Genomic DNA, 57,671 nt, shown 5'->3' with positions numbered 1-57,671 from the left:
GATCTTAATGAAATCAGTGAAGTGGAAAACCTTTTTTCTTCTCCCGGGCTTTTAGGGTTTAATGTTACAATACCCTATAAAGAAAAAATCATCGGTTATCTGGATGAATTAAGTGATGAGGCGGAAAAAATAGGAGCGGTAAACTGTGTCCTGATCCGGAACGGTAAAAAGACTGGATACAATACGGACGCCTTCGGATTTGAAAAAACACTTCTTCTTCATAAAAAACCATCTCAGGACAAAGCTTTGATTTTAGGAAAAGGAGGAGCAGCAAAAGCTGTAAAATATGTGCTGGACAAACATCATATTCCTTCTATTACCATTGCTAGAAATACTGATATTAATTTTGACAATCTGAACCAAGAAATTGTTCAGGAACATTCTATAATCATTCAATGTACTCCAGTGGGGACGTACCCAAATATTGAAGATTGTTTAAACTTTCCTTTTGATGCTCTGTCCCCGGAACATCTGGTAATAGATTTAATATACAACCCCAGTTATACCAAATTTATTATTAAGGCCTCTGAAAAAGGAGCTAAAACCGTAAATGGTTATTATATGCTTGAACAGCAAGCAGAAAAAGCCTGGGAAATTTGGAATTTTCAAAAAAAATAACATAAATTAGTACTTTAATTGGCTTTACAGCTATATAGAAAGGATATTAACGCCACTCACATAAAAGATTTGCTATGATTACAGAAAACAATCTTTCTGAAAACGAAGAAAAGAAAAATCCTAACGAAGTATCTCAGGAAACCTCAGAAAATAACGAATCTCATGATGCAAGCTCACATGAGGAAGATGGGGAACATCTGGAAGAACATGAAGATGTAGATATCAGTCTGGCTGATGCTTTGAAAGAAATGGAAAAAATCATCAATACTCCCAATGCCGGTGAAAATTTTAAAAGGTTCAGCCAGCTGAAGGAAATAGCAAGTCATTACATCCATGATGAAGTGGAAGATAAAAAGCATGAATATACAGAGGCAGGAAATGCCCCGGAAAATTTCAGCTATGAGCATCCTTCACAAGCAAGATTCTCTGCCTTAGTCAATATTTTTAAAGAAAAACATGATGACTTCCAGAAAGGACAGGAAGAAGAACAGAAAAAGAATCTGGAGCACCGTCAGAATATTATTGAAAGGCTTAAAAACCTGTATACCAACTCAGAGCCGGGAATCAATCTGTTTAAATCCATTCGTGAAATTAAAGAAGAATGGTCAAAAGCAGGGCAAGTTGCAAAATCTGAATTTAAGATCCTGAACAACAATTACTTCCACCATTTGAATCAGTTTTACCAAATGCTGGACCTGAATAAAGAGTTTCTTGAACAGGAGTACAACCATAATCTAGAAAAGAGACAACACATTATTGCCCGTGCCAAAGAACTGGAAAATGAACCGGTGATTCAGAAGGCTTTAAATGAACTTCAATATCTTCATAAACTATGGAAAGAAGAAGCAGAACCTGTAGCAGAAGAGTTCCGTGAAAAAACCTGGGAAGAGTTCAAAGAAATTTCCAATAAAATTCACGAAAGAAAATCTGAACTTTCCGCAGTTATTGAAAAAGAGCAAAATGTCAATCTTGAAAAGAAAAACGAGATCATTGCCGAAATCAAGAAACTTTCTGAACCTGCTGAAACACCTAACCATAATTACTGGCAGAATGCTATCAGAAGAGTAGAAGACCTTCGTGCAGACTTTCTGAAAACCGGAAGTGTTCCAAGAAAACTGTCCAACCAGAACTGGAATGATTTCAAAACAACACTGAGAGCCTTCAACACAACTAAAAATAATTATTACAAATCATTAAAAGGGTCCCAGCAAGCTAACCTTGAAGAGAAGTTAAAGCTGATTCAAACCGCAAAAGACAATATGAACAGTGAGGAATGGGATATTGCTGTTCCGCTTTTTAAAAAGCTTCAGGAGGACTGGAAAAAGATCGGACATGTCCCTAAAAGCATGACCAATAAGATCTGGGATGAATTCCGTGATGCATGCAATGCTTTCTTCAATAACTACAGGGAAAAAAGCAATACTTCCACTGATAACTGGAAAGAAAATTATAAAAATAAAAAGGCCCTTCTTGATGAATTAAAAACCGTTTCTAACGAAGAAGGGAGCATCGAAAAAATTGAGCAGATTAAAACTTCGTGGAACAATATCGGAAAAGTTCCAAGAGATAAGATTTCAATTAATACCGAGTTTAATAAGACTTTAAGAGAGAAATTAAAAATCAATAAGATCAACGAACTTGAATTGAAAGAAGAAGGCCTATCTGAAAACCAGCTTACTGATAAAGCAAGAAAGATCAAGAATCAAATATCTGACCTTGAAGCGGAGATTGTAAAACTGGAAAATAATCTTTCCTTCTTCAATAAACCATCAAGAGAAAATCCTCTGTTAAAAGATACTTATAACACGATTGATGAAAAAAAGGCTCATCTGGAAACATTAAAACAGAATCTCCACAATATTATTGCAGGAGAATAGGATTTAACAAAATAAATAAAGGCGGAGCAAAGCAATTTGTCTTCGCTTTTTCTTTTTTATCAATATGAATACTGACGAACTTTATATTAAAAGATGCATAGAACTGGCACAGAAAGCTCTGGGCAAAACCTACCCTAATCCACTTGTCGGAAGTGTAATCGTACATAACGGAGAAATCATTGGTGAAGGCTACCACCATAAAGCTGGAGAAAATCATGCAGAGATCAATGCCATTAATTCAGTTAAAAATAAAGAACTGATTCCGGAGTCAACCATCTATGTATCGCTTGAACCCTGTGCTCATTATGGAAAAACACCTCCATGTGCCTTAAAAATTAAAGAACTAGGATTTAAAAAAGTAGTAATCGGGGCGATGGATTCCCATGACAAAGTCAACGGTAAAGGAAAGAAAATCATACAGGATGCAGGAATTGAGGCCGTTTCCGGGATTCTTGAAAAAGAATGCATTGAACTTAACAAAAGGTTTTTCACGTATCATGAAAAGAAAAGACCCTATATTATTTTAAAATGGGCAGAGTCTGGTGATGGATTTTTAGATAAAGATTTTAAACCCACAGCGATCTCCAATGCATTGGTAAACCAATTCGTTCATCAGTTAAGAGCTGATGAGCACGCCATTTTAGTAGGAACCCAAACCGCTTTAAACGATAATCCGGGGCTTACTGTAAGAAATACAGAAGGAATAAACCCTGTAAGAATTCTGATTGACTTTGACTTAAAAGTTCCTGCAGATTTCAATATTTACAATAATGAGGCAAGAACACTGGTTATAAATTCTGTGAAGGAAATTTCTGAAGAACATGTTCAGTTTATTAAAATCAACAAGAACAATTTCCTACCTGACCTGATGGAGGCATTATACAAGGAACAGATACAGTCCGTCATTATTGAAGGAGGCCGCTTTACACTACAGCAATTTATCAACGCTGATCTTTGGGATGAAGCCATTGTCATTAAGAATGAAAATTTAAACCTGGAAAATGGCACTAAAGCTCCTGAATTCAGACATACAGCTACCAGGATTGAAAATTACAGAGATAACAGCATTTCCTTTTTTAAATCAAAATAAACGTATTTTATCACTTTAAAATGAAATAATATTTTTAAATTGCTACTGCAAAAAAGTATTATTATGAAAAATTTAAAGAAAATCACGCGACAGAACTTGAAAAAAATTTCCGGTGGAGATGCGCCGGAATGCTGTTCTTATTATCCACCTAACTTACAGCATTGCTGTCCTACCCCATCCAGCATGAGCTGTCCACCACCCTGGATTGAAGGATCTTTCCCATGTTAGCATTTTATCAGCTGTACAAATTAACCAAACAAAATTATAATAATCATGAAGAATTTAAAAAAAGTATCTAGAGACCACTTAAAAATGATCAAAGGAGGTGGCTTTGTAACTTGTACGTTACCTAATGGAGACTTAACAAGCTGTAGAGATTTCTGCCCTACAGACTTTTGCGGCCCGACAAGCTATAGGTGTTTACTTCCACTGGATTACTGTGGCTAAGCAATACAAAGAACTCTAAATAAAACCAATAAAGTAAGCCGTCAGAATTTTTGACGGCTTACTTTTATGAATGATGATGCAGCAGAATACTAAAGCATTTAATACTTTTGCAAATATAAAGCCGGTACCAGAATGACGTTTGAATATAAAACCATAGAAAAACCCATAGAAAACATTTTACTAAAAGAGAAAGGAAGCAAATTCATTGGATTTGCTTATCCCGTGAATAGTGAAAGTGAACTGAAAAATGCATTGGAAAAAATAAAAGAGGAACATCCAAAAGCAACCCACCACTGCTATGCTTTCAGAATGGGATTAAATGGTGAAAATTATCGGGCTAATGACGACGGCGAACCTTCGGGAAGCGCCGGATTGCCTATTTTCAATCAGTTGCTGGCAAACGAAATCACAAACGTCCTTGTTGTTGTGGTACGGTATTACGGAGGAACAAAACTTGGTGTATCCGGATTGGTAAAGACCTATAAGGAGTCTGCCAAAATTACCCTGGAAGAAGCACATATCATAACCAAGGAACTGGAAACAGAAATAGAAATTCAGTTCAACTTCAATCAGCAGAATACCATATTTACCCTGCTTTCAAAATTTGATGCAAAAGTCTTAGATTTTGATGCCAACGAAAACTGTATCTTAAAAGCATCATTAAAACTGGCACAAAAAGAAAACATCTCGGAAAAACTATCCGAGATGCAATATGTTACATTTGAATTTAAAGATTAATCTCTTCTTCCGCCAAGGAGCAAAGAGCCCCAGTAAAGAAGCTGCGCCAAAGAACCCAAGGCAGCAACCACATAAGTTCTTGCAGCCCATTTCAAACTATCCTGTACACCTACAAACTCCTCGGTAGTTACCGTTCCCGTATCTTTAAGCCACTTCATTGCCCTGTTGCTGGCATCATATTCTACAGGCAAGGTAACAAAAGCAAAAAGTGTAGTAATAGCAAACATGGCAACACCTATAGCAAGCACCGTTGTATTCCCGTTTGGATTCTCTATAGTTCGTGATGCTGCCATAATCGCAATACCTGCGATAAGAACAAATTGCATCAGATTAGAACTTATATTAACAATCGGAACAAGTTTTGAGCGTAAATTTAACATTGAATATCCTACGGCATGCTGTACGGCATGTCCGCATTCATGTGCAGCCACAGCTGCTGCAGCGGCATTTCTCTGCATATATACTCCTTCGGAAAGGTTTACTGTTTTATCTACCGGATTATAGTGGTCCGTCAGCTGCCCGGGAACTGATATTACCTGAACATCATTAATCCCGTTATCTCTCAACATCTTTTCCGCTACTTCTTTCCCCGAAAGCCCGTTCCGGAGATGCACATTGGAATAATATTCAAATTTTGATTTCAACCTGGATGAAACCCACCAGCTTACCAGCATTGAAATACCAATAATGATATAATAACCCGTCATTTTATATTGATTTTGTGTTTAATTTTTATCCATAATCATATAAAAACTGTGCCAAAGTATATGATTTTATTATTTATATTTGCCCTTAAATTACTCTCAAAAAACATGTCTACAGTTTCAATCACTGAAGTAAAAACAGCCGGTCAACTCAAACAGTTTGTAAGATTCCCCATGGATCTTTACAAAAACAATCCGTACTATGTACCTTCGTTTGTTAATGATGAAATCAATGTGTGGAATACAGATGAAAATCCGGCTCTTCAATATTCTGAAGCTAAACAATATCTAGCTTATAAAAATAATAAAATAGCAGGAAGAATTGCAGTTATTATCAACCATAAAGAAGAGAGGGAACTGGGGATAAGAAAAGTACGCTTCGGATGGATAGACTTTATTGATGATGAAGAAGTTTCCCGGGCATTAATCCAAAAGGCAATTGATTATGCTAAGGAAAAAAATATTGATAAAATCGAAGGGCCAATGGGCTTTACGAACCTGGATAAAGCAGGAATGCTTATCAAAGGTTTTGATCAGCTGGCAACCATGATTGGTATTTACAACCACGAATACTATCCGCAACATCTTGAAAAACTGGGGATGGTGAAAGAAAAGGAATGGGTAGAATTTGAGATTGTCTTTCCTGACTCCCTGCCTGATAAAATCCATAAATTCAATGAATTAATTTCCGAAAAATATAAACTTAGGGTTTTAAGGTTTCAGACAAAAGAGGAGATTCTACAGTATGTGGATGCTATGTTTGATTTGTTGGATGAAACTTATAAACATCTTTCTACCTATACTCCTATCTCCGATGAGCAACGTAAAACGTATAAAGAAAAGTATTTTAAGCTTATTGATAAAGATTTTATAGTATGTATTGCAGATGAACATAATAACCTGATCTCTTTTGCCATTACCATGCCTTCCTATTCAAAAGCATTACAGAAGTCAGGAGGAAAACTTTTTCCTTTTGGATGGTGGCATTTTTTAAGAGCAGGAAAGAAAAATGACAGGGCAAACTTTTACCTGATCGGTATCCACCCGGATTATCAGCGAAGAGGGGTTACCTCCATAATTTTCAAAGAAATATTTGACACCTTTAAGAAAAAAGGAGTAAAATTCCTGGAAACCAATCCGGAACTTGAAGAGAATAAAAGCATCCAGCTTTTATGGCAGGATTACAATCCTGTAAATCATAAAAGAAGAAGAACATATTCTATTTATCCGGAACACTGGGAAATTAAAAATTAATTATGGATCAGATTATTAATTTATTTACAGTAACTGTTTATTTGATTCCTTCTCTGCTTATTCTATGCGCATTGATCATTTTAATCAGGGTTAACAGCCATTTTTCAGTCATATTAATGATTATATCTGTCTTAGGAAAAATCTTAACAGACAGCATTGAACTTTTTATAACAGGAGCCAGGATTATTTCTTTTAACATGGATTACATCATTTCATTTTTGAAAATGATACAGTCGTTCAGTCTGCTGTATAATTATACCTTTGCAATTAGCTTTTTGATTTTTATCTTTCGTTATAAAAGCCAAAAGAAACAGTCACTAAATAAGGCTGCAAAATTTTAGCAGGGTCTGCAGAATTTCAAAATCTAAATTATTAATTTCATATCCGGAAATCATGAAACCACAACTTATCATTTTTGCTATTTTAATTGCAGGATTTATTATCTATAATTTCTTTTTCCAGGCAGAAGATGACAAGACCAATACGGTGATCAATATTACTTTTGCAAGTATTCTTTTTGGATATATTTCATTTATGGCCTATTCTCTTCTCAAAAAATTGAAAAAATAAGTCTTATTTTTATTGATTCTAAATTATCGGTTTTCCCAATTTTCATCCGACTTTTAAGCTGATAAATTTCATGCTTTCTTGTTTATTCGCTAAATTTGCAAATTGAGATAATAATGCAAAAATGAATTTACCTGAAAGTTATATTCCAATCCTTATCCAGGCCGGTGTAGCAGTAGCATTTGTAGCTGTTTCTTTGCTTGGAGCGCATTTCTTAGGTCCAAAGCAGAAAAAAGGAAATTCTGTGAAAAACCAAAGCTGGGAATGTGGAGTTCCTAGTGAAGGAAACGCAAGAACACCGTTTTCTATCAAGTACTTCCTGACTGCGGTATTGTTTGTACTATTTGATATTGAAATCGTATTTTTTTATCCATATGCAGTAAACTTCAGAGAATTTGGTTTAGAAGGGTTCCTTGCAGTGCTTACTTTCGTGGCCATTTTCTTCGTAGCGTTCTTCTATGTTTGGAAGCGTGGTGCATTAGATTGGGATAAATAGAAAGAAATTAAAGTTTAAATTAAAGTTTTAGATGATGATTCTAAATTATACCAAGAGGGATATTAATTTAAAATCTAAAATTTAAAATCTAAAATCATCTACAAGATGTCAGATAAAAAACCAGTAATAAGAACAGATGCACCTGCTCCCGAAGGATATGAAGGAGAAGGGTTTTTCGCAACAAAACTGAGCAGTGTAATCGGAATGGCAAGAAAGTTTTCACTTTGGCCGTTACCTTTCGCAACCTCTTGTTGTGGTATCGAGTTTATGGCTACCCTAAACCCAACCTATGATGCTTCAAGATTTGGTATGGAAAGAAACTCTTTCTCTCCAAGACAAGCAGATATGTTGATGGTTTGTGGAACTATATCAAAGAAATTAGGACCTGTCCTAAAAGAAGTGTACACTCAGATGGCTGAGCCAAAATGGGTGGTGGCAGTTGGTGCATGTGCATCCAGCGGTGGTATTTTTGATACCTATTCTGTACTTCAGGGAATTGATAAAATTATTCCGGTAGACGTTTATGTTCCGGGATGTCCGCCAAGACCTGAACAAATTATCGAAGGTGTAATGCAGGTACAGGCACTCGCAGAAAGCGAAAGCATAAGAAGAAGAGATATGCCTGAATACCAGAAATTATTAGATTCTTACAATATAAGCAACTAACGGAAATGACAAACGAATTTGTACTAGAAGCAATCACAAGAGAATTTCCGGAGTCCGTTATTTCAAGTTCAGAGCCTTATGGAATGCTGACTATTGAAGTAAAAAAAGACGATATCAAAAAGATCATCCATTATCTTAAAGATTCATCATTGGAAATCAACTTCCTTACTGATATCTGTGGAATTCATTACCCTGAATTCCCGGATAAAGAAATAGGGGTTGTATATCATTTACATAACATGATGACCAACTTCAGATTACGTCTGAAAATATTTATGTCCAGAGAAAATATAGAGGTAGACTCTCTGGTGGACCTATACGCCGGTGCCAACTGGATGGAAAGAGAAACCTATGATTTTTACGGAATTAAATTTAAAGGGCATCCGGATCTGAGACCAATCCTAAATATGGAAGATCTTGGCTATCATCCGATGTTGAAAGAATATCGCCTTGAAGATGGTACAAGAACGGATAAGAACGATAGTATGTTCGGAAGATAAAAAATAATGCATAAGCAGTAAGCAATAAGCTTAAAGCCTATAGCCTAAAGCATTTAAATTATGAAAGATAACTCATTATCTAATATACTTAACCAGTACGAAAGTAAGGAACAGATTGACGGACAATTATACACCCTCAATTTAGGACCTACCCACCCTGCTACTCATGGGATTTTCCAGAATATCCTAACGATGGACGGAGAAAGAATCCTTCACGCTGAGCAAACAGTAGGATATATCCACAGAGCATTTGAGAAAATTTCCGAAAGAAGAAACTACGCTCAGATCACTACCCTTACCGACCGTATGAATTACTGCTCTGCACCGATCAATAATTTAGGTTGGCACATGACAGTAGAAAAACTGATTGGTGTTGAAGTTCCAAAACGTGTAGACTATATGCGTGTTATCTTAATGGAATTAGCAAGAATCGGTGATCACCTGATCTGTAATGGGGTAACCGGAATGGACTCAGGAGCTATTACAGGCCTTACCTATATGTTTATTGAAAGGGAACGTATTTATGATCTGTACGAGCAGATCTGTGGAGCGAGAATGACTACAAATATGGGAAGAATTGGAGGGTTTGAAAGAGACTTTACTCCGAAATTCCATGAGTTAATCAAGGATTTCCTGAAAACTTTCCCGCCAAGGTTTAAAGAATTCTGTACCCTATTAGAAAGAAACAGAATTTTCATGGACAGAACCATCGGTACTGGAGCGATCTCTGCCGAAAGAGCATTAAGCTATGGTTTCACAGGTCCGAATTTACGTGCAGCAGGGGTAGATTATGATGTAAGGGTTGCACAACCGTATTCTTCATATCAGGATTTCGACTTCATTATTCCTGTAGGAACTTCCGGAGATACTTACGACCGTTTCATGGTTCGTCAACAGGAAATCTGGGAATCTATCAAAATCATCAAACAAGCATACGAAAATCTTCCTGAGGGTCCGTTCCATGCGGATGTTCCTGATTTTTATCTTCCTGAAAAGGCAGATGTATATCAGAAAATGGAAGCATTGATTTACCATTTCAAAATTGTAATGGGAGAAACTGATGTTCCAAAAGGAGAAGTTTATCATGCTGTAGAAGGTGGAAATGGTGAATTAGGTTTTTACCTTGTAAGTGACGGAGGAAGAAGCCCTTACAGACTTCACTTCAGAAGACCATGTTTCATATACTATCAGGCGTATCCTGAAATGATTACAGGTTCTGTTATTTCAGATGCCATTGTAACCATGTGTAGTATGAATATTATTGCGGGAGAATTAGACGCATAAATAATAAGATGTCGGGTATCAGATAAGATGCCGGACTCTTAGCTTTATATATAAATTTAAAATCTGATGTCTGAAATCTGACATCTGAAATCTTAGATAAAATGAGCGAAACAATAGCTTTTAAACCGGAAAGTTTAGCACAGGTACACAAAATTATCGCAAGATATCCTGAAGGAAGACAGAAATCTGCTCTTCTGCCTGTACTTCACCTGGCACAGAAAGAATTCGGAGGATGGTTAGACGTTCCTGTAATGGATTATGTTGCAGAACTATTGAGTATCAAACCGATCGAAGTATATGAAGTGGCTACTTTTTATACCATGTTTAATATGAAGCCGGTGGGTAAATATGTTTTGGAAGTTTGCAGAACAGGACCTTGTATGGTTTGTGGAAGCGAAAAGATCCTTAATCATATCAGAACCAAACTGAATATTAAGGATGGGGAAACTACTGAAGACGGTATGTTCACATTAAAGCCTGCTGAATGTCTTGGAGCTTGCGGATATGCGCCAATGATGCAGCTTGGCAAATTCTTTCATGAAAATTTAACGATAGAAAAAGTAGATGAAATCCTTGATCTTTGCAGACAGGGACAAATTGCTTTGGATTAATTAAAATATACAATGAGTAAAAAACTTTTACTTAAAGACGCACATATAGAAGGCATTCGCTACTTTGAAACTTACCGTAAACAGGGAGGTTACACAGCGGCTGAAAAAGCCTTGAAGATGACTCCTGATGAGATCCTTGAAGAAGTAAAGGTTTCAGGATTAAGAGGACGTGGTGGAGCCGGATTCCCGACCGGGATGAAATGGAGCTTTTTAGCAAAACCTGAAGGCGTTCCAAGACACCTGGTGGTAAATGCCGATGAATCTGAGCCTGGTACATTCAAGGATAGGTATCTGATGGAATTCCTTCCTCATCTGTTGATTGAAGGAATGTTAATCTCATCTTACTGTTTAGGTTCCAATACTTCTTATATCTACATCCGTGGAGAGTACTCATGGATTCCGGATATTCTGGAAGAGGCTATTGAAGAAGCCAAAGCAGCAGGATTTTTAGGTAAAAATATTTTAGGAACCGGTTTCGATCTGGAAATCTATGTACAGAGAGGAGGTGGAGCATATATCTGTGGTGAGGAAACTGCATTGCTTGAATCCCTTGAAGGAAAAAGGGGTAACCCAAGATTAAAACCGCCATTCCCGGCTGTAAAAGGTCTTTGGGAAAGACCAACAGTAGTAAATAATGTTGAGTCCATTGCGGCAGTAGTTCCAATCATTGATATTACAGGAGCCGAATATGCTAAAATCGGAGTTGGTAGGTCTACAGGTACGAAGCTTATTTCAGCTTGTGGAAACATCAATAAACCTGGTGTATACGAAATAGACATGACCATCACGGTAGAGGAATTCATCTATTCTGATGAATATTGTGGTGGTATTAAAGACGGTAAAAAATTAAAGGCTTGTATTCCCGGAGGAAGTTCTGTTCCGATTGTTCCTGCTAACTTATTACTGAGAACCGTTAATGGGGAGCCAAGATATATGAACTACGAATCATTGGCAGATGGTGGCTTTGCTACCGGAACGATGATGGGATCCGGAGGCTTCATTGTATTGGATGAAGATCAGTGTATTGTAGAGCACACGATGACTTTAGCGAGATTCTATAATCACGAAAGCTGCGGTCAGTGTACTCCTTGCCGTGAAGGTACAGGATGGATGTATAAAATTCTAAAGAAAATAGAAAACGGACAGGGAAAAATGGAAGACATTGATCTTCTATGGGATATCCAGAGAAAAATCGAAGGAAATACAATCTGTCCATTGGGTGATGCCGCAGCTTGGCCGGTTGCAGCAGCAATCCGTCATTTCAGAGATGAATTTGAATGGCATGTTAAAAACCCAGAATTGTGTTTAACACAAAATTATGGATTGGCAAATTATGCAGATCCTATTCCGGCTGTTGAAAAAAACGCATAGATGAAAAATTTTTTTGTTGTCGGCTTAATGTTGTCGAATTTTGTTTTAGCTCAGCAAGCTAAAAGTGATACATTGGTGAAAGAAAGTCCACTTGTGGACATGGCAAACCGCAGAGTAGAAGAATCTTTACAGAAAAAGGTTGTAAATCCGTTTAAAAAGGGATCTGTTATGGCTTTTTGGGGGTGGAATAATGCTGTATATTCAAATTCAGATATCCGGTTCAAAGGTGATGGATATGATTTTCAGCTGAATAATGTGGTAGCCCATGACAGGCAGACAAAATTTGAATGGGGAGTATATTTTAATCCAACAAACATTACAATTCCTCAGGTAAACTACAGAATTACTTATTTTATTAAGGATAATCTGGGGCTTACACTTGGGATGGATCATATGAAATATGTAATGGATCAGAATCAGTCAGTAAATTTTAAAGGATATATTGACAATCCGGAATATGCTGCCATGGTTCAGAATGGAAAAGTAGACCTTAGCGATGAAAGATTCCTGACGTTTGAACACACTGATGGACTGAACTATATTAACATTGGAGCACAGAAATACCACAATGTATGGGATAAAAAGAATTTTGATCTTTTCTTGAGTTATGGTGGTGGATTGGGAGCTTTATTACCTAAATCCAATGTAAGACTGATGGGAAATGAAAGAAGTGACAGATTTCATCTGGCCGGCTTCGGAGCTGATATAAGAGCGGCATTAAGTCTGGTTGCTATAAGACATATTGTTGTTCAGGCAGAAGGAAAATTAGGATATATTAATATGCCCGACATTAAGACTACTCTGAACAATAAGCCCGATAAAGCTTCACAAGATTTTGTGTATGCACAGTTCAATTTCGGAATTGGATATACATTTAATACAAAAAAGTATAATTAAAATATAGCTTACTGCATAAGCGAAAAAGCATAGAATATGAGCGAAGAGGTTAAAAAATTCAAAATAACTATAGACGGACAGACCACTGAAGTTTTGCCTGGTACTTCTATTCTGGAAGCAGCAAGACAGATTGGCGGAAAATCTGTTCCTCCGGCAATGTGCTACTACAGTAAACTGGAGACCAGTGGAGGCAGATGCAGAACATGTCTGGTAGAAGTTTCTAAAGGATCTGAGGCAGATCCTCGTCCAATGCCGAAATTAGTGGCAAGCTGCAGAACGAATGTTATGGACGGAATGGAAGTAAAAAACCTTACTTCCGAGAAAGCTCAGGAAGGAAGAAAAGCGGTTACTGAATTCTTATTGGTAAACCACCCGCTGGACTGCCCTATCTGTGATCAGGCCGGAGAATGTCACCTCCAGGACTTAGGATATGAGCATGGTGTGGAGAATACAAGGACCGAATTTGAAAGAAATACTTACGAAGCAGATGATCTTGGACCTCACATCAAATTGAATATGAACCGTTGTATTCTTTGTGCAAGATGTGTGCTTACTGCAAACCAGCTTACCGAATCAAGAGAACACGGTATTCTTTTCAGAGGAGATCATGCTGAAATTTCTACTTATTTGAATAAAGCTCTGGACAATGATTTCATCGGAAATGTTATTGACGTTTGCCCTGTGGGAGCATTAACAGACAGAACAGCACGTTTTGCAAGCAGAGTATGGTTTACAAAGCCAATGAATGCAACCTGCAAATGTGATAAATGTTCCGGGAAGGCTGTAGTATGGATGAAAGGAGATGAAATTGTAAGAGTAACTGCAAGAAAAGACCAATGGGGTGAAGTTGAAGAATTTATCTGTGACACATGTCGTTTCGAAAGAAAATCTTTATCAGACTGGAACATTGAAGGGCCTAGGCATATCGACAGACATTCTGTGATTTCATTGAACCACTACGAAAAACCAAAAGATGAACTACGGGTTCTGGATAATCCGATGGCTAAAGAAATCAGCGAAAAAGACGAAAAATAATTAATAAGACATCAGATTTCAGATACCAGACTTCAGACAGTAAATTTAAATCTGACATCTAGCATCTGACATCTTAATATCTAAATAAAAATGGATTTAATTACATTTAAACTTATACTTGTATTAGCTCTTTTCCTGCTATCCTTGACGATAGCGGCCTACTCTACCTGGGCAGAAAGAAAAGTAGCAGCAGTTATGCAGGACAGAATCGGGCCGAACAGAGCAGGTCCATTTGCATTACTACAACCACTGGCTGATGGGGGGAAATTCTTCTTTAAAGAAGATTTCACACCTGCCAATGCTGAGAAATTCCTCTTCATACTGGGGCCGGCACTCGTAATGTTTATTTCACTGATCACGGGAGCGGTTATTCCTTGGGGTAAAAGTTTAAATATCGGTGGAACTTCTTTCGATCTTCAGGTAGCAAATATTGACGTGGGTGTACTTTACATCATCGGAATGGCTTCTATCGGGGTATATGGAATTATGATCGGAGGTTGGGCCTCCAACAACAAATATTCATTAATCGGGGCTATCCGTGCTTCATCCCAGATGATTTCTTATGAATTGGCAATGGGATTGGCATTACTTTCCATCATTATGATGACAGGAAGCTTAGACCTTAAAGAAATAACAGAAAGCCAGACTACAGGAAAACTATGGGGATTGATCCATCTTGACGGTATGAACTGGAATATTTTCTATCAACCGATCGCTTTTCTTGTATTCTTCATTGCCGCTCTGGCAGAAACAAACAGACACCCGTTCGATTTACCTGAATGTGAGTCCGAACTGGTAACAGGATATTCTACAGAATATTCTTCAATGAAGCTGGGACTTTATATGTTTGGGGAATATGTGAACATGTTCATCTCAAATGCTTTTATGGTAGTTCTTTTCTTTGGTGGATACAATTATCCGGGAATAGAATGGGTAACTCAAAACTGGGGTGAAAATACTGCAGGAATTTTAAGTATTGCAGCGTTCTTATTTAAAACAGTACTTGGAATCCTGATCTTCATGTGGATCAGATGGACGCTTCCAAGATTCAGATATGATCAGTTAATGCACCTGGGATGGAAAACACTCATCCCAATGGCATTGGTAAACCTATTAATTACAGGAGCTGTAATTTTAGCGTTCGGAAACTAGGAGAATTGAAATAAGCTAATCTGAAAATTTAATGCAAATTATCTTTAGCTTCATAATATTAAAAATTAAGATAAGAGACAGGATTAGTCGAAAATCTAGTGTCTAACATCTAACATCTATAATTAAATGAAACTTACAAACAGATCAAAAGTTGTTTCTAATAAAGAAATGACCCTTGCTGAAAAAATCTACTTACCGGCGATTTTCACAGGTATGGGGATCACATTTAAGCATGCTGTAAAAAATATTGTAAAAGGTCCGCCTACTTACTCTTATCCTGAAGTTCAAAAACCAAGAACAGAGATCTGGAGAGGTCAGCACGTTTTGAAAAGAGATGAAGAAGGCAGAGAAAGATGTACAGCCTGCGGACTTTGTGCCGTGGCATGTCCTGCTGAAGCGATCACTATGACTGCTGCTGAAAGAACCAGGGAAGAGAAACATCTTTACAGAGAAGAAAAATATGCTTCAGTATATGAAATCAATATGCTGAGATGTATTTTCTGTGGAATGTGTGAGGAGGCTTGTCCTAAATCTGCCATCTATCTTACTGACAGACTGGTGGATGTGGAAACCAACAGAGGATCTTTCATCTATGGAAAAGATAAATTAGTTGAAAAAATAAATGAAAGGATTGATATCACGACAAGACAATCCGAGAAACAAAAAAATGCGGTAAAATAATGGATCAGTTTTTATTTTTCTTGGTGGCGTTTTTAGCAGTTGCAAGTGCTGTTTACTTTGTATTTGCAAAAAATCCTTTGTATGCTATTTTGTCATTAATTGTTACAATGTTTTCAATTGCCGGAATGTATATTTTGCTTAATGCACAGTTTCTGGCAATTATCCAGATTATAGTTTACGCAGGTGCCATTATGGTGCTTTTCCTTTACATCTTAATGATGCTTAACCTTAATAAAGGAGACGAAAGTAAGAAAAACAATACTTTAAAGTTTGTGGGAGTTTTTACGGCAGGTCTTCTTCTGGTAGGAGTGTTAGGAGTATTCAGAGGAGTAAGAGACAACCACATTGTCGTTGAAAATGTAGACAAAGGTGTGGGTCTTACTAAAAATCTGGGTAAACTTTTGTTTAATGAATATGTTTTACCGTTTGAGCTTGCTTCTATTCTCATTTTAGCAGGTATTGTAGGCGCGGTATTAATCGGTAAAAAAGATTTATAAAATTATGGGAGAAGTAAATACATTTATACAAAGCATCCCTTTGGATTACTTCATTATTCTGTCTTCAGTCTTATTCTGTTTGGGAGTAATGGGAGTATTGCTTAGAAAAAATGCTATTGTGATTCTGGGCTGTGTAGAGCTTATGCTGAATTCTGTAAACCTTTTATTGGCAGCTTTTTCAGCATATAAAGGAAACGGCGACGGACAACTTTTAGTTTTCTTCATTATGGTGGTTGCTGCTGCTGAAGTAGCAGTAGGTTTGGCTATTATTGCTATGCTGTATAGAAACACCCGTTCTGTAGATGTTAGTATATTTAATAAATTAAGAGGATAAGAATGGAGAATCTAGTATATGCAATAGTACTTTTACCACTTTTAGGGTTTCTTATTAACGGTTTATTCGGGAAAAGCCTTCCAAAAATATTGGTTGGATCATTGGCAACTGCAGTAGTATTCGGATCTTTCTGCATTGCTGTAAGCCTTTTCATGAATTTCAATTCAGAAAGCCAGCCCGTAATCGTAAAAGCTTTTGAATGGTTCAGAGTAAACGGAGTTCAGATCAATTTCGGATTCCAGATTGATCAACTTTCTTTAATGATGGTTATGATCATTACGGGAATCGGTTCACTGATTCACTTATACTCTATCGGATATATGAGTCATGATAAAGGATTTTATAAGTTCTTTACTTACCTTAATCTTTTCATCTTCTCCATGTTACTTTTGGTAATGGGAAGCAACTACCTTATCTTATTCATCGGATGGGAAGGGGTAGGTCTTTGTTCTTATCTGCTGATCGGATTCTGGTATACCAACGAGGAATATGGTAAAGCGGCAAGAAAAGCTTTCATTATGAACAGAATTGGTGACCTTGCGTTATTGATCGGGATCTTCATGATTGCTGCTCAGACCAATGCTGTAGATTATCTTTCTGTAGCAGAAAACGCTTCAAAATTTGAATTAGACGGAACAGTGATTATCTTTATCACAGCGAGTTTATTCATCGGTGCTACCGGTAAATCTGCTCAGGTTCCATTATATACATGGTTACCAGATGCAATGGCCGGACCAACTCCGGTTTCTGCGTTAATCCACGCGGCAACGATGGTAACTGCGGGTATCTATTTAGTAGTAAGATCCAACTTCTTATTTACTTTAGCTCCAACGGTTCAGGGAGGGATTTTATTCATCGGATTCTTAACGGCTGCTTTAGCTGGATTCTATGCACTTCGTCAGAACGACATCAAAAAAGTGTTGGCATACTCTACTGTTTCACAGCTTGGATTTATGTTCATTGCTTTAGGTCTTGGAGCGTATACAACAGCAATGTTCCATGTAATGACGCATGCGTTCTTTAAGGCTTTATTATTCTTAGGTGCGGGTTCTGTAATCCATGCGATGAGCAACGAACAGGATATGCGTTTCATGGGAGGTCTTAAAAAATATATTCCTCTTACACATGCCACATTCCTTATCGGGACATTAGCAATATCAGGTTTTCCTTTATTATCGGGGATGATCTCTAAAGACGAAATTTTAGTAGCAGCTTTCGCTAAAAATCCAGTTTACTGGGTAATCTTATTTGTTTTAGCGGCAATGACTGCAACCTATATGTTCAGACTATACTATCTCACATTCCACGGAGAATTCAGAGGTACTGAAGAGCAAAAGCACCATTTACACGAAAGTCCGTCAAATATGACATTACCATTGATCGTTTTGGCTGTTCTTTCTGTAGTTGGAGGTTTCATCAACCTTCCGCACTTCATCGGTCACGGGCACTATGCTAAACTGATGGAATGGTTAAAACCTGTTCTTACAGAACAAAGCTATAGCCAGATGGAAGCAACTCTTTCAGGAGTTCCTTTCAATACTGAAATGATATTATTAGCAGCTACAGTACTTATGTTCTTCTCTGTATGGTTCATTGTAAGAAATACTTATGTGAAAAAGAAAAAGATGGCTGTCGCAGAAGAAAGTTATACCGGATGGGAAAAGCTTTCTGCTAAGAAACTATATGTAGACGAACTTTACAATGCATTGATTGTAAAAACTGTTGAAGGATTAGGACGAGGAGGAAAAATGTTTGATAAGGGTATATTAGATCGTTTTGTAAACTTTGTAGGTGATGGGGCTGAAGACAGTGGAAAAGCTATGAAGCGTGTACAAAACGGAAATGTAGAGACGTATATTCTTATCATGTCTTTAGCTGTGGGAATCATATTAATTGTTAACTTTTTATTACAATAATAATGTCTTGTTTATTATTAACATTATTACTTTTACCTCTAGTAGGTTCGGGATTAGTTTTTGCCTGGAAAAATAGCTCCAGCAAATATTTGGCGCTTGGAATTGCATTGGTACAAATGCTTATTACCTTCTATATGCTTTCGGATTTTAATTTTAATCCGACAGTAGACAGTGTTTTACAGCATGAGATCAATTATCCATGGTCACAGTTTATGAAGAGCTCTCTTCACTTCGGTATTGATGGGATGAGCATGCTTCTTTTATTACTGACCAATATTCTGGCTCCAATCATTATTTTATCTTCTTTCAATGAAAATGTAAACTACAGAAATACATTCTACGGATTGATTCTATTGATGCAGTTCGGGCTTGTAGGAGTTTTCACTTCTTTAGACGGATTACTATTCTACATTTTCTGGGAAGTAACACTGATTCCGATTTGGTTTATAGCCGGACTTTGGGGACAAGAAAATAAAAGGTTTGAATTTACTACGAAATTCTTCGTATATACATTTGTTGGATCATTATTTATGTTAGCCGGATTGATCTATGTGTACAATCACTCTGCATCGTTCGCTTTAACAGATTTATATAACGCACAGCTGAACGAAACACAACAGACGGTGGTATTCTGGTTTATTTTCTTTGCATTTGCAGTGAAATTACCGGTATTCCCGTTCCATACATGGCAGCCGGATACTTACACCTACTCTCCTACTCAGGGATCGATGTTATTATCGGGTATCATGCTTAAGATGGCGGTTTATGGCGTAATGCGTTACTTACTTCCAATCACTCCGCTTCCGATTGCCGGAATTTCAGGGCAGATTGTAATCATCCTTGCTATCGTGGGTATTGTTCACGGAGCCTTGATTGCAATCATCCAGACAGATATGAAAAGAATCATTGCTTATTCATCATTCTCCCACGTAGGATTGATGGTAGCAGGGATCTTTGCTTCAGCAGTGGTAAGTTTAAGAGGCTCATTCAATGTAGAAGGAGCAGAAGGAGCTTTGGTTCAGACATTTGCTCACGGTATCAATGTAGTAGGATTATTTTACTGCTGTGATATTTTATACAAAAGATTTAAATCAAGAGATATCAGACAAATGGGTGGTTTAGCTAAAGTAGCGCCTAAGTTTGCCGTATTATTCTTGATCATAATATTAGGTTCAATGGGAGTGCCATTAACCAATGGATTCATCGGGGAATTTATTCTTCTTAAATCAGTGTATGATTTTAACGGAACAGCGGCTGTAATTGCTGGTCTTACGGTAATTCTTTGTGCTGTATATTTATTGAGATTCTACGGAAAAGCAATGTTTGGAGAAGGAGATGAAGCCGTTCTAAGTACAGCAAAAGATTTATCAGGTGTAGAATTTTCTGTATTGGCAAGTTTAGCGGTTTTTGTGATCTTACTTGGTATTTTCCCGCAACCGGTAATCGACATGGTGAGTAGTTCAGTGAAGTTTATCTACCAATCAATGGTAAGTTAATTTGATATTTTAAGAAATGAGTGTTTTAATTATTGTTTTCCTAACGGCAGTTATTGCGTTATTTTCAGGAGTTTTTGAACAAGGAAAATTCGCAAGATACATTGGGATTTTGGGATTAATCATCGCATTGTACGTAAGTTTTATGCCAGAATGTTCGTTCTTCGAACACTACAGACATATGTATGAATACAGTGCCAATACTGCATTATTCACTAAAATATCAATTGTAACCACCTTATTGTTATTCTTTCTGGGAGGTTTTGCATTCAGCAACCACAGAAGTCACCAGTCAGAATTATACGCTTTAATGCTGTTTGCATTATGTGGAGGAATTATCCTTTTCGGTTACCAGAACTTAGTGACGATGTTCCTGGGTATAGAAATCCTTTCTATTCCATTATATGTAATGGCAGGAGCTAATAAAACTGATTTAAGATCGAACGAAGCTTCAATTAAATATTTCTTAATGGGAGCATTTGCAACAGGCTTTTTACTTTTCGGAATTGCTTTCATCTATGGAAGCGCGGGAAGCTTTGATCTTTATAAGATTCACGATTTCGGAGTTGCCAATACTACTAATATCATGTTTATATTAGGGGTATTACTTATCCTTTGTGCTCTTGCTTTCAAAGTGGCCTTAGCCCCTTTCCATATGTGGAGCCCTGATGTATATGCAGGATCTCCTTCATTGATTACAGCTTTCATGGCAAGTGTGGTAAAAATCTCCGGTTTTTTTGCATTATTCAGATTAATGACGATCGGTTTTGCCGGAGTGACTCATGAATGGATCAATGTACTTGGGGTATTCTTAATCATAACTTTACTGCTGGCAAACGTAATGGGTCTTGCCCAAACAAATGCGAAAAGAATGTTAGCATATTCTTCAGTTTCCCATGCAGGATACATCGGACTGGTTTTCTTCGGAATGACAAGTCTGTCAACGTATAACCTGGCCTTCTATTTATTTGCTTATTCTTTATCAACAGTAGGAGTTTTCATGTGCCTGATCTGGGTAGAGAAATTAAAAAGAGAAACTTCTTTCGGAGCATTTAAAGGATTGGCAAAAACAGAGCCTTTACTGGCTACAGCTGCTACGATCTCTATGCTTTCAATGGCTGGGGTTCCTTTAACAGCTGGTTTTATGGGGAAATTTGCTTTATTCTCCCAGGCTATGAATGGCGCAGCTTTCTTGGTATTGGTAGCGGTATTAGGTTCTGCCCTATCTATCGCTTACTATTTAAGACTGATCATTGCAATGTTCTTCTTTAAAGAATCTACATTCAAGTCCTCAGAAAAAGTTACCCTTACTTACAACATCATTGCAGTAATTGTAATTGCAGCAATTATCATCCTGGGAATATTCCCGGATCTGTTTGCAAGAATGTTCGGACTATAAAATGTATATTAAAAATATCTTATAAAGACCTTTCAAAAATCTGAAAGGTCTTTTTTTTGTAGGATTTTTTATAAATTACACCCCCAGAAACTGATTCCGGTTCCTGAGGTTATAATTATGACCTTTAATTACCAAACACCCATCACATGATCACCTATATGACACTGCCCGGCGATACTTTAGAAAAGATTGCTGCCGACCTGAAAGTTGAAAACCCCGTATACCTTAAAGAATTTCACAATACATACTGTGCCCGTCACAACAGGCTTGCGGAACCTGTACAGCTGTACCCCGGAACTCTTCTGCATATCCCATTCGGAGATGAAATCAATATTCTTAACCAACAGATCAATGACAGGGGTGACAGCTTATATTACCATCCTCCTCATGGGAAAATGATATATCAGATTCCTTTACTGGGCGGGGCCTATACCATCAGACATCAGAAATATCAGGATGGAATTCTACAGGCGGGCTATCAGTATCAGACAGAGCTGAAATACCTGAGAGCTGAAAAAAATGATCATTTCTTTTCATTGCAGATCTTCGGATCCGGTAAAGACGGAATGGAATCTGACAGTAAAATGGCCGGCCTAGCTAAAGCCTGCGCAGCAATTCTGTTTCCTGTAGAAATCAGGGTAAACTCAGCACTTGAGCTTACCGATGTGAAACTCTACCATCCAGAATTAGCTATTAAAAATGAACTGGATACATTGAAGAAATATTTTACAGACAATTTTTCTGCTTCATATATTGATCAGATGAAGAAAAAAGTGGAAGATAGAGATCATACGATGTCAAGTATCAGACAGACGTTGCCGGTACATTTTCTTTTTGGTTCTTTTTACAGGGCAAAGTATAGTGACTGGACAGACTCCGGGATTTACCATGACTTTATTCCATGGCTGACCAATGCTTCCCCTATCCGTTTCGAGCTTTATAACCGGATCTTACCCAAAGAGCAAAACGCTGCTGATGAACCTCTAAAAATTATCCAAAGTGGTAAATCGTGTGATTACCGGAATCTTAACGAGCTTTATGATAAAAGCTATCCATATCAGGAACAGGCTTCTTTCAATAGCCGCTCCGTGTCCTGCAATCATGAAGCTGAATATATTTTTGACCGCACAGATCTGGTTATTAAAAAGATCATCGGATCTTTTGAAATTCAGATTGGTGATGTAACCGAAAAAGATGTTGTTATCATGGAAAAGCAATAAAACAGAGAGATTAAAAACTGAAATTGCTATTGATAACGGAAAATAAAAATGTCTTATTTTACATTTAAGTTAATTTAGTATCTTTGAAGCAACACCAAAAACGCAAAATATGTCCGGATCCGCATCACCACATGACGGAAAACATTTCGTTATACAGAAAGGAAAAGCTCAATGTAATCAGGGAGACCTGTTTCCACAGTTTAAAGTAACTTCCCATCAGAAACATTACTGGAATAATGAAGAGGGGCAGGCTGATTATCTGGCTGTCACTGAAGATGATCTGCAATTTAACCCTCAGGGTCCAAGTTTCGGAAAGTGCAAACTGAAACCATCAGCGGGAGGATATCTTCCCTGTGCCTATTCTCCTGCCGGAAAATGGCAAAAAACTTATGAAAAAGTAAAAATATTGGGAAAAAGCTGTGTCACAGAAATTTCAGAGCTTATGTGTTCCACAGGAGGAAAGATCACCATTATGGAACACGGGCAGACCGCGGCTATGAGTAAACAGAATATAAAAAATGCAGATCCGCAGGAACAGCATCATATCAATCCTTTTTTAGATTTTAAAGAATTTCAGAAGGAGACAGAAGACCATGAAGCAGATGCTTATTAACCATAACCTTTTCCACCATGTCAAAACAAGGAGTTTATAAAATTTCAGGAAATACCAAACCAAAAGTTGGTGAGCAGGTTACCTACACAATAGACGAATGGTATCCGGCCACTCCAATAACAAAAAGAAATCCGGCACTCGTTACCTGGCACCTGTTTAAAAAGGTAAATGGAAAGTTTGTACCTACTAACATAAAGAAAGTTGGGGTAAGCAGTTTTACTTTTAATACAACAGCCTATAAAGATACATTCAGGATAGAGGCATATCTTCACAATCCGGAAGGAAGAGCACCTATGGCGCTGGAAATACAACCCCAGCCCAGCGACGTACCAAAAATTAATAAAGTTGAATTAAAATATATAGATGATACCCCGGGAACCGTCTTCAGTTTTACAGAAAAACTGGTTGCAGAAGCCAGATGTATGAACCTGGAAGCTGAGTATCTGCTGTTTACTCTTTGGGAAGATGATGCCGGTAGCTCAGGACATAGTAACAGCAATACTCCTATAGACAGCAAAAAGGAGAAGGTAAAAAACGGAATTGCCAGAGCAGAATTCATGCTGACAAAAGCGCTTATGAGAAAAGCGATGCAGGGGGAAACAGATCCACAGCAAATAGAATTCTATGTAACGGTAGAATATTATGCCCATAAAAAGCATGCAACCAATAACGTAAATGTCAGTACTCCTGACGAATTACGTCCTGTGTCTGGCCAACCATCACAACAACAACAACAACAACAACAACAACAACAACAACAACAACAACAACAACAACAACAACAACAACAACAACAACAACAACAACAACAACAACAACAATCACCCGAACCAGCTCCGGTACAACCTCAGCCAGAACCCCAATCAGCTCATGGAACTGCCCATAATACCCAGCCGGCAACCTCTCCCCCTCCGGGAGGAGTCTCTCCTGCAACTGTGGATCCGGTAAAAGTAGAAGACCTTCTGGATGCCTATTTTGCAAAAAAAGAATATATCAAACAAACCGGAGAAGAAGATGGTACCCATACCTATACTTTCGGAGGAAGTAAAAGCGGCAACAAAACGGGAACTGCTGAAGAGAAAAATAAGGTGGCAAAAACTATTCTTGATAAAATTAAAGACAGCCTGAAATCTCAGAAAAAATATACTACTCTTGAAGTGATTGCCGCAGCATTAACTGCTGAAGCTTACGGTAAAGATACTGTCAATCAAAAAACAGTAACATTTAAAACCTTTAAATTGGGCGCAGACTTCAAAAAAGTAGACAGTGCTCCATTAGATGATAAACTGTATCTGGTAGCGAGAACTATGCTGCTGGATGGAAAACAGGTCTCTATCTCCATCAAAGAAAAAGACGGAATCATCAAAGGTACCGCAGATGCCATTCTACCTGTTCTGGAAATTACCGAAGAACAGATGGAGCAGAAAACGCCTGCCGGACAGGCTGTTCCAGGAACTGAAAAAACAGTATTCACAGGAACAGTAAAAGACAATATGGTCAAAATCCCGATTCATCTCCGTCCAAAATCCGAAGAAGAACTGCAACAATGGAAAGATAAGATCAGCAAAGGAAAAGAAGACGGAACTTACACCTATACCTTCGGTGGTCCTACAAGCATAAAAAATGACGCTGAAAAAAAATCGATCGCCGGAACGATCCTCAAAAATGCTAAAGAAGGCAAACGTGGAAATCCTAAAATAGAAGACGGAAAGACATCCAGTGTTGAAGAAATAGAAAAAGTTTTAGAAATAAAAGATTACAGTGCCGGAAATACCATTACCTTTAAATTATTGAAAAAGGTACCGGAATTCTTGTATCTTCACGCTAAAGCTCAGGGAGAGAAGCAGCATGATAAGGAGTTTCTGAAGAAGGATGGAGCTTATTTTGAAGTTTCTAAGAAATGTCCAAGATGTGGAGTTTTAACAATGGAAGAACTTAATGCTATATTTACGGATGCAACTGAAGATAAAAAAAGAGAGTTAAGGGATGCCTTCAATAAAGCAAATAGTAAATTAGGACTTAATACCTGTCAGCAAAAAGCTCATTTCTTTGCTCAGGTCAGAGAAGAAATAGGAACATCAATGGATGTTAAAGATGGAGAAAATCTTAATTATTCGGCGGATGTTTTATATAAAGGAAAATGGAACGCCAAAAAAAATAAATATGAAGTAATATTTAGTTACTATTATCAAAATAGAGAACGATCTTATAGAGATGGCAGAACATCTGAGCATCCTTCTAATCCAGTAGCTATTGCAAATAATGCATATGCTAACAGAAATGGTAATGGTGATGCGGCAAGTGGCGACGGATGGAAATATAGAGGACGTGGAATTATTCAAATTACAGGAAAAGATAAATATAATAAAATAAATTCCAGATTAAAAAGTGATTATTCAGAATTTGGTGTAGACATAGATGCCGATAATATTAACAATTTAAACGAAGGCACAGTAGCTAGTATGGCATATTGGAAAGAATACGGATGCCAAGATGAAGCAGAAAAAGGAGTTACCAGAGAAAATTTTGATAAAATAGTAAATATAGTAAATAGCTTAACCCCATCCCGAGAAGACAGATGGAAGCATTTACAACAAATGATCAAAATTTTTAAAGTCTCTGAGTGTAATGGTAATGAAGCTGAACCAAATTCAGCATGGCATAACCCACTTGATAATATGGAATTAAGAGGATGGTATTCTGATACCCAATGGACACCAGGGAAAAGTGATTTCCATGGAAGATCAGGTGGTAAGCATGATGGTTTGGATCTTTATGCTCCTGTTGGAACTCCAGTATATGCTTGTATCGACGGAGAAGTCACTTACAAGGCTGACCCGGGAGGATATGGCCATAGAACATTTTTAGAAGGAACATATAATGGAAAGAAATATTTCTTTATGTACTGTCATCTTTCGGAATATAAAACAGGCAAATTTGAAGCAGGCAAAGAAATCGGAAAAACCGGACAAACAGGAAATGCCTCTGGACAGCCTGCGAAAATGGCACATTTGCATTTTGAAGTCCGGACAGAAAAGATGTCTAAACCTTCATTTAATCCTTTAACAGAAATACCGGAACTTGGAAAAGCTGTTAATACAAACCCTGACCGTAACTCTCAAAATGGATTATAATTTATGAAAATTTCAAAATACTTAATCATTATCAATATATTCTTTTTATCCTGTAAGGAAACTTCAGGACAGAATATCGGTAATAAACATTCTGATCCAAGTCCTAAAATTGAACAACTTATTCCCAAAGACCAGAAAATAATAAGCCAGGAAAAGCTTGATATTGATGGTGATAATGAAAAGGAAACGGTAATAACAACCTCAGATGCCAGTGCTACAACATCTTATGAATATTGGTTTAAGAATGGTAAGCTTTTGTATCAATTCTCTTATCCATCAGGTTCTATCAACAAAAAATGGCTGGTAAATTTGGATGATGATAAGCTAAATGAAATTATCAGAGCTCAGGGGTATGAAGATGGTGTTGATTATGCTATCTATGATATTCAAAATGGGAAACAAATTCCCCTTTTATACTTTAACCCTGCCTTGCAGGATACTCAATATCCAGGAAAAACATTTTGGGGATATCCTGGCGATATAAAAGAATTGATAACAAATGCTGATAAGAAAATTCTGGTCTCATTAAACAACCATTTTGAAAGGGATGGAGATTATATAATACCTAAGGACCAGCGTGAATTACCCTTTATTTATTTTAAGGGAAGTACAACTCAGCCTGATATGACTGTCAATGAAATTCATAGTCCACAATATAAGAGTTTAGACGAAATTCGTTCTCTTATAGGTATACAATCTTCTGGTTCTACGTCTGAAGAACCTGTTTTTAGTACTAATGCCAACTTCAATAATGATCAGATAAAATATCGGATTGACGTTTTAAAGAATATTTCGGATAAAGACGCATATGACCAGAAGCATTTTAACCTACCCATAAAGATCTACAAAGGAAATGTATTGTGGAAAAGTAATAACTATTTGGTTTTTGATAAACGAAACAGTTGTATATCTGAGGGATTCGAGACAGTAGCAGTGAAAAATAATTACTTCACAATAGAACATCAGGATTGCTCGGATTATAACATATTGGTGAGTACCTATATCACCTTTAAGGTTAATGGAAATGAAATTTATCTACATAAATATGGGGAGAGTTATTTTGACAAGAGTAACCATGAGAGGAGTATGCCAATGAAGGTATGGACAGAAAAGAACTTCGGAAAAATCAAATTTGAAGATGTAACTACAGCGTTTCTTGAAAAATTACAATAGGCAATTTAAAACAATAAGTTAGTTTATGAGGGCGGATTCAAAATTCTGGAAACAATGAGATTGACTTATTTAACTTTTCTATTCGCTTTTTTTGGTTTATTATTAAACTGTAATAACACCAAATTAAAAGAATCTGAACCACAAAAGGCTGTAAAACAAACTGAAATTAAAGAAATTTTCAGTTTAGTAAAACCTGTCAATAAACCTGAGGAGCCACTGTATACTACTTTATATAATGGTTATTCTATTTCAATACAGTCAGACTCGTCTCATCAGGAACTTATCTTTAAAAAAGGAAATGTTGAAATAAAAAAAACATTGAAATTTTATTATGAAAATCCTGAAATTGTTTTCCATCTTTATAAGTCTGATCTTGATAATATTATAATATTAATTGAAGGCAGGGATTACTATGGCAGTAACTTAGGAGTATATTATATCGGAAGCAAAACAAATAAAATCATTGAAATAGATGATTCACTCAACTATACTCAGGATAACCCGGAAACGAAAGGATTTAAATTCCCAAAAGCAGAAATCATCAAAAAAGATGATGAATTAAAATGTAAGTTCTTCCTGGGAAATAAACTCTTATCTGATAAAACCTATGATATTCCTACTATAGAGAAAACTAGCTCTTCAAAAAAAGATATAATAGCTGACGCAAATCAAAGCACCACTCCTTCGGATTTAAAAGGAACCTGGGCTGTAATTTGTGAAAATGAATTAACAGAACTTGAGATTAATAAAAATGAAGGTTATTTATCCCTATATGATTTCAATGCAATTTACATCAATCTAAAGGTTGAAAAGGTATCCAATAAAAATGAATATCTTCTAAAATATGCAAGCCTAGCCTCTCAGCAAGATTACTATAAAGAGAATTTGAAAATTATAGATGAAGAAATATCAAAAGATAAGGTGATAGGAAAACTGATTCTACAAAAAAACGGAAAAGCAGAATTACAATGGACCGGATTATATAATATGAAAAAACAAAAGCTGGAATTTGTGGGCAATGATTTCCTTCTCATCAAAGAAAACGGTGGTAAAACACCTTTGATCCTTGAGCCATGTAAATAAACCCAGAAATATTCAAGATTATATAAAACAATAGCCCGTTTCTTCAAAAACCGACATCGGGTCATTAAGTTACTTAATTACAATATCAGCACCAGATCTCCTTAACTTTTATAAAAAAAGAAAAGCAAAGATATAATCATACGGAATTTTCGAAATTTTTCCTAAAAAGATGACCTAGAGTATTCCTGAGAGTTCCCTTCTTCAATTAAAAGCATCCCGTAGAAGTGGTGTTTTTTTCATAACTTTACTCTAAATTTAAGTACTTGACTAACCTTTATAAAAAAGACTCACCCTTTAAGGTTTACATATCATTCAAAAAATATTTGGATGTATTGGAACATATCCGTTATAATGACCGTCTTGAATACCGGGTTAATTATGCTGAATCTCTGATCGACAGAACCAGGAACTTCAAAGAAATAAAAGAAGGATTCCAGGATATCAGTCTGCTTGAAAAGCATGAAGACCTTATCAGACTACTTCTGGCGGATCTTTTTCCTACAGGCCTGACAAAGAATGAAATAAAAGCAGCAAGTATTCCTCTTTCCAATATTACCTTTAATTATACTGAAAGGTTTAAAAATATTCTGAAAGATGCGGGGAAAGATTTTGAAATTGAGCTCAGAAATATCAATGATAATGAATTTTATGTGTTCTGCTGCTGTTTAATTCTCCAGAGTTATTTCAAAAAAGATATAAAAAGCACAATCCCTCTTTATTATGATATCCCCAATAAACAGGGGATCATGAAACATTACAAAATTACAGTCAATTCAGATTTTACCGAAATTTACCCTACAGAGCATGCTAAAATCCCTTCCGAGGATATTATGGATATGCTTCTGGAAAACCTTGATGACTTTAAATTATGGAAAAAATACTTTCCTTCACAATCCTGGGTACTGAAAGGATTTACCATCATTTCACTTGTAGACTGTACCTCCGAAGTTGCCTTATCTGATCTGAAATCAAGCATGATCGAAATTGATCCTGAAGATCTCAACCCAAATGAAAACCTTACAGAGATTTTCAAATCTTATTTTGATGTCGCTGAGCTTAATTTCGGATTAATGACTTTCAACAAGAAAGAGCAGAAGCTTGATAAACTGCCCATATATGAGAGTCTTCTGACTAATCATATTCTTGATTTCTGGATCAACACTTTTGATGAGGAAATCAGGAAGAATACCTTCGATAATTTAAGTCACAATTCAAAACCTATTGTCGTTTCCAATGTTGATAACCTGGATGCAAATGTAAAACAACTTCCGTCATTCAGCATTTTAAAAAACAACAATATTAACAGTTTCATGGTGATTCCCATCATGAAAGATAATGAGCTTCTTGCCATTATGGAGTTCACTTCTCCTGTAGCAGGTAGCTTTAACGGTTTGAAGCTAAAAAAACTGGAGTTTTTTACTGATATGATTCTTTTCTCTCTGAGCAGGTTTTATTTTGAAAAAAATTATCAGATTGAAGCCATTATTCAGCGTGAATATACAAGTATTCATGACAGCGTTGTCTGGAAATTCAGAAATGAAGCAGAAAAATATTTTACTGCTTCCCTCGGAAAGAAAATGTATACTTTAAAACAGATTTCATTTAAAAATCTAACTCCATTGTTTGGGGTATCAGACATCCGGTCTTCTTCTGAAAAACGTTTTAACCTGATGCTTCAGGACCTTAATCAGCAGATCGACTGGCTGAATGAGATCTTAACACTGACAAATTCTGACTCAGAAAAATTTATGCTTGCACTGGATGTTTTTGAAAATGAATTAAACAATGAAATCAAAGCGGACACTGAACAGCGTTTTCAGCGGTTACTGAGGGAGGAAATTCATCCTTTCTTACAAGGGAAGCTGGAAGTAAAATCATCAAGAGAAGTAAAATCAAAGATTAAAAACTACTTTTTACAGGTACTTTCCCAGACTGATTTGTTTTACAATCACAGGAAAAAACTTGATGATTCCATTACACTAGTCAATAGAAAATTAGCTGACATGCTGGATGAAAATCAGGTCAAAGCACAGGACATATTTCCTCATTATTATGAACGGTTCAAATCTGATGGCGTAGAACATAATCTGTACATTGGCTCTACAATTGCCCCTGACCTGCACTATACTTCAAAAGTTATTCATAAGTTAAGATACTGGCAGCTGAAAACCATCTGCAAAATGGAACTTGATTTTCAGATTTTTAAAAAGGACCTTCCGATCCAGCTTGATATCGCTTCCCTGATATTTGTATATAACGAAAAAATAGATATCCGGTTCCGGATGGATGAAAAACGTTTTGATGTAGACGGTGCCTACAATTCATATTATGAAATCATCAAAAAGCGCCTTGATAAAGCTCATATCAAAAATTCAGCAGAAAGGATCACTGCCCCAGGGAAAATAACCATTGTTTACTTTGGAATGGAAAACCAAAAGGAATATCTGGACTATATCTCAAAACTCCAGAAAAAAGGTATTCTGCAACATGATGTAGAATTTTTAAAGGTCGAAGATCTTCAGGGAATCACGGGACTGTTGGCGCTGAGAGTTTCGATAAGTCAGGATCAGTCTATAAAATAGGTATCCGGTTTTTTAAGTTCACCTTGCGGAATTTTTGCCTGCTCAAAAATAGAAAATTCGATGGTACGGCAGATACTGTTCAGGGCAAGATCATTCTCTTCTTCCCCGAAAGGCTCCCCGATTTCCTGGATAATAGCATCCAGAGCAATAAAAGTATAACTTATTAACAGAACTATTAAAGGCATCATCCAGCCTAAAGAATCCACTAATCCAAAAGGCAGCCAGAAGCAATACAGATAAACAGTGCGATGAAGCAAAACACTATAAGCAAAAGGTAATGGGGTATTATAGATTCTTTCACAACCTCCTGAAATATTGGAGAACTGATTGAGCTGATGATCTAAAGCGGTCAGTACAATGGTATCTATATTCCCCTTTTTATTTTGTTCATTCAGCCAGTCTGCAATAAATTCCAGGATAATACCAGGAATGAATTTTTTACCTTTCAGCTGATCTACCTGTTCCTGAGAAAGCAGCCTTGATAAATGTTCCGTCCCGGATTTATCTCTCAATTGGTAATTCAGTGACCAGCAAAATGCTGAAATCATTTTGATGATTTTTTGCTTTTCTTCTCCAGCTACCGGAGATGGATCGTTAATCAATGACAAGATCTGTCTTGTCATAGACCTGGTTTCAATGACGAGCAGCCCCCAAAGTTTCCGCCCCTCCCAGAAACGGTCATAACTGGCCGAATTACAGAAGCCCATAAAAATAGCGAGAGCCAATCCTATCAATGTAAAGATAGTAGGATTCAGGTGTACTTTATAATCAAAGATTTTACCTTTGAAATAGTAAATTGCCAGGGAAAAAAGAGTTATGATAGTAAGTTGGACTATAATTTTTTTCAAAACAGACCCCCTCCATATAAATAACATTTTCAGCCAGTTCGCACGTTGTCTGACAATCATCTTATTGTACTTTTTAATTAAAGACTCAGAAAAGCAAATCCAAAGGACAGCACGGAAATAATGATCCCAGCCATAAAGACCTTATAAGTAATAGATAAAAGTTTATATTTCCGATCAAGAACCTTTCCGAGATAATAAAGGTCTTTTACCATAGAATCATAAATATAATCTCTGTCTTTGATCAGATCTTTCATGGCATTATGATAATCATCAAACAGCATTTGATGAAAGTTTCCAAAAAAGAGCAGATTTACTTTTCTGTTGACAATATCCTGATCAGTGAAGGTTGTTTTGGTAACATTTGGTTTGGTAGACAATATCGCAAAGATAATCGTCAGTACACTGGACAACAATAGAATAAAACTCGGAAGGATCAGATGGGCATTCTTCGGAGTATCCAGCTTGGGAACAAGTACGGAAAGACAAACCGAAATAATCACAGCGTTAACTGATAACAAAATATTGGCTTTACTGTCTGCAATATCACTCAGTCTGGTATGGTTGTTAAGCGTTACCCTGAATAAGGTATCAACACTTCTGTCTGACTTCTCTTTTTCTTTCTTACCTTCAATCCCCTCTTTTTTGTCTTCTTCTTTACTTAGCTTCTTTTCAATTTTCTTAATATTCTTCTTTTTTAGAGGTTCCCAGTTTTCTTTCGCATATTCCGTATAAAAAGTATGCTTATTTTTAAGCATATCCAGATTTCCGGCATTCCATTCATCATTGGAAAAACATCTTACATTAGTCAGCTCCCATTCTTTTCTTAATGCATCAGAAATATCATTATAATCATGGCCTGCAAAATGGCTGAAGTCGGCATCTTTTACGATTTTTTCCAACAGATTATCCGGTTCATGAGTAATCTTCGTCGCAAGAATAAGCTTTTCAACATCCCTGATATAATTCTCAGAATAATTTTCCTGAATCAGAAAACTCTTCATAATCTCCACTCCTCTCTCCTCATGATTCATGGCACATTCTATGTATCCGGTATCATGAAACCAGAGAGCTAGCAATACCTTTTCCTGATCATCATCAGAAACAGGGGTGTTCTTCATGATTTCTTCTGCCTTATTCACCGTATAGGCAGTATGAATAAAATTATGATAAAAATATACTGAAGATAACTTATCTTTGAATAAGATTTCAACATAATTTTTAGCTTTGTCTAGAATGCTCATTCCTGAATTTTTGTTAATGTAAATTTATGAATTTATCCTTTAAAACTCATCTAAAAAAAACTTCTATTGTTCTGAGAACAGTATTATCCGCAGGAGCACTTTATTCCTGTGCAACATATAACGTACAAAAGGGCAAAAACTTATTTGAAGTAAAAGATTCCGATATAAAATCAGAAAATGACTTTAAACTTTTCCTGATTGGTGATGCTGGAAATGCAGATGAGCCTCAGGCACAGAAAACACTGGATTTGCTTAAAAGTAAACTGGATTCTGCAGATAGTAATTCTATGCTGATCTTTCTTGGAGACAACATCTATCCTAACGGTATGCCTAAAGAGACCGCAAAAGATTATGCTCTTGCTAAGCAGAAATTAGAAGGGCAGCTTGCAATCACTAAGAATTTTAAGGGAAAAACTCTTGTGATTCCGGGAAATCATGACTGGTACAACGGACTGGAAGGCCTGAAAGCACAGGAAGACTTCATAAAAAGTTATTTTAATGATAAAAAACCGTTTCTTCCTAAAAATGGCTGTCCTATTGATGATATCAATGTAACCAAAGATATTAAGCTAATTGCTATTGATACAGAATGGGTGATTTCAAACTGGGACCATCATCCGGGAATCAATAAAAATTGTAATATTAAAACCCGTGAAGATTTTTTCACGGAATTTAAAGATCTTATTATTAAAAATCAGGGTAAAAGAATTATTGTTGCACTGCATCACCCTGTAATTAGCAGCGGTACCCATGCCGGTTATAATTCTCTAAAATCCCATCTATATCCTTTTAACAGCAAAGTACCGGTTCCCATTATTGCCAGCTTTGTTAATATTCTGAGAAGCTCTTCAGGGGCCAGTCCGGCAGATCTTAACAACCAACATTATGCTGATCTGGCCAACCGGCTGAAAAGTATCGTTCAGGATAAGGAAAATATTGTCTTTATCTCCGGACATGATCACAATCTTCAATACCATGAAGAGGGAAATATAAGGCAGATTATTAGTGGTGCAGGTTCTAAAACAGATCCGTCTACCATTGCTGAACAAACGGACTTTTCTTATGGAGGCAGTGGATTTGCAGTTTTAAACATACGAAATGACCAGAGCACAGATGTGGAATTCTTTTCGACAAAAGATGCCCGGATTCAAAAGTTAACCCATATATCAGTCATTTCTAAACCTGATGTATTTGTTAATAATTTTCCCAATTCTTTTCCTTCAACATTCTCTTCAAGTATTTATCCGGTAGAACTAACCCAAAAAGGTAAATTCTACAAGTGGCTTTGGGGAGAGCACTACAGAAAGTATTACGGGATTCCTGTTGAAGCTCCTACTGCCAACCTTTCAGAATTGAATGGCGGTTTTGTCCCTTTCCGGGAAGGAGGTGGAAACCAGTCCAACAGCTTAAGGCTGCAATCAAAAGATGGCCAGGAATTTGTCATGCGGGGAGTGAAAAAAAGTGCCATCCGTTTCCTTAATAATATGGCCTTTAAAAAAAGTACATTTGGAGAAGAACTTACCAATACTTTTCCTGAAAAGTTCTTATTGGACTTTTATACTACCAATCATCCGTTTACTCCATTTTCAGTTGGGAATATGGCTGACAAACTAGGTATTTTCCACAGTAATCCAAAATTATATTACATCCCTAAACAGCAAGCTCTTGGAAGGTATAATCTGGACTACGGAGACGAAATGTATATGATTGAAGAACGCTTTTCTTCTGATGCCAAAACACTGGCTGCACTGAATAATGCCAAAGACATCGTTTCAACGGATGATGTGCTGAAAAACCTGAACAAAAGTTACAAATACTCCATTGATAAAGGATCTTATATAAGAGCCAGAATATTTGATATGCTGATCGGTGACTGGGACAGACACTCAGATCAGTGGAAATGGGCCGTATATGAAGAAGGAAACAAGGTAATTTATAAACCCATTCCTAAGGACAGAGACCAGGCTTTCAGTAAATATGATGGTGCCGCGTTCAGACTTATTATGAATGTTCCCGCTATACGCCATATGAAAACATTCACGGAAGATATCAATAGTGTAAAGTGGCTGAACATGGAGCCCTACCCTTTGGATCTTATTTTTCTAAAAGGATCTAGTCAGGAAGAATGGGAAACCCAGGCCAGATATATTCAGGAACATTTAACTGATACTGATATTGATGATGCTTTTCAAAACCTCCCAAAAGAAGTACAGGATGAGACCATTGCCGATATTCAGAGAAAATTAAAAATAAGAAAAACAAAATTACAGAGCTATGCCGTTCAGTATTATGACGTACTTCAGAAGAAGGTACCTTTAGCAGGAACTGTAAACCCCGATAAATTTGTCATCACAAAGAATAAACATTCCATACTGGTTCAACAATATGATCTGGGAAAAAACAAAGATAAAAATGAACTGGTATTTGAAAAAAGCTATGATGATTCAAAAACAAAAGAATTGTGGCTCTATGGACTGGAAGATGATGATATTTATGAGGTAACAGGATCAGGAAACCCTAAAACAAATATCAGACTGGTAGGGGGATATAATCATGACATATATAATGTGGCAGATGGAAGGAAAGTAAAGATTTATGATTTTAAATCCCAAAAGAACACCTACAATGCCGGTAATGCGACAAAAAATATAACAGATGATTATAATATCAACACTTATAATTATAAGCATCCTAAATACAATTCTGTTGCAGGTTATCCGAACCTAGACTATAATCCTGATGATGGAGTAATTGTGGGGGTATTGGCAAATTATACTGTTAATAATTTTATTCGTGATCCGTATACCCAAAGACATAGCCTTAAAGCTAATTTCTACACTGCAACAGCCGGCTTTAGCCTTGCGTACAAAGGGATTTTCAAAAAAGCCATTTCAGGATGGGATTTTAATCTGGATGCAGCGTATACCACCCCAAGGTTTTCACAAAATTTCTTCGGACTTTCCAATGAAAGTAAATATGATAAAGAAAATACAGAAAGAGAATACAACAGGGCAAGGATTTCCAAATTCTACTTTGCACCGTCTGTTTCAAAGAAAAGCTGGATGAACCTCAGCCATCAGGTTCAGCTTACTTTTGAAGATAATAAGGTGCAAAGGAAGGAAGGAAGGTTTGTCAGTGAATCTCCGGATGTAAGACCTGAAGTATTCAACAGCCAGCAATTCGCAGGGGCAAATTATACATTCAGCTATAAAAACTCAGACAATACAGCATTCCCCACTCTTGGCATGGAATTTATGCTGAATGCCGACTGGAAGGCCACACTTTCAGACTTCAACAAAAATTTCCTTACCCTGAAAGGCATGCTTGCTATTGATCACCGGATTGATAAAAAAGGAATTTTCGTTTTTGCCAATTCAAGTAATGTCATGTGGATTAATAATAATAATTTTGAATTCTATCAGGCTGCAGCCATTGGGGGAAATAACGGAATGAGGGCTTTCAGGAACGACAGGTTTTCCGGCCGGTCCTATTTTACCAACAATTCAGAAATAAGATGGGATTTTGGAAGAATACGAAATAATATTGTTCCTGCCAATATGGGAATTCTTATAGGCTACGATATCGGAAGAGTATGGAGTGATCATGAAAACTCCAGAAAGTGGCATCAATCGGCAGGTGCCGGAGTCTGGCTGAGCATTGTAGAAATGATGTCTGCAAGGCTTAATTATTTCTACGGATCAGATGGAGGCAGAATTTCTGCAGGAATAGGAATGAAATTCTAATTGTTAACTATATAAGCAAAAAACCACAGGTCATCTGTGGTTTTTTGTTTATATAATGATCAGTGATTAATTTTTAAAAAGCCAACTGATATACATTTCCTCCTTCGTCTTTTCCTTTTTCATCAGCGATAAGCAAAGTTTTATCATTGAAAAAAACAATTGCTTCCTTCTGGGAGTTATGGTTCAACGAAATTTTCTGAATCTTTGCAGAGTTGAAATTATCTGCCATAAATCCGGTAAGAACATGAATATTTTTATGGGTAAGCAATACAATTTTATCTTTTGTGCTGTTGATGGCAGCAGATGTAATAGCAGCATCATTATAACCACCCTGAAGTTTTAATCTTCCAATTAACTTTGCTTCAAAATCACCTTCCTTATTGGGTACCTGAAATACAAGAAAAGTCCCGTCAAAACCTTTGCTCCTGTTTTTGGTGAATAAGTAAAAATTCCCATCCATTTCAACAAAGCCTTCACAGTCGTACAACAGGTTTGACTTTTTCGGTGGAAATTCAGTTTGTCCCTCATAATGAAACTTTGTAGTTTGTATTACTTTTGTTGTGGTTTGTTTCACATCTTTCAGATCCGTCTTTAAAATAGCCAGATCCTGTCTGTTATTATCATTATTCCCAAAATCTCCAATATAAATATTCCCCTGAGCATCAGAAATAATATCCTCCCAATCTGTATTTTCTGCATTTTCTATCGGTATTTGGGCAAGCAACTGCCCTTCACTGTTTAGCCCGTATATGGAATTTTTATTTCCTTTATCTTCTATTACCCAGGTTATCTTTTTATCTTTGGATAAAGTAATCCCTGAAACTTCTTTCAGTTTTTTCGGTAAAGAGTACTGTGTCTGTAATTTATCATTTACGGAATCAGATGGTTGGTTTTGAGCTTTAGGATTGCAGCTTAATAGAAGTGATATAGGTAAAATAAGGAATCTAAGCATATTGTTTGTTCTTTTTTAATTATATGAAACGAACTATGAATAGTTCTGAAATACTATGACTGTTTTGCTTTTTCCCAAAGGACATCCATTTCCTCTAAGGTCATATCAGCAAGTTTTAAGTCTTTCTCATTTGCCAGATCTTCCATCTTTTGAAATCTTGAGATAAACTTAAGATTGGTTCTTTCCAAGGCAGAATCAGGATTAATCCCAGTAATTCTGGCATAATTGATCAGTGAGAAAAACACATCTCCCAGTTCCTGTTCTTTTCTGTGCGGATCTGTCTCCGCATGAAATTCCTGAATTTCTTCATCTACTTTTTTCCAGGCATCTTCTGCATCATGAAATTCAAAACCAATACCCTTTACCTTATCCTGGATTCTGTAAGCTTTTACTAAACTCGGAAGGCTTTTGGGAACGCCTCCTAAAATAGACTTATTCCCTTCTTTCAGTTTCAGTTTTTCCCAATTCTGTTTTACCTCCTCTTCATTTTTTACTTCAGTATCACCATAAATATGAGGATGGCGGAAAATCAGTTTTTCATTGAGGGAATTAATCACATCTGCGATATCAAAACTTCCTTTTTCAGAACCGATTTTAGCATAAAAAACCAGATGGAGCAGTACATCTCCCAGCTCTTTTTTTATTTCCTGTAAATCGTCCTGTAAAATCGCATCTGAAAGCTCATACGTTTCTTCAAGGGTAAGATGACGAAGCGACTGTAATGTCTGCTTCTGATCCCACGGACATTTTTCACGTAAATCATCCATAATATCCAGTAATCTTCCGAAGGCCTCTAGTTTCTCCTGTTTCGTATTCATAAGTAATGGGAAATTCAATCTTATACAAATGTAAGGGTTATTTTGGGTCTATGGCAAGCGTTAAGGATTAAAATTAGGGGTTAATAAATACAGTTCCAAAATATCACATCAGGATCAGGGCTTAAAATTGAAATTAACGGGAATTTTCCCAGCTGATTTACCATCCGAACTAAAACAAAAAACCTTGTTAAGAAATTCTCAACAAGGTTCTGTATTTAAATTCAAAAAAATGAATTATCCTTTTTTAGTATGGGTACTTTTCGGAGCTGATTTTGCTGCTGAAGTTGCTTTTACCTTCGGGGCAGCTGGCTTTTCTGCTTTAGGAGCAGTTTTTTTTGCTTCTTTTTCAATGCTTACTTCTTCAGCCGGTTCTCCTTCTAAAGTTTCAGGCTCAGCTTTCACAAAGCTTTCAGGAGTAATGTATCCTGCTTTCTGAAGAATGTTGTACCATTGTGCCAATTTTTTGATATCAGAAGAATATACTCTTTCTGTATCATAGTTAGGAAGTGAAGCCAACATAAATTCCTTCAGTTCTGCATCAGAAGATTTGTGAGAAATTGTTTCCTTATAATCGTTGTTCTTAGCAATATTTTCAAAAACTTCGAACAAAGGAACTTCTTTATCAAATGTGAACATTGCAATATTATCCAATAAGCTCACCTGGCTTGAATTACCAATGCTTACCTTCTTCTTATTGGTAACATCTTCAATAATAAAACCGTTTCTTAATTGAGAAACTAGTTTGTAAAGTCCTGGTTTTCCAGAAATTGAAATTATTTTTTCTAACAGCATAATTTTATTTTTTGTAAATTTTGCAACCAGCTTTCAGCCTTTGCTTTTTATTATTCTTTTTTATCCTTGTTTAATTTATTTTGGAAATCTCATTTTGTAACCGATGTTTACGTCACCCTGAGAGATCTTTGTCAGTTTACCTTTTACCAGCTTCTTCTTCAATGCACTCAGATGATCAGTAAATAAGATCCCGTCAATGTGGTCATATTCATGCTGAATTACGCGGGCTCTAATATCGGAAAAAGTTTCTGTATGTTTTACAAAATTTTCGTCATAATATTCAATAACGATCGTCTCTTTTCTTTTGACGTCTTCTCTTACATCCGGAATGGAAAGACAACCCTCATTAAACTTCCATTCTTCGCCTGATTCTTCAAGAATTCTGGCATTTATGAAAACTTTCCTGAACTCGGCAAGCTCATCTTTAATGTCTTCATAATCCTCATCTTCTGCAAGAGGGGTCACATCAATAACAAACAAACGGATATCCAGCCCGATCTGAGGAGCGGCAAGACCTATGCCATTTGCACTGTACATTGTTTCAAACATGTTATCAATCAGTTCCTGCAAACCTGGATAATCTTTGTCTATATCTTTTCCTACTTTTCTCAAAATAGGATCTCCAAAAGCTCTTATCGGTAAAATCATCTTAATTTTTGTTCTAAAAAATTCTGCAATATAATTGTTGCACTTACTTTATCTATTAATCCTTTTTCCTGTCTCTTTTTCTTATTTTTCCCACTCTGAGAAATAAAAAAAGAGGCCATTTTTGAAGTAAACCTTTCATCAAAACGATGGACTGCAATATCCGAAAATTCTTTTTGAAATTCTCCTATGAACTTTAAAATATCGTCCTCCACTTCTGAAACATTTCCTTTCAAATCAATGGGAAGTCCAATCACTACTTCATCTACTTTATTTTCATTGAAATATTTTTTCAAAAATTCCATGAGAAAACGGGTCTCTACAGTATCCAGACCACTGGCTATAATCTGCATATCATCCGTCACAGCAATGCCACAACGTGCCTTTCCATAGTCTATTGCAAGGATTTGTCCCATAAGTCTGCAAATTTAGTAAAATTTAATGATTTTATTCATAGCGCACTTTTTTTATATAAATCATGTTTTATTCCATATTTTTTTTTATAATTTTAATCTTCCAAAAAACAATATATGAAGAAACTCATCCTCGTAAGACATGCAAAAAGTGACTGGCCGGAAGAAACGGAGGATTTTGACAGACCTTTAGCAGACAAGGGTTTGGAGGATGCTATGAACATGTCCAGATTTCTGAAAAACAATAATATTTCTATTGATCATTTTGTGTCCAGCCCTGCGGTACGTGCACTGAATACCTGCAAGATTTTCAATCAGGCCTATCAACTGAACTGTGCTACTGATGAAAAATTGTATAATCCTTCAGAAAGAAGCTTTGAATCTGTAATTTATGATCTGGATGACAACCTGAATTCGGTTGCATTCTTCTCCCACAATAATGGAATTTCCAATTTTGCTAATTCTATTTCTGAGGATATTTTCCATTTCCCCACCTGCGGAGTGGCGGGTTTTGAGGTAGACTGTGATTCCTGGTCAGAGTTCGACGGTGCCAAAAAGAAACTGCTATTCTTTTATGAACCCGGGAAAATATAACTTTACTTCTTTACTTTTTTATGTATCAATATTGATCCTTCTTTTCTCATGTCAGAAACAGAAGAAAACCTACTATGAATCTATTGCACTGAATGATATAAAACTTTCCTCTTCTCCAAAACCCGGAAGCTGGCAGTATAATCATGAGGAACATTTCCAGACATTTGCAGATTTTCAGAAATTAAAAAAGATAAAACCTGTACCTGGAAAGGGCACCATTTATCTTCAGCCCATCGGGCAGTTTGATAAACTTCAGAAAAAAGAAATAATACTTATCCAACACTATTTAAAAACCTATTTTCAGCTGGAAACAAAGGTTCTTTCTGTTTTATCCAACACTATTTTCCCTGAAAAAGTTAAAAGAATTTCAAAGGAAGGACAGGAACAGGTTCTTGCGGGATATGTACTGGACAGTATTCTGATTAAAAGAAAACCTAAAGATGCTATTGTATTAATGGGTATTACGGAGAAAGACCTTTTTCCACTACCGGAATGGAATTATGTATTCGGACTGGCGTCATATAAGGATGGTGTGGGAGTAACCTCTATATACCGATTTGCAGACGGCCAATTAACAGATTCTAATTTTAACAAAAGTCTTTTAAGATTAATAAAAATCAGTTCACACGAGATCGGGCACATGTTTGGAATCAGCCATTGTCTGAATGCCAACTGCGTGATGAACGGAACCAATTCATTATCGGAAACGGATTATCATCTTGCCAGAGCCTGCTCACTCTGCCAGAGAAAACTCAATTCAAGTATCCATTATGATAACAAAAAAAGACTTCATGAGCTGAAAGATTTCTTTGAAGAACAGCATCTCAACACTGAGTTTTCCTTAGCACAGCAAGATCTGAACCTTCTTCAGTAAACTAAGATATATTTTATCGGCTGCATATTCCCTCCTCCGGAGAGGTGGCAAAAAATTTATTTTTTTGGGGGGATTAGATTCGGCTAAAGCCATTTTTGATTAGAATCCGCATTATTTGTGAACCAATTAGCGCCATTTATGTTAAAGAAAAAAGAACGGCCTGGGGCCGTTCTCTATAAAACATCTTATGATTTCAATTTTATTTCTTCTTCAGATCCAGATCATCAAAATCAAAGCTGAAGTCCGTAACATCAGAAACAGGTTTCAATTTTGCAGCCACAGCTTTTCCATTCTCGTCATAACTGAAAATAATATAAGCATCTGCGTCATAACTTCTATCATCCCATTTGATGATAAAAGAATTGTTGGAGTAAGGAAGCAGTTCCCCCTTCAGTCTCGGGGAATTCTTGCATGAAATTCTATATCCAGCTCCCTGTTGCACTATATCTACATCACCAAACCAGGCATCATTGTAGGTTCCTGTAAATTGCTCAGCTTTCGGATGAAGATTTTTTTCTTTTTTAAATGCATCAGATCTTGCAAATGCTGCTTTTTTCTGTTTATTATAATCTTCTTCTATTTTAGACATTCTCTCACTATAAGTTTTCAGCCAGTTTCTGTCTGCAACTCCAAGATAAGAATCTTTAACCGTATTAGTAATTGTATTGAATGCAGCTCCCGATTGCTGGTTTGTGAGAACCACAATCCCCAGTTTAAGATCCGGGATTAGTGTAAACTGTGTCACAGTTCCGATTAATCCGCCTGTATGCTGTACCTGTTTATGACCTTTTACATCACTCAGAAACCATCCCAGGCCATATCCGTAAAAACTTGTATCATACGGATTCTTTGCAGCTACCTTATCAGGAATCTGCAGACTCCATAGTTGCCGGGCATTTTTATCAGATACCAGTTTTTTTCCATCTCTGGTCGTGAAATTATTCAAAAGACATTCGGCCCAGGTTGTCATATCTTTGATATTACTCATGATTCCTCCTGCTGCATTAGCGGTCTCGTTCCAGTCATGAGGAACTGTGACTGCTTTTCCATCTACCGGAGCATGGGCATCTATTTTATTGGGGTTTCCTTTAGCCCTGCTATAGCTTCCAAAACTGGAAGTCATTCCTACAGGTTTCATAATTCTCTGCTCAATAAATTCAGCCCAGCTCAATCCTGAAACCCTGTGGATCACCTCTCCTGCAACAATAAACATGATGTTATTATAATCCAATGTTGTTCTGAAAGGATTCTCAGGTTTCAGATACCGGACATTATGTACAATATCATTTACTGTTAAACTGCCCCCTTCCGGAAAAAACATCAGGTCTCCCTGCCCCAATCCTAATCCTGCTCTGTGGGTGATCAGGTCTTTTATTGTTACATTCTGAGAAACATAAGGATCATACATTTGAAACTCAGGGATATATCTGGTTACTTTATCATCCCAATCCAGCTTTCCTTCGTCAGCTAAGATCGCCAATGCCACACAGGTAAACCCTTTGGAGTTGGAAGCTATTCCTACCAGCGTGTTATCATCCATAGGTTGTCTGGTTGCCAGGGAGCGTACACCGAAACCCTTGGAGTAGGTTACTTTTCCATCCTTCACAATTCCCACGGACATTCCGGGAACATCAAAGGTTTTCAGGGTATTTTGGATCAATTCATCCAATTTTTTTTCTTCTATCTGGGCATTTGCCAACCCTATACTGAAAAGAAAAATAAAAAAAGACAGTTTCTGCTTCATTGATTTTTAATTTTCCCAAATTTAGTAAATAACCTCAAAGCTTCTTTATATTTGCAATTTAAAAGCATAAAAAATGGCAATAAACAGATTATTAGTTTTATTCTTACTTATCATAAACTGTAATTTGTATTTCTCCCAGGAAGTGGTTATTAAAGATGACAAGGTTTTACTGGATGGAAAACAGATTCTGAAAGCTGAAAAAATCAGTCTTGCTCAATACTCATTTTTCTCAGTAAAAGATGATGAGGAAGTGTTGCTTTATAAATATATGGATAATGAAACACCGAGCTATGTAAATGATGACTTCTTTATTCTTAATTTTCTGACAGAAAAAATAAAAGTGGAATCTACTGATCTTGGAAAAGTCTCGAATTTTATGAATTCAAAGAAAGCTATGGAAAAGATTATTAAATGGCTGTTAAAAGAAAGGGTTATTAACCGGAATGGTGAATTAAATCCTGACCGTATCGTTATTTTTAAGGAAAAGTATGATGAAAATATCACAGCCAGAACCTTAAGATAATGACAAAGATTCTTCTTCTTTCCGATTCTCATTCTTATATAGATGAACGAATTCTTGAGTATGCTGCCCAGGCTGACGAGATCTGGCATTGCGGAGATTTCGGGAGTATGAATGTTATTGAGCAGCTTGAAAAAATCAATCCACTGAAAGGAGTATATGGAAATATAGATGATGCCAGAATCCGTGCAGAATTTCCGGAAGTAAACCGGTTCCTCTGTGAAGGTCTTGAAGTTTTAATGATTCATATCGGGGGGTATCCTGGAAAATATACTTCGTTAGCTAAGACTGAGATTACCCGTAAAGCTCCCAGATTATTCATATCCGGGCATTCCCATATCCTGAAGGCGATGTACGATGACAAAAACAGTCTTTTACACCTCAACCCCGGTGCTTGTGGAAAACAGGGATGGCATAAAGTAAGGACCATGATGCGATTTGTAGTGGACGGTGAAGAAATAAAAGATCTGGAGATTATAGAATTAGGACCAAGAGTCTGAAAGTATGAAATGGAATTGGCAGAATTTTAAAAGACATTGTATGTAATTGACAAACAACTGTTTATGTTATACATTACACAAAAAGCAGATTAAATTATGAAAATCGGGGATACAGTTTCTGTAGTTGATGAAGATTTAAGCGGAGTTGTAACTTCCGTAAGGGGAAATATTGTGGTTTTCAAAGACGAATATGGCTTTACACATCAATATGCAAGAGAAAAACTGGTCTTTAAGGATGCTGATCTTTATGAAAATATCAGAGTGATAAAAAAAGCCGAACCCCAAAAAATTGTTTCCAAAAAACATCAGAAAAATCATTTGGTTCTGGATCTGCATTTTCATAATTTAGTAAAGAACCCCGAAGATTATGACAGTTTTGAAAGGCTGTTTATTCAAAAGGAAAAATTAATAGAAGTGTTGGAGTTCTGTAGAAAAAATAATTTAAAAAGACTTGAGATCGTTCATGGTATTGGGGACGGAACTTTGCAGAGAATGGTCCGGGATGTTCTGGAGAGCCAGATTAACATTGATTTTTATAATAAGGAAATACTTCACCATCAATCAGGTGCGGTAATGGTAGAATTTCACTAAATTTGCAGGAATTGAAATATGAACGTACTTAATTTACTTTTTACCAAAGACGGATTAATCTATCAGATTGTTAAGAATAAAAGCATTCTGGAGGAAAAGTCTTATTTCGTTACAGAAGAAACACCGGAAAACCTCATTGAGGAAAAACTTGATGAAGTTCTTATCAGGCAGCGTTTTGATGAAATTCAGGTAATTTCTGCACTCAATCATTTTACCCTGATGCCGGAGGGATTCTCTGAGCATGAAGCAGGCTTTGATCTGATTGCCTTTAATGCTCCGGCTGATAAAGAGAATGAAGAGCTTATGCTTTCAATTAACAAAAAGTTTAATATACAGTTCTATTATACTTTTCCAAAACATTACTATAAAAAAATAAAGGAACTTGCAATTCCCGCACATTTTAATTTCTCGGGAGAAAAGTTTTTAACTGCTCTTAATAATAAAGGGAATAAGGAAATTCATATTAACCTGTATCACAATCAATGTGAATTTTTTGCCATTGATCAGAAAAAAATAATACTTTACAATAACCTGGATGTTAATTCTGAGGTTGATTTTCTCTATTTTATTATGTTTACCTTAAGCAAGATAGGTTTTGGGATCAATGAAACCAATTTTTTTGCCTATGGCGAAACAACAGAAAATGAAACGTTTATTTCAGAACTCCAGAAATTTGTTAAAAATCTGAAAATTGTTTTTGACAATATTCCTAACAAGAATTTTATACTTAACTAAGGATAAGGCTTAGGAATAAAGGCTCAGCCTTTTAAAAAATAACAATTACATATTTTTTAATTCCTAATCTCCAATACCTTACCCCTAAACCCTAAAAATATGTTCAGAATCATATCAGGCAAATGGAAAGCCAAAAAAATTGCAGCTCCTAAAAACTTCGAGGTAAGACCAACTACTGATTTTGCTAAAGAAGCCTTATTCAGTATTCTGGAAAACAAATATGACATGCAGTCTGTTTCCGTACTTGATCTGTTTGCAGGAATAGGCTCTATTTCATTAGAATTTGCTTCCAGAGGATGTCAGGATATAACTTCGGTAGAAATGAATCCTAAACATACAGCATTTATTAATTCCACTGCATCTGATCTGGACATGGCACTTCAGATCAATGTACAGCGAGGTGATGTATTTGACTGGCTAAAAAAATTCAGAAATAAAAAAGCTTTTGAAATAGTTTTTTCCGATGCGCCTTTTGAAATGGAAGAGAAAAAATATTACGAGTTAATCTCTCTGGTCCTTAATAATAAATATTTAAAAGAAAACGGAGTTCTTATTGTGGAACATCAGAGCCGTATGAAACTGGATCATCCTAATCTGGCAGATACCCGAAAATACGGAAATGTAAGTTTCAGTTTTTTTGAACCCAATAAAGAAAATGATAATCAGGAACTCTAATTCCTGATTATTTTTTTTGAGTTGGCGGGAGCCTCTTCCCCCCATTTGGTAATGGCCTGTAAAACAGGCAGCAATGTCTTTCCAAAATCCGTTAAAGTATATTCCACTATTAAAGGTGGTTTCTCTGTAAATACTTTCCTGTCAATGATATTATCATCTTCCAGCTGCTTTAACTGCAGACTGAGGGTTCTTTCTGTAATGGTAGGAATAGATTTCTTTAATTCATTATATCTTTTTGCACCATCAATTAAATGATGCAAAATAACCGCTTTCCATTTCCCTCCTATAAATCTCATGGTTACACTGGTGCAGCAAGGATATGATTTATTATCTACTGTATACATTTTTTATACTATCATTTTTTACCGTTATTGCAAAGGTAATAAACTTAAATTAATTTTGTAACTATAAAAATGATAGTATAAAATTATGAGTTTTTTAGAAAAAATGAAAACACGGTATACCGTAAAACAGTATAACCCGCAAGGAAAAATCAGTGAAGAGCAAATCAATGAGTTGAAGGAAATCCTGAATCTGAGTCCTTCATCCATTAACAGCCAGCCATGGAATTTCATCTTTATTACTGATCCTGCAGTAAAAGAAAAACTTGCAGACGCATCTTATTTTAACAAGGAAAAAGTTTTGGATAGTCATCTTTTAATTGTATTTCAGGTATTAAAAAATCCGGATGACTTCGAAAAACAAATTGAAGAAAACCTTCCTGAAGGCGCAGTAAATTATTACCGTTCCATGGTAAAGCCTAAAGGTGAGAACGCTGTTAAATCCTGGCTGGAGCATCAGGTATACCTGTCATTAGGGGTTTTACTTTCTGCATGTGCAGCAATAGGCATTGATTCGACTCCTATGGAGGGTATTGACACTCTGAAATATGATGGGATCCTGAAAAATAAGTCTTATGAAACCCTGTTTGCCGTCGCTATAGGTATAAGGGCTGAAACTGATGCTAACCAACCATCAATAACGCCGAAAAGAAGGCTGAAAAATCAAAATGTGATCCTTGAGATATAAAAATCATGTTTGGGAAAACAAAAAAGCTGCCTTATTAAGACAGCTTTTTTATTATAGTACTTTTAATTCCAGATCAATGGTTTTTCCAAAAAACTTTTTAGAGATTTTCTCAAAGTTTTTGGTAAGATCTGAAAGATAAAAATGATAATTAGGGTTAGGATTATTATCATTTAAAAGATGATACTTATCCAGGATAATCTTCAGATGGTTGGCTACAATATTTGGCGAGTCAATAACCCGAACCCTGTTTCCGTAATATTGTTTGATCTCATCAATTAAGAGTGGATAATGCGTACAGCCAAGAATCAATGTCTCAATATTCTTAAGTTTATTATTACTCAGGTAATTGTAAATAATAGCATGAGTAATCGGATGATTCTTAAATCCTTCTTCAATAGCAGGAACCAGCAAAGGGGTTGCCAGCTCATCCACCTTAATCCATTTATTATGTTTTCTGATACTTTTTTTATAAAGACCTGAATTCACAGTAGCCTTCGTTGCAATCACCCCCACATTATTATGAATTTCATATGAAACTTTTTCTGCTACAGGGTTAATAACATCTATTACCGGAACTTTACCCGCAACGGAATGCATTACCTCGTTTAGTGCATTTGCTGTAGCTGTATTACAGGCAATCACTATTGCCTTACAATTCTGCGCCAGTAAAAAATTAGTAATCTTTGTAGAATATTCAATAATTGCTTCCCTGGATTTTTCTCCATAAGGAAGGTGCTTGGTATCTCCAAAGTAAATAAGGTCTTCATTAGGAAGGAGTCTTTTAATTTCTTTGGCAACTGTAAGTCCTCCTACTCCGCTATCAAAAATACCAATCGGCTGACTGGGTGAAAGATGCGAATAATCTTGCTTTTTAGTTTTCAAATTGTGAACTGAAATTTTATACAAAAATAGTGAATTGCATTGTAATTAATTAAGATTATCAATGGAATAATCTTTTGGAAATCTCACTTTGTAACTTACTCTGAACTTTCTGGTTTCAGATGGTGAAATTTTGACATCCCAGATCAAAAACCCTTTTTCTTTGTCAAATTCTGCATGGTCACTTTGAATAAGTTCAACTTTTACAGATTCATCTTTACTTATAGGAATCAGATCCTTTACCTCAATATTAATCGTCTCTTTCTTATTGTTCCTTACTATAAGATCATAAGAAAATGTTTTTTCCTGATAAGAAGAAAAAAACTTTTCACCTGCCTTGTCATTAATAATTTCCTTACGTACACTTATTCTTTTATCGTCACCCAGGGTAATGTTTAATAAATCCTGAGTTTGATCAGGATTTATCCGTGTCTCTCCTACATACATATTTTCAAAGATTACACTGGCCGGTCCTGAAATAAGATTATACTTACTAAAGTCTTTGATACGCGCCATCAGATAAGCATTGGTAGTCTGCCTGGGAACTGTAACATACTTATATTCCGCCGGAATTTTTATTTGTTTCAGATTAATAAAATGACCTTCATCGTTAGACATTATATCATATGGAATATCCACATCAAAGCTTATGTTCAATTGATTCTCAATAATCTTAAACCCATATCCTATCATAACAACTTCTTCAATCTGTTTTTCTGCAGAGATGGTGTCTTTTTTACGAACAGAAGAAGGCCTTTCCTCATTTTTAAAAGAATTCAGAAACCAGGGTTTCATGACAGGAGCATTATTATTTCTTGACGATTGTCCGTTAATCAAAGAAAGTTTGACCCCTTTCCAGTCAAGTCCGGTATCCTGTGTTATTTTTGCCTTAAATGTGATATCCAATGGCTCAGTCAATTTACTTCCTTTAATTTCATAAAAAGGCTCCCAGGAAACATTCTTAGCAAGATATCCAAGATTCATTTTTGCATTTACAGCACCATTACTCATTATCTTCAGGACAAAAACCCCATCAGAATATGTTTCTTCTGAAACTGCATTTGCTTTAAGTCGTTTTTTAAAATTGTCAAGCCTTAATACTGCCTCCGCATATTTTTTATTAATATCCAGCTGTGCAATACTGATCTCACTTCTTTTTGTTTTATAATAATCAGTAAGCTGCATAAGCTGTGCTACACTGGAAGTATTACTTCCTACTAAAAGAGCCTGGTTCTTATCCAGCAGCTCAAGTGTTTTTTCATTGGTCTGGCGTTCAATATTAATTTTGGTGATAATATTTTCCAAAATACTGATACTATCTTTAACCTTTTTTTCTGCAGGATTAAGATGGTCAGCATATTTAGAAGGAAAGCTGTCACTATACTGCGCTGAAAGAATTGAAATATTTTTATTATTGGTATCAATCTGTATGGATTTTTCAACAATATCATCAGATATATTGGTAATAATCACCTCAGAAACTCCGGATGGAAGTGAAATATTTACCAGATTTTGGAGTTCTGCCGAATTACGGTAAACATTTATAGCAGTAACTTTTGCTTTTACAAAAATTGGTTTTTGGGAAAAATAAAGTACAGTTGAAAAAAGAGAAAATAGCAATAGAGTCTTCTTCATGGTTTATTAGTATATATTTAAAGCTAATTTCAAATATACATTAATAAATGTTATACTATAAATAAATCAGAAGCAATTCCGTCTGCCATAAACCAATGTTCCTCGGGAATTTTTAAATGCTCGTTTTCTATAATCAAAACTCCTTCTTTTATTTTGGATTTTATTTCTTCCTGAAAATGGTCCTGGATTTTACCTGAAAATTTTCTTTTTAAAGTCAACAGATCTACTCCCCATATAGTACGTAACCCAATCATAATCATTTCATTAAACTGATCCTCCTGAGAAAGGATTTCCTCGCTCTTGGCAAGATTTTTGGCAGCAAGCTTTTTAATATACTGCTGATTATTGGCAACATTCCAGCTTCTGACATCAAACCCATTGTAGGAATGAGCCGATGGGCCTATTCCAAGATATTCCTGATACTTCCAATAAGCAGAATTATGTCTGGAATAAAATCCGGGTCTGGCAAAATTGGAAACTTCATAATGCTCAAAACCATTATCTTTTAAAAAGGCTGACATATAGTAAAATTCTCTGTTCTGTTCCTCTTCTTTCGGGCTTTTAATCTTTCCTTTTGAAATCCAGTTTTCCAATGTCGTTTTGGGTTCAACGGTCAAGGCATATGATGAGATATGGGGAATTTCAAGTTCAACTGTTTTCTTCAGATTTTCTTTCCAGATCTCAAGATTAGAGGTTGGAGACCCATAGATCAAATCAATACTAAGGTTCTCAAACCCAAAATCCTGGGCCCTCTTAACAGAGCTTTCCGCTTCAGATGCATTGTGTGCCCGGTTCATCAGTTTTAAATCTTCTTCAAAAAAGCTCTGAGTTCCTATTGATAAGCGATTAACCGGAGTCCCTGCCAGCTGTTTTAAAAACTGCTTATTAAGATCATCCGGATTTGCTTCCAATGTGATTTCAATATCATTTCCAAAACTAAAGTATTTCAGAATCTCATCAATTAAAGAATTAATTTCATCAACTGAAAGAATAGATGGGGTTCCGCCTCCAAAATATAATGATTTCAAAGTCTTATTTTGCAATTCATCTTTCCGTAGAAATATTTCAGTTTTCATTGCATGGAGCATTTCATCCTTAAAATTCAGGGATGTTGAAAAATGAAAGTTACAATAACTGCACTTCTGTTTACAGAAAGGAATGTGAATATATATCATAAAAAAAGCTCTGAAAAATTCAGAGCTCAAATTTATTTAAATTAAATTGATTAATATCTAAATCCTCTAACATTAATAAAGTTATCGAAGTTATAACCAAGACCGATCATAAAGCTGTTTCCTCCATAACTCTGAATATCAGATAATCCAAGATTGTATGTTGCACCAATCATGAATTTGTTAAATCTTACTTTAACAATTGGAGAAATACTCAGATCCTGATTATCGAATCTGTTTTGAACCGTTCTGTAGCTTACTCCGAAAGAGAAAGCATTGATATCATTAGAGAAAGTTGCCATCAGGTTCCAGTCAACCATTCTCGTAGAATTTGTATTTAAGTTAATTAATGCTGATGGTGCTAAAGTAATATTATCAGCAATGTTCCAGTTGTATCCTAAGTTAAGGAAGAATTTAATAGGTGATGGCTCGTAATTGTTTACGATAGATTCGTCATTACTTAATGCGATATCATTTACTGAAACTCCTCCGAAAAGGCCTCTGTAAGTAGCGGCAAGACCGAAGTTGGCATACACCATAAAGATATTACTTTCTTCTCCTCTCAATAATGGGTCTCCCCCCTCTTCAGTATTGATTTTTGAGTAATCAAAGTTCATGTTATAGAAGTTAACACTTGTACCGAAAGAAAACTGATCCTTTCTGTCTCCTTCGCTGCTTAATGGAATAAAATATGAAGCACCCGCTGTAATACCTCCGGCAGAGATCGGCCCGTTACTGTCTCTGAATACAGAAATACCTGCTCCCACTCTATCAAAAATGTTCGCATTAATCCCTAGTGACTGTACATTCGGAGAATTGTTGAACTTTGAAAATTGTTGTTGATAATTGGCGTTGAGCTGTACGTAATCTGTTTTTCCGTATTGAGCTGGGTTGAACAGGAACTCACCATCCAAAAGATATTGCTGATAGTATGGTAGTGATTCTTGTGCTTTGTATGCATTTGACAAAAGAGCTAAACATACGATAGCATATAGTTTTCTCATAACAAATCTTGATTTCAATTCAACAAATATAAAAAAATTCTCAATATATTTTTAGTTTTCCAAATAATTTCTCCATTTTTTTACAGCATCCGCCATATCTTTGGGCATTGGGCTCTCAAAATATAATTCCTTTTTTGTTGTTGGATGTATAAATCCTAAGGTGTGTGCATGAAGTGCATGTCTGGGCAGAATTTCAAATACATTTTTAATAAACTGCTTATATTTCGGAAGATTTACGCCTCTTAACGGAGTGTGTCCCTCGTATCTCTCATCATTAAATAAAGTGTGTCCCACATGTCTGAAGTGCGCCCTGATCTGATGGGTTCTTCCTGTCTCAAGTTTACACTCTACCCAGGTCATATATTTGAATCTTTCCAGCACCTTATAATGGGTAACCGCATGTTTTCCCTGGCTTCCATCTTCATATACAGACATCTGCATTCTGTTTTTAGGATGTCTTCCTATATGCCCCCGGATCGTTCCTTCATCTTCCTGCAGATTTCCCCATACAAAAGCCCAGTAAAGCCTTTTGGTTGTTCTGTTAAAAAACTGCTTTGCTAGAAAGCTTAAAGCATATTCGTTTTTGGCAATCACCAGTAAACCTGACGTATCCTTATCAATTCTATGCACAAGACCTACCCTGTCCAGATCAGATTTTTCCCCGTTCTTTTCGAAATGATAAGCCAAAGCATTCACCAGCGTACCATCCCAGTTTCCGAATCCCGGGTGTACAACCATACCTGCTTCCTTATCAACCACAACCAGATCATCATCTTCATATATTATATTGACAGGTATATCCTGCGGAATGATAACATTCTCTCTTGGCGGATGCGTAAGCAGTACTGAAATCTGATCTCCCGGCTTTACACGGTAGTTTTGCTTTACAGCGTTCCCGTTAACAATAACGTTTCCGGCTCTGCAGGTTTGTGAAATTTTATTTCTTGAAGAATTCTGCCGGTATATCAAAAGGAACTTATCAATTCTTAATGGCTCCTGTTTACTGTCCACAGTAATATTAAGATGCTCATACAATCCCTTATTCTCTTCATCAATATCAATATTTTCAATACTGTTGGAGTCTAGTAATTCTTCATCTAAAAAGTCTTCGCTATCTTCTGACATTGTTTGATTTTTTACACAAAAGGCTTCAACATTTTGCAGTTGAAGCCTGTATTATTTTATACTTGTTAAATATTATTCTACTACTACTTTTTTAGCCTTTGGCTTTTGAGTAGTCTGCTGACCACCTGTATTGGATGATGCAGCCGGTTTAGTTGTACTTCCGGCAGGCTGACTGCTGGAAGAAACTTTGGCTTTTTCCGTACCGGCAACAGGTTTAGAAGTTGTGACCTCAGTTTTCGCCGGTTCCGCTTTAGGGGTTTCTTTCTTAGGAACCGGAGGCGCTACCGGTGCTTCGTAAACAGGTTCAGTATGAACTTCTTCGTATCTCACCGGCGGAAGAGAGGTATCCACCTTCATACGGTAAATTGAATTCAGCTGTTCCACCTTAGCCCGTAGTTCGGCAGGAGTTCTTTTACTTGCCCATAAATCGATCTGCATCCCCTGGTCACGGACATCTCCTGCAGCAGGATCCTGATAGTAAATAATATCAGATTCATCTTTTCCTCCATCTTCATATTCTACCAGTCCTACCTCAAACATACTTTTTGTAATAACAGCCCTTGCTTCTTTTACCGAAAGCCCTACCACATTAGGAATTGAAATATTTCTCATCGGACCGGACCCTACCACAACATCAATGACAGAGAATCTAGGTAATCGCGTTCCGGGATTCACCGCATTTCCTTTATACAGTATTCTTAAAAGTGCATCTTTCTGGATGCTTGGCTCATAAATCGTATCTCCTATCTTAAGACCTACCTGATCCAATCTCTGGAATGCCAATCCCGAATATTTATTGATAACATCCGGTACAGCAATCTGAGCCCATGTTCTTGGATTGACCCTCAGACGCACCGTTCTTCCGTCTTTTACTCGGGATCCTGGTGAAGGATAAATCTGAAGAACCTGGAATGGCCTGTATTTAGGATCATAATTAGCACTGTCTACTTCATATTCAAGCCCGGTATCATCTAATATTTTAATAGCATCATGTACAGACTTATTAATAACATTCGGAACCGGTATCTCCTGACCATGATTTGTATGATATTCCAACCAACGAAATGTGAGCCATACCAAGCCCACAAAAACGCCGATGGCTATTACTAAATTCAGTAAAACTTTCCAATTGAAAAGTGATTTAAGCATATTAAAAAATACTTTAATTAGAACCGCAAATATAACTAATAATTTTAGAATGTGCTTTTTATTTAACAATTCATTTTTGATTTTAAAATTTCCGGATTTCCCATATTGCATTACATAAAATGATTAAATTTGCCTTAATTGATACTATAATGGTTATGAACAAAAAAAGCGTTGCCGTAGTAATGGGAGGCTATTCTGACGAATATGTTGTTTCTTTAAAAAGCGGGCAGTTGATTTATGATTCTTTAGACAGAAATCTTTATGATGTATATAAAGTTGTGATCCTGAAAGATGAATGGTATTTCTTAGGGGAAAATGATAAAAAGTACAATATCAACAGGGGAGATTTTTCTGTTAATTTAGAAAATGGAGAAACCCTGAAGTTTGATGTCTGCTTTAATATTATCCATGGAACTCCTGGAGAAAATGGCATTTTACAAGCATATTGGGATGCCATTGGCCAAAAATATACAGGCTGTGATTTTTACCAGAGTGCTCTTACTTTTAATAAAAAAGACACTCTTGCCGTTCTGTCAAAATACGGAATCCCTTCTGCTAAAAGCGTTTATTTAAGGAAAGGCGAAACAATCGACATTGACGGAATTATAGAAGAATTAGGTCTTCCGGTTTTTGTAAAGCCCAATCAGTCCGGGTCTTCTCTGGGTATTTCAAAAGTAAAAGAGAAGTCAGGTCTTATTGCCGCTACGGAAATTGCTTTCAAAGAAGATGATGAAATCCTGATTGAAAGTTTTTTAAACGGAATGGAAGTTTCTGTAGGAGTCATTGATTTCAAAGGGGAAACAATTGTACTGGGAATCACAGAAATTGTATCAAAAAATGAATTTTTCGATTATGAAGCAAAATATGAAGGAGCTTCTGAAGAAATAACTCCCGCAAGAATTGATGAGGAAACCACCAGAAAAGTGGAGGAAATTGCCAAAAGAGCGTACAATTCGTTAGGAATGAGTGGATTTTCACGAAGTGAGTACATTTTAATGGATGGAATCCCTTACATGCTCGAAATGAATACAAACCCCGGATTCTCCCCGGCAAGTATTCTTCCGCAGCAGGCAAAACATTACGGAATTTCCATTACTGATCTTTGTGGAAATGAGGTCGAAAAAGCCTTAAACAAAAGAAAATAAAAAAATTAGAGATGAGAGGTTAGAAACCGGAAAGCAGGCTTTCACATCTCTCATTATTTATATCTTAATTCATACCCTATACAACATGAAAATTGCTGTTTTCCCCGGATCATTTGATCCTATAACACTAGGACATTACGATATTATAGAAAGAGCGGCACCGTTATTTGATAAACTGATTATAGCTATCGGACAGAATTCCCAAAAGAAATACATGTTCCCTCTTGAAAAAAGAATGGAATTCATTCAAAATTCAGTAGCAGAGTTTCCTAACGTGGAAGTGGACTCTTTTGAAGGATTAACGGTAGACTACTGCTTTGAAAAAAATGCTCAGTTCATTATCAGAGGCCTTAGAAACCCTGCCGATTTTGAATTTGAAAAAGCGATTGCCCATACCAACAGAACTTTAGCTCATAAAAAACTGGAAACTGTATTTTTATTAACGTCATCAGGAAAATCCTTTATCAGCAGCAGCATTGTAAGGGAAGTCATTACCCACGGCGGAGAATACGAACTGATGGTACCGGACTCAGTAAGAGTACAAAAATAGAAAAGACAATAAATAAGCAATAAATGATAATTGATAAAGTGGCTGGGAATTTGCTTAAGCAAAAAATCACTCATCGATTATCATTTATTATGTATATATATGCACGAACAGTTTAATTTTGCCATAGAAGTACTTGGTACAATATCTTTTTCCATGTCAGGAAGTTTTGCTGCTATGCAGAAACGGCTTGATCCTTTTGGAGTCCTTATTATTGCATTTGTTACTTCTGTAGGTGGAGGAACTGTAAGAGATCTGCTTTTGGATATCCCGGTTTTCTGGATGCACGATCTTCTGATGTGTTCATTAATCCTGATCACCAGTATATTTTCAATGGTATTCAAATCTCTTGAAAAGAACTTTAAGGTGACCTTATTTATTTTTGACAGCTTCGGATTGGGACTGTTTACAATTATTGGTGTCCAGAAAGGCTTAAATGCAGGGATACATCCTATGATCTGTATCGCATTGGGAACGATCACAGGTTGTTTCGGAGGTATAATCCGGGACATACTGCTTAACAGAATTCCTTTGATTTTCAGAAAGGAGATCTATGCAACAGCATGTATTGTAGGAGGTGCAGCATTTCTGTTAATGACTAAATATACGCCTCTCTCTTATACCTTTATACAGATATTTACCATTTTACTGATTGTTGGCATACGGACCTTTGCTGTAAAATACCATTGGCAGATGCCTAAATTTTATGGATATGATCAGAATTCAGAAATGTAATTATTTGACTAGTCCTGAAAATCTGATACAGATTTAAGTACAAAAATAAATAATTAAACCAGAGTAATTTTACTATTACTTTGGTTTTTGTTTTTATAGGTTTTCATTTTAATTTGTGACTGGTTATGCATTTG

58 protein-coding genes (1 of these 58 running past the window's edge) are annotated in these 57,671 nt (G+C 36.3%); 41 read left to right on the top strand and 17 right to left on the bottom strand.

Translation table 11 applies throughout. The features are described from left to right. The 6 genes from DRF59_RS08920 to DRF59_RS08905 all read left to right on the top strand — a co-directional run. On the top strand, positions 1 to 618 hold the 3' portion of the coding sequence (locus tag DRF59_RS08920; RefSeq protein WP_115958877.1) for a shikimate dehydrogenase family protein. The gene continues 120 nt to the left of window position 1, outside the view; 618 of the gene's 738 nt are visible here — the last part of the coding sequence; its start codon lies beyond the left edge, outside the window; the stop codon is at positions 616 to 618. Between the two features lie 74 nt (positions 619 to 692). Then, complete coding sequence (locus DRF59_RS08915) at positions 693 to 2,495, top strand: DUF349 domain-containing protein (RefSeq protein ID WP_185144910.1); 1,803 nt, start codon at positions 693 to 695, stop codon at positions 2,493 to 2,495. A 64-nt stretch (positions 2,496 to 2,559) separates the two neighbouring features. Continuing rightward, positions 2,560 to 3,585, top strand: coding sequence for a bifunctional diaminohydroxyphosphoribosylaminopyrimidine deaminase/5-amino-6-(5-phosphoribosylamino)uracil reductase RibD (ribD, locus tag DRF59_RS08910; RefSeq protein WP_115958875.1), 1,026 nt, complete (start codon positions 2,560 to 2,562; stop codon positions 3,583 to 3,585). Positions 3,586 to 3,648: 63 nt separating this feature from the next. Beyond that, on the top strand, positions 3,649 to 3,813 hold the full coding sequence (locus tag DRF59_RS21275) for a bacteriocin-like protein (protein WP_407643389.1): 165 nt from the start codon (positions 3,649 to 3,651) through the stop codon (positions 3,811 to 3,813). Positions 3,814 to 3,858: 45 nt separating this feature from the next. Then, entirely contained in the window at positions 3,859 to 4,032 is a 174-nt protein-coding gene (locus tag DRF59_RS21270; RefSeq protein ID WP_407643388.1) for a bacteriocin-like protein, read from the top strand. Between the two features lie 132 nt (positions 4,033 to 4,164). Further along, on the top strand, positions 4,165 to 4,770 hold the full coding sequence (locus tag DRF59_RS08905) for an IMPACT family protein (RefSeq protein ID WP_115958873.1): 606 nt from the start codon (positions 4,165 to 4,167) through the stop codon (positions 4,768 to 4,770). Here the strand turns inward: DRF59_RS08905 and DRF59_RS08900 are convergent. Beyond that, the gene (locus DRF59_RS08900) at positions 4,767 to 5,477 is read right to left on the bottom strand and encodes a zinc metallopeptidase (protein WP_115958871.1); all 711 of its coding nucleotides are present in this window, start codon (positions 5,475 to 5,477) and stop codon (positions 4,767 to 4,769) included. The genes DRF59_RS08905 and DRF59_RS08900 overlap by 4 nt on opposite strands. 105 nt (positions 5,478 to 5,582) lie before the next feature. On the opposite strand from DRF59_RS08900, the gene DRF59_RS08895 reads away from it, so the two are divergent. Next, positions 5,583 to 6,728 (top strand): GNAT family N-acetyltransferase, encoded by a 1,146-nt coding sequence (locus tag DRF59_RS08895; protein ID WP_115958869.1) that lies wholly within the window; start codon positions 5,583 to 5,585, stop codon positions 6,726 to 6,728. 37 nt (positions 6,729 to 6,765) lie between these two features. Here DRF59_RS08895 and DRF59_RS20745 read toward each other — a convergent pair whose 3' ends face one another. Then, on the bottom strand, positions 6,766 to 6,927 hold the full coding sequence (locus DRF59_RS20745; RefSeq protein WP_157967446.1) for a hypothetical protein: 162 nt from the start codon (positions 6,925 to 6,927) through the stop codon (positions 6,766 to 6,768). Positions 6,928 to 7,121: 194 nt separating this feature from the next. On the opposite strand from DRF59_RS20745, the gene DRF59_RS20925 reads away from it, so the two are divergent. From DRF59_RS20925 to DRF59_RS08775, 22 genes are all read left to right on the top strand, one after another. Continuing rightward, positions 7,122 to 7,298 carry a hypothetical protein gene (locus tag DRF59_RS20925; protein WP_167456666.1) on the top strand — a complete coding sequence of 59 codons (177 nt, stop codon included), beginning with the start codon at positions 7,122 to 7,124 and terminating at the stop codon, positions 7,296 to 7,298. Positions 7,299 to 7,419: 121 nt separating this feature from the next. Then, the gene (locus DRF59_RS08885; protein ID WP_115958865.1) at positions 7,420 to 7,791 is read left to right on the top strand and encodes an NADH-quinone oxidoreductase subunit A; all 372 of its coding nucleotides are present in this window, start codon (positions 7,420 to 7,422) and stop codon (positions 7,789 to 7,791) included. Between the two features lie 105 nt (positions 7,792 to 7,896). Continuing rightward, a complete protein-coding gene (locus DRF59_RS08880; RefSeq protein WP_002983540.1) occupies positions 7,897 to 8,457 on the top strand; it encodes an NADH-quinone oxidoreductase subunit B in 561 nt (186 codons plus the stop codon). 5 nt (positions 8,458 to 8,462) lie between these two features. Next, positions 8,463 to 8,957: an NADH-quinone oxidoreductase subunit C gene (locus DRF59_RS08875; protein WP_115958863.1), complete on the top strand. Its 495-nt coding sequence runs from the start codon at positions 8,463 to 8,465 to the stop codon at positions 8,955 to 8,957. A 60-nt stretch (positions 8,958 to 9,017) separates the two neighbouring features. Continuing rightward, positions 9,018 to 10,241, top strand: coding sequence for an NADH dehydrogenase (quinone) subunit D (gene nuoD, locus DRF59_RS08870; protein ID WP_115958861.1), 1,224 nt, complete (start codon positions 9,018 to 9,020; stop codon positions 10,239 to 10,241). A gap of 101 nt (positions 10,242 to 10,342) precedes the next feature. After that, complete coding sequence (locus DRF59_RS08865; protein ID WP_115958859.1) at positions 10,343 to 10,852, top strand: NADH-quinone oxidoreductase subunit NuoE family protein; 510 nt, start codon at positions 10,343 to 10,345, stop codon at positions 10,850 to 10,852. Positions 10,853 to 10,864: 12 nt separating this feature from the next. Then, positions 10,865 to 12,223: an NADH-quinone oxidoreductase subunit NuoF gene (nuoF, locus tag DRF59_RS08860; protein ID WP_115958857.1), complete on the top strand. Its 1,359-nt coding sequence runs from the start codon at positions 10,865 to 10,867 to the stop codon at positions 12,221 to 12,223. After that, positions 12,224 to 13,120, top strand: a complete 897-nt coding sequence (locus DRF59_RS08855) for a hypothetical protein (protein WP_115958855.1) — start codon at positions 12,224 to 12,226, stop codon at positions 13,118 to 13,120. A 36-nt stretch (positions 13,121 to 13,156) separates the two neighbouring features. Further along, a complete protein-coding gene (locus tag DRF59_RS08850) occupies positions 13,157 to 14,155 on the top strand; it encodes a 2Fe-2S iron-sulfur cluster-binding protein (protein WP_115958853.1) in 999 nt (332 codons plus the stop codon). Positions 14,156 to 14,245: 90 nt separating this feature from the next. Next, positions 14,246 to 15,307 (top strand): NADH-quinone oxidoreductase subunit NuoH, encoded by a 1,062-nt coding sequence (gene nuoH / locus DRF59_RS08845; RefSeq protein ID WP_115958851.1) that lies wholly within the window; start codon positions 14,246 to 14,248, stop codon positions 15,305 to 15,307. 126 nt (positions 15,308 to 15,433) lie between these two features. After that, entirely contained in the window at positions 15,434 to 15,988 is a 555-nt protein-coding gene (locus tag DRF59_RS08840; RefSeq protein ID WP_115958849.1) for a NuoI/complex I 23 kDa subunit family protein, read from the top strand. Beyond that, positions 15,988 to 16,485, top strand: a complete 498-nt coding sequence (locus DRF59_RS08835; RefSeq protein WP_115958847.1) for an NADH-quinone oxidoreductase subunit J family protein — start codon at positions 15,988 to 15,990, stop codon at positions 16,483 to 16,485. The genes DRF59_RS08840 and DRF59_RS08835 overlap by 1 nt, the downstream gene beginning before the upstream one ends. A 4-nt stretch (positions 16,486 to 16,489) precedes the next feature. Continuing rightward, positions 16,490 to 16,819, top strand: coding sequence for an NADH-quinone oxidoreductase subunit NuoK (nuoK, locus tag DRF59_RS08830; protein WP_002983557.1), 330 nt, complete (start codon positions 16,490 to 16,492; stop codon positions 16,817 to 16,819). 2 nt (positions 16,820 to 16,821) lie between these two features. After that, entirely contained in the window at positions 16,822 to 18,735 is a 1,914-nt protein-coding gene (nuoL, locus tag DRF59_RS08825) for an NADH-quinone oxidoreductase subunit L (RefSeq protein WP_115958845.1), read from the top strand. A gap of 2 nt (positions 18,736 to 18,737) precedes the next feature. After that, positions 18,738 to 20,231: a complex I subunit 4 family protein gene (locus DRF59_RS08820; protein ID WP_115958843.1), complete on the top strand. Its 1,494-nt coding sequence runs from the start codon at positions 18,738 to 18,740 to the stop codon at positions 20,229 to 20,231. Between the two features lie 16 nt (positions 20,232 to 20,247). Further along, positions 20,248 to 21,627 (top strand): NADH-quinone oxidoreductase subunit N, encoded by a 1,380-nt coding sequence (locus DRF59_RS08815; RefSeq protein WP_115958841.1) that lies wholly within the window; start codon positions 20,248 to 20,250, stop codon positions 21,625 to 21,627. A gap of 146 nt (positions 21,628 to 21,773) precedes the next feature. Next, a complete protein-coding gene (locus DRF59_RS08810; protein WP_115958839.1) occupies positions 21,774 to 22,847 on the top strand; it encodes a hypothetical protein in 1,074 nt (357 codons plus the stop codon). A 109-nt stretch (positions 22,848 to 22,956) separates the two neighbouring features. Then, complete coding sequence (locus DRF59_RS08805) at positions 22,957 to 23,460, top strand: DUF4280 domain-containing protein (RefSeq protein ID WP_115958837.1); 504 nt, start codon at positions 22,957 to 22,959, stop codon at positions 23,458 to 23,460. A gap of 17 nt (positions 23,461 to 23,477) precedes the next feature. Continuing rightward, positions 23,478 to 26,594 carry a peptidoglycan DD-metalloendopeptidase family protein gene (locus tag DRF59_RS08790; RefSeq protein WP_157967445.1) on the top strand — a complete coding sequence of 1,039 codons (3,117 nt, stop codon included), beginning with the start codon at positions 23,478 to 23,480 and terminating at the stop codon, positions 26,592 to 26,594. A 3-nt stretch (positions 26,595 to 26,597) separates the two neighbouring features. Further along, complete coding sequence (locus DRF59_RS08785) at positions 26,598 to 27,767, top strand: hypothetical protein (RefSeq protein ID WP_115958831.1); 1,170 nt, start codon at positions 26,598 to 26,600, stop codon at positions 27,765 to 27,767. 60 nt (positions 27,768 to 27,827) lie between these two features. After that, complete coding sequence (locus DRF59_RS08780) at positions 27,828 to 28,850, top strand: hypothetical protein (RefSeq protein ID WP_123873673.1); 1,023 nt, start codon at positions 27,828 to 27,830, stop codon at positions 28,848 to 28,850. A 323-nt stretch (positions 28,851 to 29,173) separates the two neighbouring features. Then, on the top strand, positions 29,174 to 31,432 hold the full coding sequence (locus DRF59_RS08775) for a GAF domain-containing protein (protein WP_241505510.1): 2,259 nt from the start codon (positions 29,174 to 29,176) through the stop codon (positions 31,430 to 31,432). On the opposite strand, the gene DRF59_RS08770 is transcribed toward DRF59_RS08775, so the two are convergent. Together DRF59_RS08770 and DRF59_RS08765 are read right to left on the bottom strand one after the other, a co-directional pair. Beyond that, positions 31,417 to 32,340 carry a bestrophin family protein gene (locus DRF59_RS08770; RefSeq protein WP_115958826.1) on the bottom strand — a complete coding sequence of 308 codons (924 nt, stop codon included), beginning with the start codon at positions 32,338 to 32,340 and terminating at the stop codon, positions 31,417 to 31,419. The genes DRF59_RS08775 and DRF59_RS08770 overlap by 16 nt on opposite strands. Positions 32,341 to 32,357: 17 nt before the next feature. After that, positions 32,358 to 33,521, bottom strand: coding sequence for a Pycsar system effector family protein (locus DRF59_RS08765; RefSeq protein WP_115958824.1), 1,164 nt, complete (start codon positions 33,519 to 33,521; stop codon positions 32,358 to 32,360). A gap of 26 nt (positions 33,522 to 33,547) precedes the next feature. On the opposite strand from DRF59_RS08765, the gene DRF59_RS08760 reads away from it, so the two are divergent. Further along, entirely contained in the window at positions 33,548 to 37,264 is a 3,717-nt protein-coding gene (locus tag DRF59_RS08760; RefSeq protein WP_115958822.1) for a metallophosphoesterase, read from the top strand. Between the two features lie 73 nt (positions 37,265 to 37,337). Here the strand turns inward: DRF59_RS08760 and DRF59_RS08755 are convergent, their stop codons facing one another. The 5 genes from DRF59_RS08755 to ruvX all read right to left on the bottom strand — a co-directional run bounded on the left by DRF59_RS08755 (position 37,338) and on the right by ruvX (position 40,887). Beyond that, entirely contained in the window at positions 37,338 to 38,216 is an 879-nt protein-coding gene (locus DRF59_RS08755) for a hypothetical protein (RefSeq protein ID WP_115958820.1), read from the bottom strand. 53 nt (positions 38,217 to 38,269) lie between these two features. Further along, positions 38,270 to 39,034 carry a nucleoside triphosphate pyrophosphohydrolase gene (gene mazG, locus DRF59_RS08750; RefSeq protein ID WP_115958818.1) on the bottom strand — a complete coding sequence of 255 codons (765 nt, stop codon included), beginning with the start codon at positions 39,032 to 39,034 and terminating at the stop codon, positions 38,270 to 38,272. Positions 39,035 to 39,268: 234 nt separating this feature from the next. Then, a complete protein-coding gene (locus DRF59_RS08745; RefSeq protein ID WP_115958816.1) occupies positions 39,269 to 39,826 on the bottom strand; it encodes a DUF5606 family protein in 558 nt (185 codons plus the stop codon). 75 nt (positions 39,827 to 39,901) lie between these two features. Further along, positions 39,902 to 40,474 carry a peptide deformylase gene (def, locus tag DRF59_RS08740; RefSeq protein ID WP_115958814.1) on the bottom strand — a complete coding sequence of 191 codons (573 nt, stop codon included), beginning with the start codon at positions 40,472 to 40,474 and terminating at the stop codon, positions 39,902 to 39,904. Further along, positions 40,471 to 40,887, bottom strand: a complete 417-nt coding sequence (gene ruvX, locus DRF59_RS08735) for a Holliday junction resolvase RuvX (RefSeq protein WP_115958812.1) — start codon at positions 40,885 to 40,887, stop codon at positions 40,471 to 40,473. The genes def and ruvX overlap by 4 nt, the downstream gene beginning before the upstream one ends. A gap of 114 nt (positions 40,888 to 41,001) precedes the next feature. Here ruvX and DRF59_RS08730 point away from each other — a divergent pair, with 114 nt between their 5' ends. Together DRF59_RS08730 and DRF59_RS08725 are read left to right on the top strand one after the other, a co-directional pair. Next, the gene (locus DRF59_RS08730; protein ID WP_115958810.1) at positions 41,002 to 41,478 is read left to right on the top strand and encodes a SixA phosphatase family protein; all 477 of its coding nucleotides are present in this window, start codon (positions 41,002 to 41,004) and stop codon (positions 41,476 to 41,478) included. Next, the gene (locus DRF59_RS08725) at positions 41,459 to 42,352 is read left to right on the top strand and encodes an archaemetzincin (RefSeq protein WP_115958808.1); all 894 of its coding nucleotides are present in this window, start codon (positions 41,459 to 41,461) and stop codon (positions 42,350 to 42,352) included. Before DRF59_RS08730 ends, DRF59_RS08725 begins: the two co-directional genes overlap by 20 nt. Positions 42,353 to 42,551: 199 nt before the next feature. On the opposite strand, the gene DRF59_RS08720 is transcribed toward DRF59_RS08725, so the two are convergent. After that, positions 42,552 to 44,096: a serine hydrolase gene (locus tag DRF59_RS08720; protein WP_115958806.1), complete on the bottom strand. Its 1,545-nt coding sequence runs from the start codon at positions 44,094 to 44,096 to the stop codon at positions 42,552 to 42,554. 73 nt (positions 44,097 to 44,169) lie between these two features. Between DRF59_RS08720 and DRF59_RS08715 the strand changes: the two genes are divergently transcribed. From DRF59_RS08715 to DRF59_RS08695, 5 genes are all read left to right on the top strand, one after another. Then, a complete protein-coding gene (locus tag DRF59_RS08715) occupies positions 44,170 to 44,619 on the top strand; it encodes a hypothetical protein (RefSeq protein ID WP_115958804.1) in 450 nt (149 codons plus the stop codon). Further along, positions 44,619 to 45,116, top strand: a complete 498-nt coding sequence (locus DRF59_RS08710; RefSeq protein ID WP_115958802.1) for a metallophosphoesterase family protein — start codon at positions 44,619 to 44,621, stop codon at positions 45,114 to 45,116. The genes DRF59_RS08715 and DRF59_RS08710 overlap by 1 nt, the downstream gene beginning before the upstream one ends. Positions 45,117 to 45,212: 96 nt before the next feature. Further along, positions 45,213 to 45,707, top strand: coding sequence for a Smr/MutS family protein (locus DRF59_RS08705; RefSeq protein ID WP_115958800.1), 495 nt, complete (start codon positions 45,213 to 45,215; stop codon positions 45,705 to 45,707). Positions 45,708 to 45,725: 18 nt separating this feature from the next. Further along, the gene (locus tag DRF59_RS08700; RefSeq protein ID WP_115958798.1) at positions 45,726 to 46,442 is read left to right on the top strand and encodes a DUF3822 family protein; all 717 of its coding nucleotides are present in this window, start codon (positions 45,726 to 45,728) and stop codon (positions 46,440 to 46,442) included. Positions 46,443 to 46,541: 99 nt separating this feature from the next. Continuing rightward, positions 46,542 to 47,117: an RsmD family RNA methyltransferase gene (locus DRF59_RS08695; RefSeq protein ID WP_115958796.1), complete on the top strand. Its 576-nt coding sequence runs from the start codon at positions 46,542 to 46,544 to the stop codon at positions 47,115 to 47,117. Here DRF59_RS08695 and DRF59_RS08690 read toward each other — a convergent pair. After that, positions 47,114 to 47,461, bottom strand: coding sequence for a winged helix-turn-helix transcriptional regulator (locus DRF59_RS08690; RefSeq protein ID WP_115958794.1), 348 nt, complete (start codon positions 47,459 to 47,461; stop codon positions 47,114 to 47,116). The genes DRF59_RS08695 and DRF59_RS08690 overlap by 4 nt on opposite strands. 85 nt (positions 47,462 to 47,546) lie before the next feature. Between DRF59_RS08690 and DRF59_RS08685 the strand changes: the two genes are divergently transcribed. Continuing rightward, positions 47,547 to 48,146 carry a nitroreductase family protein gene (locus DRF59_RS08685; RefSeq protein ID WP_115958792.1) on the top strand — a complete coding sequence of 200 codons (600 nt, stop codon included), beginning with the start codon at positions 47,547 to 47,549 and terminating at the stop codon, positions 48,144 to 48,146. A 51-nt stretch (positions 48,147 to 48,197) separates the two neighbouring features. Here the strand turns inward: DRF59_RS08685 and murI are convergent, their stop codons facing one another. From murI to DRF59_RS08655, 6 genes are all read right to left on the bottom strand, one after another. Beyond that, positions 48,198 to 49,028 (bottom strand): glutamate racemase, encoded by an 831-nt coding sequence (gene murI, locus DRF59_RS08680; protein ID WP_115958790.1) that lies wholly within the window; start codon positions 49,026 to 49,028, stop codon positions 48,198 to 48,200. 45 nt (positions 49,029 to 49,073) lie between these two features. Further along, a complete protein-coding gene (locus tag DRF59_RS08675; RefSeq protein WP_115958786.1) occupies positions 49,074 to 50,660 on the bottom strand; it encodes a DUF4139 domain-containing protein in 1,587 nt (528 codons plus the stop codon). Positions 50,661 to 50,710: 50 nt separating this feature from the next. Then, positions 50,711 to 51,835 (bottom strand): radical SAM family heme chaperone HemW, encoded by a 1,125-nt coding sequence (gene hemW / locus DRF59_RS08670; protein ID WP_115958784.1) that lies wholly within the window; start codon positions 51,833 to 51,835, stop codon positions 50,711 to 50,713. Between the two features lie 50 nt (positions 51,836 to 51,885). Next, the gene (locus DRF59_RS08665; protein WP_115958782.1) at positions 51,886 to 52,836 is read right to left on the bottom strand and encodes a PorP/SprF family type IX secretion system membrane protein; all 951 of its coding nucleotides are present in this window, start codon (positions 52,834 to 52,836) and stop codon (positions 51,886 to 51,888) included. 51 nt (positions 52,837 to 52,887) lie between these two features. Then, entirely contained in the window at positions 52,888 to 53,961 is a 1,074-nt protein-coding gene (locus DRF59_RS08660) for an RluA family pseudouridine synthase (RefSeq protein ID WP_185144909.1), read from the bottom strand. Positions 53,962 to 54,033: 72 nt separating this feature from the next. Further along, on the bottom strand, positions 54,034 to 55,110 hold the full coding sequence (locus tag DRF59_RS08655; protein ID WP_115959264.1) for a PASTA domain-containing protein: 1,077 nt from the start codon (positions 55,108 to 55,110) through the stop codon (positions 54,034 to 54,036). Positions 55,111 to 55,265: 155 nt separating this feature from the next. On the opposite strand from DRF59_RS08655, the gene DRF59_RS08650 reads away from it, so the two are divergent. From DRF59_RS08650 to DRF59_RS08640, 3 genes are all read left to right on the top strand, one after another. Further along, the gene (locus tag DRF59_RS08650; RefSeq protein ID WP_115959262.1) at positions 55,266 to 56,255 is read left to right on the top strand and encodes a D-alanine--D-alanine ligase; all 990 of its coding nucleotides are present in this window, start codon (positions 55,266 to 55,268) and stop codon (positions 56,253 to 56,255) included. An 85-nt stretch (positions 56,256 to 56,340) separates the two neighbouring features. Continuing rightward, a complete protein-coding gene (gene coaD, locus DRF59_RS08645) occupies positions 56,341 to 56,805 on the top strand; it encodes a pantetheine-phosphate adenylyltransferase (protein WP_115958780.1) in 465 nt (154 codons plus the stop codon). 99 nt (positions 56,806 to 56,904) lie between these two features. After that, the gene (locus DRF59_RS08640) at positions 56,905 to 57,537 is read left to right on the top strand and encodes a trimeric intracellular cation channel family protein (protein WP_115958778.1); all 633 of its coding nucleotides are present in this window, start codon (positions 56,905 to 56,907) and stop codon (positions 57,535 to 57,537) included. Positions 57,538 to 57,671: the final 134 nt, after the last annotated feature.

It is taken from the genome of Chryseobacterium flavum (assembly GCF_003385595.1).
GTDB classification, from domain to species: domain Bacteria; phylum Bacteroidota; class Bacteroidia; order Flavobacteriales; family Weeksellaceae; genus Chryseobacterium; species Chryseobacterium flavum.
This window is presented reverse-complemented; position numbering and strand designations above follow the sequence as displayed.

Coding starts and splice junctions, on each gene's coding strand:
- DRF59_RS08805 (WP_115958837.1), top strand. CDS start 22,957: ATGTCCGGATCCGCATCACCACATGACGGAAAACATTTCGTTATACAG.
- DRF59_RS08815 (WP_115958841.1), top strand. CDS start 20,248: ATGAGTGTTTTAATTATTGTTTTCCTAACGGCAGTTATTGCGTTATTT.
- DRF59_RS08865 (WP_115958859.1), top strand. CDS start 10,343: ATGAGCGAAACAATAGCTTTTAAACCGGAAAGTTTAGCACAGGTACAC.
- DRF59_RS08705 (WP_115958800.1), top strand. CDS start 45,213: ATGAAAATCGGGGATACAGTTTCTGTAGTTGATGAAGATTTAAGCGGA.
- DRF59_RS08790 (WP_157967445.1), top strand. CDS start 23,478: ATGTCAAAACAAGGAGTTTATAAAATTTCAGGAAATACCAAACCAAAA.
- DRF59_RS08675 (WP_115958786.1), bottom strand. CDS start 50,660: ATGAAGAAGACTCTATTGCTATTTTCTCTTTTTTCAACTGTACTTTAT.
- DRF59_RS08875 (WP_115958863.1), top strand. CDS start 8,463: ATGACAAACGAATTTGTACTAGAAGCAATCACAAGAGAATTTCCGGAG.
- DRF59_RS08900 (WP_115958871.1), bottom strand. CDS start 5,477: ATGACGGGTTATTATATCATTATTGGTATTTCAATGCTGGTAAGCTGG.
- DRF59_RS08685 (WP_115958792.1), top strand. CDS start 47,547: ATGAGTTTTTTAGAAAAAATGAAAACACGGTATACCGTAAAACAGTAT.
- nuoK (WP_002983557.1), top strand. CDS start 16,490: ATGGGAGAAGTAAATACATTTATACAAAGCATCCCTTTGGATTACTTC.
- DRF59_RS08810 (WP_115958839.1), top strand. CDS start 21,774: ATGATCACCTATATGACACTGCCCGGCGATACTTTAGAAAAGATTGCT.
- coaD (WP_115958780.1), top strand. CDS start 56,341: ATGAAAATTGCTGTTTTCCCCGGATCATTTGATCCTATAACACTAGGA.
- DRF59_RS08730 (WP_115958810.1), top strand. CDS start 41,002: ATGAAGAAACTCATCCTCGTAAGACATGCAAAAAGTGACTGGCCGGAA.
- DRF59_RS08650 (WP_115959262.1), top strand. CDS start 55,266: ATGAACAAAAAAAGCGTTGCCGTAGTAATGGGAGGCTATTCTGACGAA.
- DRF59_RS20745 (WP_157967446.1), bottom strand. CDS start 6,927: ATGTTAAAAGAAATAATCCTGGCTCCTGTTATAAAAAGTTCAATGCTG.
- ruvX (WP_115958812.1), bottom strand. CDS start 40,887: ATGGGACAAATCCTTGCAATAGACTATGGAAAGGCACGTTGTGGCATT.
- DRF59_RS08840 (WP_115958849.1), top strand. CDS start 15,434: ATGAAACTTACAAACAGATCAAAAGTTGTTTCTAATAAAGAAATGACC.
- DRF59_RS08710 (WP_115958802.1), top strand. CDS start 44,619: ATGACAAAGATTCTTCTTCTTTCCGATTCTCATTCTTATATAGATGAA.
- DRF59_RS08835 (WP_115958847.1), top strand. CDS start 15,988: ATGGATCAGTTTTTATTTTTCTTGGTGGCGTTTTTAGCAGTTGCAAGT.
- DRF59_RS08695 (WP_115958796.1), top strand. CDS start 46,542: ATGTTCAGAATCATATCAGGCAAATGGAAAGCCAAAAAAATTGCAGCT.
- DRF59_RS08820 (WP_115958843.1), top strand. CDS start 18,738: ATGTCTTGTTTATTATTAACATTATTACTTTTACCTCTAGTAGGTTCG.
- DRF59_RS08785 (WP_115958831.1), top strand. CDS start 26,598: ATGAAAATTTCAAAATACTTAATCATTATCAATATATTCTTTTTATCC.
- DRF59_RS08665 (WP_115958782.1), bottom strand. CDS start 52,836: ATGAGAAAACTATATGCTATCGTATGTTTAGCTCTTTTGTCAAATGCA.
- DRF59_RS08755 (WP_115958820.1), bottom strand. CDS start 38,216: ATGCTTAGATTCCTTATTTTACCTATATCACTTCTATTAAGCTGCAAT.
- DRF59_RS21275 (WP_407643389.1), top strand. CDS start 3,649: ATGAAAAATTTAAAGAAAATCACGCGACAGAACTTGAAAAAAATTTCC.
- nuoF (WP_115958857.1), top strand. CDS start 10,865: ATGAGTAAAAAACTTTTACTTAAAGACGCACATATAGAAGGCATTCGC.
- mazG (WP_115958818.1), bottom strand. CDS start 39,034: ATGAATACGAAACAGGAGAAACTAGAGGCCTTCGGAAGATTACTGGAT.
- DRF59_RS20925 (WP_167456666.1), top strand. CDS start 7,122: ATGAAACCACAACTTATCATTTTTGCTATTTTAATTGCAGGATTTATT.
- DRF59_RS08765 (WP_115958824.1), bottom strand. CDS start 33,521: ATGAGCATTCTAGACAAAGCTAAAAATTATGTTGAAATCTTATTCAAA.
- DRF59_RS08895 (WP_115958869.1), top strand. CDS start 5,583: ATGTCTACAGTTTCAATCACTGAAGTAAAAACAGCCGGTCAACTCAAA.
- ribD (WP_115958875.1), top strand. CDS start 2,560: ATGAATACTGACGAACTTTATATTAAAAGATGCATAGAACTGGCACAG.
- DRF59_RS08905 (WP_115958873.1), top strand. CDS start 4,165: ATGACGTTTGAATATAAAACCATAGAAAAACCCATAGAAAACATTTTA.
- DRF59_RS08725 (WP_115958808.1), top strand. CDS start 41,459: ATGAACCCGGGAAAATATAACTTTACTTCTTTACTTTTTTATGTATCA.
- hemW (WP_115958784.1), bottom strand. CDS start 51,835: ATGATATATATTCACATTCCTTTCTGTAAACAGAAGTGCAGTTATTGT.
- nuoD (WP_115958861.1), top strand. CDS start 9,018: ATGAAAGATAACTCATTATCTAATATACTTAACCAGTACGAAAGTAAG.
- DRF59_RS08885 (WP_115958865.1), top strand. CDS start 7,420: ATGAATTTACCTGAAAGTTATATTCCAATCCTTATCCAGGCCGGTGTA.
- DRF59_RS08880 (WP_002983540.1), top strand. CDS start 7,897: ATGTCAGATAAAAAACCAGTAATAAGAACAGATGCACCTGCTCCCGAA.
- DRF59_RS08855 (WP_115958855.1), top strand. CDS start 12,224: ATGAAAAATTTTTTTGTTGTCGGCTTAATGTTGTCGAATTTTGTTTTA.
- def (WP_115958814.1), bottom strand. CDS start 40,474: ATGATTTTACCGATAAGAGCTTTTGGAGATCCTATTTTGAGAAAAGTA.
- DRF59_RS08720 (WP_115958806.1), bottom strand. CDS start 44,096: ATGAAGCAGAAACTGTCTTTTTTTATTTTTCTTTTCAGTATAGGGTTG.
- DRF59_RS08715 (WP_115958804.1), top strand. CDS start 44,170: ATGGCAATAAACAGATTATTAGTTTTATTCTTACTTATCATAAACTGT.
- DRF59_RS08770 (WP_115958826.1), bottom strand. CDS start 32,340: ATGATTGTCAGACAACGTGCGAACTGGCTGAAAATGTTATTTATATGG.
- DRF59_RS08640 (WP_115958778.1), top strand. CDS start 56,905: ATGCACGAACAGTTTAATTTTGCCATAGAAGTACTTGGTACAATATCT.
- nuoL (WP_115958845.1), top strand. CDS start 16,822: ATGGAGAATCTAGTATATGCAATAGTACTTTTACCACTTTTAGGGTTT.
- DRF59_RS08745 (WP_115958816.1), bottom strand. CDS start 39,826: ATGCTGTTAGAAAAAATAATTTCAATTTCTGGAAAACCAGGACTTTAC.
- DRF59_RS08700 (WP_115958798.1), top strand. CDS start 45,726: ATGAACGTACTTAATTTACTTTTTACCAAAGACGGATTAATCTATCAG.
- DRF59_RS08915 (WP_185144910.1), top strand. CDS start 693: ATGATTACAGAAAACAATCTTTCTGAAAACGAAGAAAAGAAAAATCCT.
- DRF59_RS08660 (WP_185144909.1), bottom strand. CDS start 53,961: ATGTCAGAAGATAGCGAAGACTTTTTAGATGAAGAATTACTAGACTCC.
- DRF59_RS08655 (WP_115959264.1), bottom strand. CDS start 55,110: ATGCTTAAATCACTTTTCAATTGGAAAGTTTTACTGAATTTAGTAATA.
- DRF59_RS21270 (WP_407643388.1), top strand. CDS start 3,859: ATGAAGAATTTAAAAAAAGTATCTAGAGACCACTTAAAAATGATCAAA.
- DRF59_RS08690 (WP_115958794.1), bottom strand. CDS start 47,461: ATGTATACAGTAGATAATAAATCATATCCTTGCTGCACCAGTGTAACC.
- nuoH (WP_115958851.1), top strand. CDS start 14,246: ATGGATTTAATTACATTTAAACTTATACTTGTATTAGCTCTTTTCCTG.
- DRF59_RS08760 (WP_115958822.1), top strand. CDS start 33,548: ATGAATTTATCCTTTAAAACTCATCTAAAAAAAACTTCTATTGTTCTG.
- DRF59_RS08850 (WP_115958853.1), top strand. CDS start 13,157: ATGAGCGAAGAGGTTAAAAAATTCAAAATAACTATAGACGGACAGACC.